The organism is Micromonospora sp. C51, from assembly GCF_018070435.1.
In the GTDB taxonomy this organism is placed as follows: domain Bacteria; phylum Actinomycetota; class Actinomycetes; order Mycobacteriales; family Micromonosporaceae; genus Micromonospora; species Micromonospora sediminimaris.
This window is the reverse complement of record NZ_JAGPXQ010000004.1, coordinates 54,947-112,617: the sequence shown is the minus strand read 5'-3', so window position 1 is coordinate 112,617 and position 57,671 is coordinate 54,947. Positions and strand designations below refer to the sequence as shown.

Below are 57,671 nucleotides of genomic sequence, written 5' to 3'. Positions count from 1 at the left end.
CGGACGGATCGGTGTCCATCCACGCCGACGACCGGGCGTACAAGCCGTTGAACTGGATGAGCCCGCCGTGCCGGCTGGAGGAGGCCCCGGGGGTCTGGCGGGTGGTCAACAAGGCCGGCGAGGAACTGCGGATCACCCTGGAGGAGATCTTCCAGGACACCTCGTACGAGCTGGGTGTCGATCCCGGGCTGCGCAAGGACGGCGTGGAGGCTCACCTCCAGGAGTTGCTGGCGGCCAACCCCGAGGCGCTGGGAGACGGGTACACCCTCATCCGCCGCGAGTACATGACCGCGATCGGCCCGGTCGACCTGCTCTGCCGGGACGCCAACCAGGGCACGGTCGCCGTCGAGGTGAAGCGCCGTGGCGAGATCGACGGCGTGGAGCAGCTCACCCGCTACCTGGAACTGCTCAACCGGGATCCGCTGCTCGCCCCGGTCGCCGGGGTGTTCGCGGCGCAGGAGATCAAGCCGCAGGCCCGGGTGCTCGCCACCGACCGGGGGATCCGCTGCGTGGTGGTCGACTACGACCGGCTGCGCGGCATCGAGCGGGACGAGCTGACGCTCTTCTAGGCGGTGCCGCGGTCACCGGCCGTAGAGCAGTTTGACCGCCTTCACCAGCCGGGCGACGTCGGCCGGGGTGCGCTCGAACGTGGTCGAGGGCAGCAGTGAACGACCCCGGCGGCGGGTGACGGACTTGGCCCGGGCGAACTCGCGCAGCCCGTCCTCGCCGTGGATCCGGCCGAAACCGGACTCGCCGACGCCGCCGAACGGCAGGGTGGACATGCCGGCGAAGGTGAGCGTCGAGTTGACCGAGGCCATGCCGGAGCGCAGCCGCCGGGCGATCGCGACCGCGCGCCGCTGACCGAAGACCGAACCACCCAGCCCGTACGGCAGGGCGTTGGCCCGGGCGAGCGCCTCGTCGGCGGTGCGGACCCGGTTGATGGTCAGGGTGGGCCCGAAGGTCTCCTCGCGTACGGCGGCAGCCTGCTCCGGCACCTCGACCAGCACCGTCGGGTGCGCGTACGGCGGTCGTACCGCCTCCGGCCCGCCGAGCACCGCCCGTCCGCCCCGGGCCAGCGCGTCCTCGATGTGCCGCCGGATGACGTCGAGCTGACTCGGCATGGTGATCGGACCGATGTCGGCGTCGCTCGGTCCGACGGTGAGCCGCTCCGCGCGCTCGACGACCTTGTCGACGAACGCGTCGAAGACCGGCTCGACGGCGTAGGCCCGTTCGATGCCGATGCAGGTCTGCCCGGCGTTGGTCATCGCTCCCCAGACGCAGGCCTCGGCGGCGGCGTCCAGGTCGGCGTCGGCGTCCACGATCATGGCGTCCTTGCCGCCGGCCTCCAGCAGCACCGGGGTCAGCGACTCGGCGCAGGCCGCCATCACCTTCTTCGCGGTGGCCGTCGAGCCGGTGAAGGCGAGCTTGTCGACGCCGGCCCGGCACAGGGCAGCGCCGACGTCGCCGAGGCCGTGCACCGCGGTGAGCACCGGATGCTCGGGCACCACCTCGGCGAAGCTGTCGACGAGCCACTGACCGACGACCGGGGTGTACTCGCTCGGCTTGAAGACCACCGCGTTGCCGGCCGCCAGCGCGTACGCGATGGAACCGATGGGGGTGAAAACGGGATAGTTCCACGGACCGATCACGCCGACCACGCCATGCGGCTGGTACTCCAGGTGCGCCGAGAACTCGGCCAGGACGAGCCGTGAGCGGACCCGCCGGGGGCCCAGCACCCGCCGGGCGTTACGGGCCGCCCAGTCGACGTGCTCCACCGCGGTCACGATCTCGACGAGTGCGTCGGCGACCGGTTTGCCGCCCTCGGCGTGCATCAGGCCGGCCAACTCCTCCATCCGCTGCGCGATCAGCCGCCGCCAGCGCAGCAGCCGCTCCCGCCGCCCGGTGAAGCCGAGCCCTGCCCACCACTGGCCGGCGGCGCGGGCCCGCTCGACGGCACGTTCGACGTCCACCGCCGCGGCGACCGGAACGCGTCCCGCTTCATCGCCCGTGGCCGGGCTGGTGGAGATCAGGTGGTCGCCTTCAACCGTTGGGGTGCCGGGGGGTAGCACAGCCGTCATGGCGGAAGTCTAGACGCGAGAATTACTCACCGGTAGGGGTGGGGAAACGGGCGAATCCTCCCGGCCGTCCGGGGGGTTGAACCGGACGAACCTCCCGTCCGGCAGACAGTTCCGTTGCCGGCCGCCGTGGAAGATGTGAACACAAAGCACCCGGATGGTTGCCGGTACGCATCCGGCTGGATGGTGAAGGTGGACACCCGCTGGTGAAACGCTGATCCGGGATCGTCGCACGGGTGGAAGGACTGACTGTCCATGGAGGAACATCCGCAACTGATGCCGCTGTTGACGGTGGCTGCCGGGCCGATGCGGGGGCAGCGCTTCCGGCTGCCGCGTCGGCCACAGGTGATCGGCCGCGATCCGGCGGTCGACATCGTCGTGCACGATCCGCACCTGAGCCGTCGACACGTCGAGATCTGGCGCGCCGGGGAGGTCGCCTCTCTGGTGGATCTCGGTTCCACCAACGGCACCTGGGTGAACGACCGGCGGGTCACCGAGGTCGTCCGGCTCAGCGACGGCGACGTGATCCGGATCGGCGGTACCGAGCTGAGGTTCTTCGACCCGGGCGTGGCCCGGACGGACCCGGTGGGCCTGAGCTTCGAACTGCCCCGCCAGGAGCGGCGACCGAACCGACCGCTGCCCGCCACGGTCGCGACACCGGTGGTGCCCGGGCAGGCCGGCGCGGCAGCCGTGGCCGGCGTCCGCCGCTGACGACCGAGCCTCGGTCACCACGCCGGGCCGGCCGCAGATGGGTGCCGACCATATGGACCGGCGGTGTCGATCGTGGCAGCATGCCGCGGATGGAGACCCAGCAGCAGGTCGTCACCGCGAACGGAATCACCCAGGCCGTCCGGGTGGCCGGACCCGTCGACGGCGTACCGGTGCTGCTCGTGCACGGCAACTGTTCCTCGGCCGCCTTCTGGGAGCCGCTGGTGCGCCGCCTGCCGGAGACCGTCCGAGTGGTCGCGCCGGATCTGCGTGGCTACGGTGCCACGCAGACCGCCCCGGTCGACGCCAACCGTGGCCTGACCGACTTCGCCGACGACGTGGCGGCGTTGCTCAACGAGCCGTCGCTCTTCGTCGGGGGCGCCCGGCCCCTGGTGGTCGGCCACTCGCTCGGTGGCGGAGTGGCGATGCGCCTGCTGGTGGACCACCCCGACCGGATCGCCGGGCTGCTGCTCGCGGCACCGGTGTCCCCGTACGGCTTCGGCGCCACCCGCGACCTGGCCGGCACCCCGACCACGCCCGACCTCGCCGGCTCCGGCGCCGGCACGGCGAGCGGCGACTTCGTCGCGCGGCTGGCCGCCGGTGACCGCGGCACCGAGGCGCGGACCAGCCCGCGCAGTGTGCTGCGGGCGGCGTACGTGGCGGACCCCGCCAGCCTCGGCGACGACGAGGAACTGCTGCTCGACAGCCTGCTTTCCACCGCCACCGGCCCGGACAACTACCCCGGCGACGCGGTGTCCTCGACGAACTGGCCGGGTAGCGCGCCGGGTGGCCGTGGCGTGCTCAACGCGCTCGCGCGGTTCCGGGTCGCCGAGGAGCTGGTGGCCGTGACACCCAAGCCTCCGGTCACCTGGATCCGCGGTGAGTCTGACGTGATCGTCTCGGACACCTCGCTGTTCGACCTGGCACAGCTCGGAGCGCTGGGCGTGGTGCCCGGCTGGCCCGGGGCGCAGGCGTGCCCACCGCAGCCGATGATCGGGCAGATCCGTGCGGTGCTCGACCGGTACGCCGCCGCTGGCGGAAGCTACCGGGAGGTGGCGCTGCCCGGCTGCGGGCACAGCCCACACCTGGAGCGCCCGGCGGAGTTCGTCGCGGAGTTGCTCGCTCTCGCCGGGGTCGCTCCGGTCTGAGTCGGGCCACTCAGGTCCGCGCCGGGGTCGCTCCGGTCTGACCAGCCCGGAGCGCCCGCCTGTCCGCCAGGTGGGTAAACCGGGCATCGGTGACATGTGCCACGGCGCCTCGACAACCGTGCGTCACGTGGCAGACTCGCGCGCATAACCTTAGCGGCCGTTCATGTCGGGCCGTGTCGTTGCGGACAGGGGAGGCCGGGTCGTGGCGCGCGAGTTCACCAGCGTGGGTGTGGTGGGTCTGGGCACCATGGGTGCCGGCATCGTCGAGGTCTTCGCCCGCAACGGCATCGACGTGGTGGCCGTGGAGATCTCCGACGCCGCGCTCGACCGTGGGCGGGCGAACCTGACCGGCTCGACGGACCGGGCGGTGGCCAGGGGCAAGCTCGCCGAGGCCGACCGGGACGCCCTGCTGGCCCGGGTCACCTTCGCCGTCGGTCTGGACGCGCTGCACTCGGTGGATCTGGTGATCGAGGCGGTGCCCGAGCACCTCGATCTCAAGCAGCGGCTCTTCGCCGAGTTGGATCGGGTCTGCAAGCCCGAGGCCATCCTTGCCACCAACACCTCGTCGCTGAGCGTAACCGAGATCTCCGTGGCCACCACGCGTCCCAACCAGGTCGTCGGCATCCACTTCTTCAATCCCGCGCCGGTGATGAAGCTGGTCGAAGTGGTACGCACGGTGGTCACCTCAGCCGACGTGGTGGCCGACGTGGAGGCGCTCTGCGGACGGCTCGGCAAGGTCGATGTGACGATCAGTGACCGGGCCGGGTTCATCGCCAACGCGTTGCTCTTCGGCTACCTCAACCACGCCGTCGACATGTTCGAGTCCCGGTACGCCACCCGTGAGGACATCGACGCGGCCATGAAGCTCGGCTGCGGACTGCCTATGGGGCCGCTCGCGCTGATGGACCTGATCGGCCTGGACACGGCGTACGAGATTCTGGACACCATGTACCGGCGTGGTGGCCGGGACCGCCGGCACGCCCCGGTGCCGTTGCTCAAGCAGATGGTGACCGCGGGGCTGCTCGGGCGGAAGTCCGGCCGGGGGTTCTACACCTACGAGCGGCCCGGTTCGCCGAAGGTCGTACCGGACGAGCAGACGCCGACCACGACGGAACCGGCACGGTCCGACGCGGCCGTGACCAAGATCGGCATCGTGGGTTCCGGGACGATGGCCACCGGGATCATCGAGGTCTTCGCCACGGCGGGCTACGAGGTCGTGTCGGTGACCCGGGGCGCGGAGCAGTCGGCCAAGGTCTTCGAGGCGGTGCAGACCTCGCTCAACAAGGGCGTGGTCCGGGGCCGGCTCAGCGAGGCGGACCGGGACGCCGCGCTCGGCCGGATCAACTGGTCGGCGACGCTGGACCACCTGGCCGACGTGGATCTGGTGGTCGAGGCGGTGGTCGAGGAACTCAGCGTCAAGAAGGCCCTCTTCGCCAGCCTGGACGAGATCTGCAAGCCGGGCGTGGTGCTGGCGACCACCACCTCGTCGCTGCCGGTGATCGAGGTGGCGATGGCCACCCAGCGCCCGGCCGACGTGGTCGGTCTGCACTTCTTCAACCCGGCCCCGGCGATGCCGCTGGTGGAGATCGTCCGGACGATCCGTACCTCGGCCGAGACCATCGCGACCGCTCAGGCCGTCAGTGCCACGCTGGGCAAGACCGGTGTGGTCTGCGGTGACCGGTCCGGTTTCATCGTCAACGCGCTGCTGTTCCCATATCTCAACGACGCGGTGCGGATGCTTGAGGCCAGCTACTCCACCACCGACGACATCGACCACGCGATGAAGCTGGGCTGCGGTTACCCGATGGGCCCGTTCGAACTGCTCGACGTGGTGGGCCTGGACGTGGCGCTGGCCATCCAGCGGGAGTTGTACCTGGAACTGCGTGAGCCCGGGTTCGCCCCGGCGCCGCTGCTGGAGCACCTGGTCACCGCGGGCTACCTGGGCCGCAAGACCGGCCGTGGCTTCCGCGACCACACCCGCCGCTGACCGGGTCACGACAGCTCGACCGTACGCTTGACGACGTGAGTCCCCGTCGCAACCGTCCCCGCCGCGACGACGCGGTGCGCCTCGACACCGAGCGTGCCCGGCACGGCGTCGCCGCCATCCAACAGTGGCGGGACGGCGAGTGGCAGGTACGCGGCATCAGCGGCGGCGCGTCCACCAAGACGTACCGCTGCCCCGGGTGCGACCAGGAGATCCGGCCCGGCGTGGCACACCTGGTCGCCTGGCCGGCGGACGGCCGGGGTGACCTGACCGACCGGCGGCACTGGCATACCGGCTGCTGGCGTGCCCGCGACCGCCGGGCCCCGGTCATCCAGCGCGGGCGTCGGAACGGGAGACTGGAAGCATGAGCACACCGATTCGTGCCTCCTCGGTCCTGCCGGGGCACCGGGAGGACATCGAGCTGCACACCGCGGATGAGCTGCGGTTGGTCGGCGAGTTGGCCCGCCCGGTCGACCGGGAACCGGCCGCGACCCTGGTCTGCCTGCACCCGCTGCCCACCCACGGCGGGATGATGGACAGCCACGTCTTCCGGAAGGCGGCCTGGCGACTGCCCGCCCTGGCCGACGTGGCCGTGCTCAGGTTCAACACCCGGGGCACCAGCAGTGTGCGCGGCACCAGCGAGGGCAGCTTCGACTCCGCCGTCGGCGAGCGCTTCGACGTCGCCGCCGCGATCGAGTACGCCGAGTTCCACGAACTGCCGAACGTCTGGCTGCTGGGTTGGTCGTTCGGCACCGATCTGGTGCTGCGCTACGGCTGCGACCCGGCGGTGACCGGCGCGATCCTGCTCTCCCCGCCGCTGCGCTACTCCGGCCGGTCCGACCTCGACCAGTGGGCCGAGTCGGGCAAGCCGCTCACCGCGCTGGTGCCGGAGTTCGACGACTACCTGCGTCCGGAGCAGGCCCGCGAGCAGTTCGCGGTCGTGCCGCAGGCCGAGGTCGTCGGCGTACCCGGTGCCAAGCACCTCTGGGTCGGTGACGCCGAGACCGTGCTGGACGAGGTGGTCCGGCGGGTCAACCCGGCGGTGCCGGTGCCGCTGCCGACCACCTGGGACGGCCCGATGGAGACCGGCGACGCCAGCGCGTACGCCGACCGGACGGTCGCCGCGTTCGCCGACACGCCGGTGTCCGGCCCACCGCAGCGTCAGGCCGACTGAGCTCGCGGTACTGATCTGCCCTGGTCGGCAGGTCAGCGGGCATTCTGGCGGGGGAGGATCACCTCACGCAGGATGAGCTGGATGGCGGCCACCGTCGGGATGGCGATCAGCGCGCCGATCACCCCCACCAGCGACACCCCGAGCAGCGCGGCCACCAGCGCCGCGACCTCGTTGACCTGCACCGAACGTCGCATGATCTTGGGATAGATGAGGTAGTTCTCGACCTGCTGGTAGATCACGAAGAAGATCACACAGGCGATGCCGACCGAGGGGTCGGTGGCGAAGCCGACCAGACTGACGATCACGGCCCCGAGGGTGGCGCCGATCTGCGGGATGAGGTCGGTCACCGCGACGACCACCGCCAGCGCGAACGGGTACGGCAAACCGACGATCAGCGCGAACACGAAGGTGCTCGCGCCGGCCAGCACCGCGATGGCAAGCGCGCCGACCATGTACGCCCCGACCTTGGTCAGGATCTCGTCGCCGATCAGCTGTACCCGCTGGCGACGGGAGCGCGGCACCAAGGCGTAGCCGAGGTCGCGGAGCCGGTCGAAGTAGACCAGGAAGTAGATGGTCAGCACCAGCACGGTCAGCACCCGGAAGACGGTGCCGAAGAGCAGTTGGGCGCCGCCGAGCACCCCGCCCAAGGCCCGGCCGACCACGTCCGCGCTGGCCGCCTCCTGCGCACGCCGCATCAGGTCGAACCGCTCGACCAGGTCGTTCACCGTCTCGTTGCGGCGCAGCGACTCAAGGTAGCTCGGCAACTGCTCGATGAACTGCCCGGACTGGGTCACGATCGGCGGTACCAGCGCCAGCACCCCGGCGGCGAGCAGCGCCAACACGACAAGCACGACCGTCGCCACAGCCAACCCGCGTGGAACTCCCCAGGAGTGCAGCCGGACCACCACCGGGTGCAGGCCCACCGCGAGGAAGAGCGCGATCACCACCAGGACCAGAATCCCCGCGGCGTTGCGCACCCCCAGATAGACCGCGTACGCGAGCAGTACGCCGAGCGCCCCGGTGAATCCGACCAGGAAACTGTTGCGCCGCAGCGGCCGCCCCGGCGTGCCGAAGCGGCCGGAGTCGACCCCTTCCGGACGCTGCGCCCCGCCGGCCGTCGTGGTCTCGCCGGCTGGCACCGCGTTCGTCGTACCGCCGCCGGGCCCTGCCGTCCGCGCGCCCTCCGGCGTCGCCTCCCGGGCTTGCGTCGCGTCACCCCGACCTGCTCCGGGCCGGTCGGGTTCGGCCGGCCTCGGCTCGGCCTCGTCGGGCTCGTGCTGTGCCATCCGGTCTCCCCGTCGGTCTTCCGGTGGTGCCCCCGGATCGTGCTGCCCCGGCCGGCGAGCCGCTGCGCGGACCTGGGGTGTGGTGCGGGCGCGCTGTCGAGCTGACGGCGTGGGTGGCTCAGTGCGGGCAGCTGCGGCCGATCACGCCTGCTTGAGCCGGTCGACGAAGGACCGCCAGGTCGACGGGGTGAACGCGAGCACCGGACCCTGCCGGTCCTTGCTGTCCCGGACGGCCACCACGCCGGGCAGGTTGTCGGCCACCTCCACGCAGTCGGTGCTGCCGCTGCGGGTGGAGGTGCGCCAGATCGCGCCGATCAGGGCCATGACTTCACCATTTCGTTGAGGAGTTCGATCGACTGCTGGCGGGACAGTGCCTCGTTGCGCACCGTCTCCCAGCGCGCCAACAGGGTAGCCAGACTCGCTTCGTTGTCGGTCGGTGAGGCGGTCAGTTGGGTCTCCTGGCTGGCCACCCAGCCACCGTCCACGTTCCGGGCCAACGAGAACGAGCCGTAGAGGCCGACGTGCAGCCCGACGCTGAGCGGTACGACGTGGACGCTGATGTTCGGGCGCTCGGCGGAGGCGATCAGGTGCTCGATCTGGTGCGCCATCAGCGCCTGAAGGCGCTGGTCCCGCCGGTGCAGGATCGCCTCGTCGACGACCGCGATGAGCTGCGGCGGGTCGGGCTGGGTGAGGATGGCCTGCCGGTCCAGTCGGGCGGCCACCCGCTGCTCCACCTCCTCGTCGCTGAGCAGGTCGTCGCAGCGGATCACCGCGCGGGCGTAGCCCTCGGTCTGGAGCAGCGCGGGGACCAGCGTGGGCTGGAAGACCCGGAGCTGCCGGGCCTGGCGTTCGGCGTCCAACCAGGGTAGGAACCAGGACGGCTGCCCCTCCCGCTCGGCGATCCGCAGCAGCGACGCCAGCAGGCCGCCGGAGGTCAGCACCTCGTCGGCCCGGGCCAGCAGCTGACGATCGTACGGTCGGGTGCCGGTCTCGACGGCGGAGACCATGGACGCCGAGTAGTGCACCAGCCTTCCGAACTCCTCCTGGGTGTGCCCGGCGGCGACCCGCAGCCGGCGTAGCTGTGACCGGATCAGATCCGCCGTCGTCTGTTCCACACTGCCTCCACAACCATCTGCCGAGAACCACTCGGTATCTCTCGGCGGCAGCTCCGGTGCGCACCAGGGCCACCACCAGCCTCGATGCCTTCTGACAGTAGTGGTCCGGTCAGCAGACTGTCAGCTATGCCGGATTTGGTCGTGGCCCGGAGGGCGCGGACGAGTTCAGGCGGGGGCCGCTCGCAATCCCCCTGCGAGCGGCCCCGACCCCTTCGAATTGCGCGCCGATCATGCAGTTGTGGTCGCGACAAAACCTGCGGTAATGGACAAAACAACGACCACAACTGCATGATCGCCGGTGGCCGGTGGCCGGTGGCCGGTGGCCGGTGGCCGGTGGCCGGTGGCCGCTGGGTGTCAGTCGGAGGTGACCTTGCTGGGCTTGGCGCTGCGCTCGTCGGTGGTCGGCTTGGTCGGGCGCTTGCCGTTCTCGCCGGTGCTGGTGATCTTCGTCGGGGTGGCGCCTCGGCCACCCTCGCCGGGTACCGCCGCCACCGTCGGCTCGCCGTCCAGCCCTTCGCTGGCGGTGCCGCCGTCGACGCTTGTCGGCTCGGCTGCCGGCTTGCTCGGCGAGGGATCCTCGACCGTGGTGACCGGTTCCGCCGCCGGCTTGGTCGCCGGCTCGGCATCGTTGCCGCTCGGACGGTCACCGGTTCGGCCGCCCCCTGCCGCAGCATCGTCGCCGGGGCTGCTGGCAGCGCCGCCGGAGGGAGTGACCGCCAGCGTGTCGCCGGAGGGTTGAGCGCCGTTCGCTGAGACGCCGGTGGGGTGTGCCCCGTTGGTGGACACTGCGGCAACCGCCGGTGGCGTCGAGCCGTCCGGCGCTGACGCGGCCTGTAGCCGCAGGCCGAGCAGCTTGCGCTCCAGCTCGTCGGACTCCTGCCGGGACTTCCACGTCTCCTGACGCAGGTCGGCGAGCTGCTGCTGGGCCTTGGCGATCTCCAGCATCACCTGGGCGAGCTGCTGCCGGCCGGCTGCGGCCTCCTGCTGCGTCGCGGCGAGGTGCTGCTGGGTGGTGGCCAGATGCTGTTGGGTGGTGGCCGCGTACTCCTCGAACTGGCGGCGGGACGCCGCGACGTGCTCGTCCGCCTCCCGCCGCACGGCGGTGACGTGCTCGTCCGCCTCCCGCCGGGTGGTGTCGGCGTACTGGTCGGCATCGCGGTGGGTGCTGGCCGCGTACTCGTCGGCCTCACTCCGCACGGCGGTGACGTACTCGTCGACTTCGCGTCGCTTCGCGGCCGACTCGGTCTCCGCCTGGCGCAGCAGCTCACCGGCCTGTTCCTCGGCACGTCCGCGTACCGTGGCGGCCTCCTGCTCGGCGGCCTGGCGGATCTGGTCGGCACCCTGCTCGATCTCGTTCTTCCGCGCCGTGTACTCGGACTCCAGCTGGGACCGCCGGGTCTCGAAGCCGGACTCCAACTCGGCGGTACGGGTGCGGATCCGCTCGTCCAGCTCGGCGTTGCGGGTCTTGTACTGCTTCTCCAGCTGATCGCGGCGGGCGGTGAACTCGCGTTCGGCGGTCGCCTTGCGCTCGGTCAGTTCCCGGTCGGCCGCCTCGCGTCGGCTGTTGACCTCCTTCTCCACCCCGGCCCGCCAGGCACCCAGCTCCTGCTGCGCCTGCGCCCGGGAGTGCTGCACGTACGCCTCGGTCTCGCTGCGCATCCGCTGGGCGTACGCCTCGGTCTCGGCGCGGGTGCGCTTGGCCGCCTCGGTCGCCTGGGTGCTCAGCCGCTCGGCCTCCTGGCGGGCCTTGTTGCGGGCGGCCCGGCCGGCCTCGGCGGCGTCGTCGATGATCTGCTTGGCCTCCTGCTGGGCCTTGGCGTGGGTGGCCCGGCCGGCCTCGGTGGCCTGGTCGACCAGCCGTCGCGCCTCCTGCTGGGCCTTGGCGTGCACCTCTTTTGCGGCGTCGCGAAGCTGGGTCGCCTCCTGCTGGGCGGTGGCGAGCGCCTCGCGGGCCGCCTCGCGTAGCTTGGTCGCCTCCTGCTGGGCCCGGCTGTGGATCTCCTTGGCCGCGTCCCGGAGCTGCGTCGCCTCCTGCTGAGCCCGGGCCAGCGCCTCCTGAGCGGACTTGCGCAGCCGGGCGGCCTCCTCCTTGGCGGACTTCGCGGCGGCCTCCGACTCGGCCCGGCGGGCCGCGGCCTGCCGCTCCTCCTCGGCCCGGCGAGCGGCCAGGGCGATCTCGAAATCCTTGAGCGCGGTGGCCGCCGCGACGCGGGCCTCCTCGATGATGTGCTCGGCGGCGGCCCGACGGGCTTCGATCTCTTCGTTGGCGGCGGAGAGGATGTCCTCGGCCTGTTCCTCGGCCAGCGTGAGGATCTGCTCCACCCGCGGCCCGAGGTGTCGGAAGGCGGCCCGGTCGACGACCCCGACCTGCTTGCGCACCTGAGCGAGGTCGCGTTGCAGCACCTCGACCTGACCGGCCAGCTTGTGGATCTGGGTGTACGCCTGTTCCCGTTCGGCCGCGAGCGCGGCGATCTCGTGCTCCGCACGAGCGACGTATCGGTCGACCTGTCGTTTCTCGTACCCCCGCAGGGCAGACTCGAAGCTGGGCTCCGTGGTCACGTCCCCGCCGAGCGCGAACAGTTCCTCGCCGTGCGACATGCTCCCATCCTCACACGCATCGGGCCCTCCTGGGGCGATACGGACGCCCCTGTTGGGACCTACTTCACGGCTCGGGGAAGGCGGCGCTGGTGGCCGGCCTGGGCCCCGCGAAACGCAGGGCGGCGCGGGGTGTCACCGGTCGCCCGATGTCACCCCGCGCCGTGGATCATGCCCCGGGTGTGATCAGCTGGTGGTTTCCGCAGCCACCTTGTCGTCCGCCCCGTCCGCCTTCTTGGCCGCCGGCTTGTCGCCCGCGGCAGCGGCGGCGTTGTTCGGCACGCCCGGAACGATGCCGGCCAGGCCGGAGAGCATCTGCCCGAGCTGCGAGGTGACGGCGTCCTTCTGCCGGGTGAGGTCCTCCACCTCGCGGCGCGCCGCCTGGGTGGTCAGCTCGGCCTCGGTGCGCGCCTCGTTGAGCAGGCGCTGCGACTCGGCGCGCGCCTCGCTCAGCGTCCGCTCGGACAGCGCCTTGGCCTTCTCCACCGTCTCGGTGGCGGTGCGCTCCGACTCGACCCGGCGGGCCTCGGCCCGCTGCTCGATCTCCTTGGCCCGATCCTGCGCGGCGCGGGCCCGCTGCTCGGCCTCGTTGACCAGCTTCTGGGTCTGCGCGACCTGGGCGGCGTGCCGCTCCGACTCCTCGCGCTCGGCCTTCTCCCGCCGCTCCGCGAGCTGCAGCTCCAGGGCCTGGAGGTCCTTGTCGCGCTTGTCGCGGGCGTCGGTGAGCAGCTTGGTCGCCTCGGCGCGCTTCTCCTCGGCCTCGCGGGCGGCCTTGGCCCGCTGCTGGGTGATCTCGCGCTCGGCGGTGGCCCGCAGGGTGGCCACCTCGCGTTCCACTGTGGACTTCAGCTCGGCGACCTCGTGGGCGGTCACCGTACGCAGCTGCTTGGTCTCCCGATCCGCGTCGGCACGCAGCGTGTCGGCCTCGCGGCGGGCCTGGACGCGTACCTCGGCGGCCTCGCGCTCGGCGGCGGTGCGGACGTTGCCCGCCTCCCGCTCGGCGGTGGCCTTCATGGCCGCGGCCTCGGCGCGTGCCTTGTCGGTGATCTCGCGCGCTTCGAGGCGGGCGGCGGAGAGAATGCCCTCCGACTCGCGCTTGGCCTCGTTGCGGTGGTCGTTGGCCTGCTCCTCGGCGAGCCGGAGGATCTGCTCGACCCGGGTGCCGAGGCCGGACAGCGTGGGCCGGCTGTTCTCCTCCAGCTGCTTGCTGGTGTCGGTGAGCTTCTGCTCAAGGGCAGTGAGCCGCTGCTCGGACTGCCGGAGCCGGCGCTGCGCGTCGTTGAGCGCCTGCTCGGCGTCGGCGCGGTCCTTGTTGGCCTGGCTCAGTGCGGCGTTGAGCCGGCCGATGAAGTCGTCGACCTGACCGGTGTTGTATCCGCGCAGGCCAACCGTGAAATCTGGCTGCGAGTTCGCGTTATCGAAGAACGCGAGAGGGGAGGACTGCTGCTGGGGCATTGGGACATACTGGCAGACTCCCTGGGGTGCTTCGCAAGAGCGTGCCGCCCTTTGCCGTCCGCATTACATGGTCAACTCCGCGCGGTGGCCGACCACCGGCGCGACATGCGATCTTGCCAGCTCCGGGGCGAGCTGGATGGCACGGAGCGTGACGTGGAAAAGCCGTGGCGCGGTGGCGCACGGCCCTTTGTTTCCGACGTCGCCCGCTCGCACGAATGGGCGTCGGGGCACCCGTGTGGAAAGCCATTCGGTGATCACCGAATGGCCATCGGTGCCTCGGCCGTCAGGTCAGCGCCCACGGAACCGGTTGATGGCCTCGGCGTGGCGGGCGCGCAGCTCGGGGTCGCGTACGCCGAGTCCGTCCTCTGGGGCCAGACAGCGGACGCCGACCTTGCCCTGGTGGGCGTTGCGGTGCACCTCGTACGCGGCCTGGCCGGTCTGCTCCAGCGCGTACGTCCTGGACACCGTGGGGTGGATCTTCCCCAGCGCCACCAGCCGGTTGGCCTCCCACGCCTCGCGGTAGTTGGCGAAGTGGCTGCCCACGATGCGCTTGAGGTGCATCCAGAGGTAGCGGTTGTCGTACTGGTGCAGGAAGCCACTGGTGGAGGCGCAGGTGACGACGGTGCCGCCGCGCTTGGCGACGTAGACGCTGGCACCGAAGGTCTCCCGGCCGGGGTGCTCGAAGACGATGTCCGGGTCCTCCCCGCCGGTGAGCTCCCGGATCCGCTCGCCGAAGCGACGCCACTCGTCCGGATCCTGGGTCTGCTCGTCGGACCAGAACCGGAAGCCCTCGGCGGAGCGGTCGATGACCAGCTCGGCGCCCATCCGCCGGCACAGCTCCGCCTTCTCCGGCGAGGAGACCACGCAGACCGGGATCGCGCCGCCGTTGAGCGCCATCTGGGTGGCGTAGCCGCCCAGGCCGCCCGAGGCGCCCCAGATCAGCACCACGTCGCCCTGCTTCATGTTCGCCCCGTGGTGCGACACCAGTTGCCGGTACGCGGTCGAGTTCACCAGCCCGGGGCTGGCCGCCTCCTCCCAGCTCAGGTGTGCCGGCTTGGGCATCAGTTGGTTGGCCTTGACCACGGCCAGCTCGGCCAGGCCACCGAAGTTGGTCTCGAACCCCCAGATCCGCTGCTGCGGATCGAGCATCGTGTCGTCGTGACCGGCCGCGTCCTCCAACTCGACCGACAGGCAGTGGGCCACCACCTCGTCGCCCGGGCGCCAGCGACTCACCCCGGCGCCGACCCGTAGCACCACGCCCGCCGCGTCCGAACCGACCACGTGGTACGGCAGGTCGTGCCGGCGGGCCAACTCGGAGGTGCGGCCGTAACGCTTGAGGAACCTGAAGGTGGACAGTGGCTCGAAGATGCTGGTCCAGACGGTGTTGTAGTTGATGGCGCTGGCCATCACCGCGACCAGTGCCTCGCCCGGGCCGAGTTCGGGCGTGGGCACCTGCTGGAGGTGCAACGCCTTGCGCGGGTCCTTGTCCCGGGTGGCCACGCCGTCGAACATCCGGGTCTCTTCGGCCCGGACCACCACGCCCCGGTAGCTCCCCGGTACCGGCAGTCCGGCGACACCGGCCAACTCGCGCGCCGGGTCGGCCGACCCGTCCGCCGCCATGATGGCTTCGAGGATGTCCTGCACGGTGACCTCCGGTTCTCGCCGCTCGGCGGCGGGCCTGGGGCTGCCATCGTCGACGCTGGTCGGCGGCGGTCACCATGTCGGCCACCACCACATCCCGCGTCTCCGGGCTACCTGTGAGGCCGGAGGTTACTGAACGGTAGCTAGGGTCGGAAGCCTCCTGTGAAAAAGTGCATCGGCCGCTGCGCGGAGGTGCATGCCCGCTCCGGCAAGCGCACACCTCCGTGCTCGCGGCGGCCGTGCGCGGCCTTCGGGTCAGTGCGACGCGGCCGGCTGGACCAGCTCGATCAGCACGCCGCCGGCGTCCTTCGGGTGCACGAAATTGATCCGCGAGTCGGCGGTGCCACGCTTCGGGGTCTCGTAGAGCAGCCGTACGCCGCGCTCGCGCAGCGCCGCGCAGGCCGCGTCGATGTCGGTCACCGTGTACGCCACCTGCTGAACGCCCGGGCCGTTGCGGTCGAGGAACTTCGCGATCGTCGACTCCGGGGTCAGCGGCGCGAGCAGTTGCACGCAACCGCCCTCGGTGCTCGGCCCGACCGCCAGCATCGCCTCCCGGACACCCTGTTCGGTGTTGGTCTCCGTGTGCACACAGCGCATCCCGAACGTGCGCTGGTAGAAGTCGATGGCGACGTCGAGGTCGGGCACCGCGATCCCGACATGGTCGATGCGGCGCAGCCCGATGTCTGTGACATAGTCGGCAGCGGGCTCGACGGGGGAGTTCTCAGGCATGACGTTAGTCTGGCCGAACAATCGTTAAGGCGTACAGGTCGGCACCCCCTCGGAGGCAGGTATGGCTTCGGTGATCGTCAGCGGCGCGCGGACCCCGATGGGGCGCCTGCTGGGCAACCTCAAGGACCTACCGGCGACGAAACTCGGCGGCATCGCGATCTCTGCCGCGCTCGAACGGGCGGGAGTCGCACCTGACCAGGTGCAGTACGTGATCATGGGCCAGGTGCTCCAGGCCGGCACCGGGCAGATTCCCGCCCGGCAGGCGGCCGTCGAGGCGGGCATCCCGATGTCCGTACCGGCCCTGACGATCAACAAGGTCTGTCTCTCCGGGCTCGACGCGATCGCCCTGGCCGACCAGCTGATCCGGGCCGGTGAGTTCGACATCGTGGTGGCCGGCGGCATGGAGTCGATGACCAACGCCCCGCACCTGCTGCTCGGCCAGCGGGCCGGCTACAAGTACGGCGACGTGGTGATCAAGGACCACATGGCGCTCGACGGGCTGACCGATGCGTGGGACTGCTGCTCGATGGGGGAGTCCACCGAGCGGCACGGCAGCACCCGGAGCATCACCCGGCAGGAGCAGGACGAGTTCGCGGCCAGCAGCCATCAGCGCGCCGCTGCCGCCCAGAAGAACGGCCACTTCGCCGAGGAGATCACCCCGGTGGTCATCCCGCAGCGCAAGGGTGACCCACTGGTGATCAGCGAGGACGAGGGCATCCGGCCGGACACCACCGCCGATTCCCTGGCCAAGCTCCGCCCGGCGTTCACCTCCGACGGCACCATCACCGCCGGCAGTTCCTCGCCGATCTCCGACGGCGCCGCCGCCGTGGTGGTGATGAGCAAGGCGAAGGCCAAGGAGCTGGGCCTGGCCTGGCTGGCCGAGGTGGGGGCGCACGGCAACGTGGCAGGCCCGGACAACTCCCTGCACTCGCAGCCCTCGAACGCCATCCAGCACGCCCTGCGCAAGGGCGGCCTGGCCGTCTCCGACCTCGACCTGATCGAGATCAACGAGGCGTTCGCGCAGGTCGGTATCCAGTCGACCCGTGACCTCGGAATCAGCCCCGACAAGGTCAACGTCAACGGCGGCGCGATCGCGCTCGGCCACCCGATCGGCATGTCCGGCGCCCGGCTGGTGCTCACCCTCGCGCTGGAACTCAAGCGGCGCGGCGGTGGCACCGGCGCGGCAGCGCTCTGCGGGGGTGGCGGCCAGGGCGACGCACTGATCATCCATGTTCCCGACCCCACCGAAACCGATCTGTGAGCGAGTCGAACACCCACGTCCCGGCGGCGGCCAGCGGTTCGGTGCGCCGCAGCCGGGACGTTCCGATGCTTGTCGAACGGGCCCGTGACGGTGACCCCCGCGCGGTGGCCCGACTGATCACTCTTGTCGAGTCGGGCGACGAGACCGTGCCGGCCATCGCCGCGGCGCTCGCCCCGTACACCGGACGGGCCCAGGTGGTCGGCCTGACCGGCTCGCCGGGGGTGGGCAAGTCCACCACCACGAACGAGTTGGTCCGGGCGCTGCGGGCCCACGGGCACCGGGTCGGCGTGCTGGCCATCGATCCGTCGAGCCCGTTCACCGGCGGCGCGATCCTCGGTGACCGGGTGCGGATGCAGGACCATGCCACCGACCCGGGCGTCTACATCCGCTCGATGTCCAGCCGGGGGCACCTCGGCGGGCTGTCGGCCGCCACCCCGCAGGCGGTGCGGGTGCTGGAGGGCGCCGGCTGTGACGTGGTGTTGGTGGAGACCGTCGGGGTCGGGCAGGCGGAGGTCGAGGTGGCCTCGCTCGCCGACACCACACTGGTGCTGCTCGCGCCGGGCATGGGCGACGCGATCCAGGCGGTGAAGGCCGGCATCCTGGAGATCGCCGACGTCTTCGTGGTGAACAAGGCCGACCGGGACGGTGCCGACGCCACCGTCCGGGACATCCAGGGCATGATCGCCCTCGGTGAGCGCGGTCCTGGCCAGTGGCGTCCGCAGGTGGTACGGGCGGTCGCCGCCCGTGGCGAGGGCATCGACGACGTCGCCGCCGCCATCGACAAGCACCGCGCCTGGCTGGTCGAGCACGACGAGTTGCGACGTCGGCGCGAGGCGCGGGCCGCCGCCGAGGTCGAGGCGATCGCGCTCGGCGTGCTCCGCGCCCGGATCGGCTCGCTGCGCGACGGTACGCAACTGCCGGCGCTCGCCGCCGAGGTGGCGGCCGGTGCCACCGATCCGTACGCCGCGGCCGAGGCGTTGCTCGCTCAGCTCGCCGGGTAACCGCGTCCACTACGGACCGCTGGAGGCGGTTAGGCTCGCACCCGCCGCGCGGGTGCGCGGGTACTGCGACGGCCGCTGGGGGACGCATGGACCACGAGATGACGCAGGAGTTGGCGATGACGCCGGACGCGGTGGCGGGCGGGCGTACCCACATCTCGGACGAGGTGGTGGAGAAGATCGCGGTGGCCGCGGCGAAGGCCGTGCCCGGCGTGGTCGAACTGGGTGGCGACGTCGCCCGGTTCTTCAACGCGGTGCTGGACCGGGTGGGTCTCGACCAGGTCGGCGACGCGCGCCGGGGCTGCTCCGCGCACATCACCAACGGCGGTGCCGTGATCAACCTGGTCATCGTGACGGACGCCGGGCATCCGGTACCGGAGGTGACCACGGCGGTGCGGGTCGAGGTGACCCGGGCGGTCGAGGCGTACGGACTGCGGGTCGACGAGATCAACATCCGGGTGGACGACGTGGCCATCGACGGCCCCGCCGCCTGAGTTCGGGCAGCTCAGGTTACCGGTCGGTACGAACTGCCTTATCGATCGTTCAGGTAAGGGCTCTACACTCGGTTGCAGTCGAGGACTCGAGGAGGAGCCCGGGGATGAACGCCGACGACATCGCGGCCGGGCGGGCCCGCTGGCAGGCCCGCTACGACTCCGCGCGCAAGCGGGACGCCGACTTCACCACGCTCTCCGGGATGCCCGTCGAGCCGGTCTACGGTCCACCGGAAGGTGCCGCGTACCCGGGGTTCGAGCGGATCGGCTGGCCGGGGGAGTTCCCCTACACGCGGGGCCTCTACCCGACCGGCTACCGGGGGCGGACCTGGACGATCCGCCAGTTCGCCGGGTTCGGCAACGCTCGGCAGACGAACGAGCGCTACAAGATGATCCTGGGCGCTGGTGGCGGCGGGCTCTCGGTCGCCTTCGACATGCCCACCCTGATGGGGCGCGACTCCGACGACCCGCAGTCGCTCGGCGAGGTGGGCCACTGCGGGGTGGCGGTGGACAGCGCCGCCGACATGGAGGCGCTCTTCGACGGCATCGACCTGGCCGGGGTCACCACGAGCATGACCATCTCCGGCCCGGCGGTGCCGGTGTTCTGCATGTACCTGGTCGCCGCCGAGCGTCAGGGCGCCGACCTGTCGAGTCTGGACGGGACGCTGCAGACCGACATCTTCAAGGAGTACATCGCGCAGAAGGAGTGGCTGTTCGACCCGGAGCCGCACCTGCGCCTGATCGGCGACCTGATGGAGTACTGCGCGGCTGAGATCCCGCGGTACAAGCCGCTGTCGGTCTCCGGCTACCACATCCGCGAGGCCGGCTCGACCGCCGCGCAGGAACTGGCGTACACCCTGGCCGACGGCTTCGGTTACGTCGAACTGGGACTGTCGCGCGGGCTTGACGTCAACGTCTTCGCCCCCGGGCTGAGCTTCTTCTTCGACTCGCACGTCGACTTCTTCGAGGAGATCGCCAAGTTCCGGGCCGCCCGCCGGATCTGGGCCCGCTGGCTGCGCGACGTCTACGGCGCCACCAGTGAGAAGGCGCTCTGGCTGCGGTTCCACACGCAGACCGCCGGCGTGTCGCTGACCGCGCAACAGCCGGTCAACAACGTGGTACGCACCGCCGTCGAGGCGCTCGCCGCCGTGCTCGGTGGCACCAACTCGCTGCACACCAACGCCCTGGACGAGACCCTCGCCCTGCCCACCGACGAGTCCGCCGAGATCGCCCTGCGTACGCAGCAGGTGCTGATGGAGGAGATCGGGGTGACGAACGTGGCCGACCCGCTGGGCGGCTCCTGGTACGTCGAGGCGCTCACCGACCGGATCGAGGCCGAGGCGGAGGAGATCTTCGCCCGGATCCGCGCGCTCGGCGGCGACGGCCCACACCAGATCGGGCCGATGACCTCCGGCATCCTGCGGGGCATCGAGGACGGCTGGTTCACCGGACAGATCGCCGAGGCCGCCTTCGCGTACCAGCAGGCGTTGGAGAAGGGCGACAAGAAGATCGTCGGCGTCAACTGCCACACCGGCACGGTCGCCAAGGAGCTGGAGATCCTCCGCATCTCGCACGAGGTGGAGTTGGAACAGCGTCGGATGCTGGCCGAGCGCAAGCACGGTCGGGACGATTCCCGGGTACGTGCCGCGGTCGAGGCGATGGTGGCGGTGAGCCGTACCGGGGAGAACATGATCCCGGCGATGCTCGACGCCGTCCGGGCGGAGGCGACCCTCGGCGAGATCTGCGACGCGCTGCGCGCCGAATGGGGCGTTTACCGCGAGCCCGCACGGTTCTGACCTTCGCCCCATCAGGGCGGCTGGGCAGGGGTGACAGTGGCAACTGCGCGGGCCGAGGCTGATCCGAGTTCGGCGAACTGCGTGCGAGACTAGATAACCATGAGCGACCCACGGATCACCTCGTCGATCTTTACCCGCGGCGCGGTCGACCTCAGCGCGCTGCGCACCCCTGCCCCCAGTTCCACACCGGCTCCGGTTCAGGCCGGCCCGCCCGCCGGGGCACCCGGCGGCGCCGTCGGCGGAGTCACAGTCGTCGACGTGACCGAGGCGACCTTCCAGTCGGAGGTCCTGGAGCGCTCGTTGACCACACCCGTCGTGGTCGACTTCTGGGCCGAGTGGTGCCAGCCCTGCAAGCAACTCTCTCCGGTGCTGGAACGGCTGGCGGTCGAGGGCGGCGGTGCCTGGGTGCTCGCCAAGGTCGACGTGGACGCCAACCCGAGGCTCGCGCAGATGTTCCGGGTCCAGGGCATCCCGATGGTGTACGCGGTGGTCGGCGGGCAACCCGTGGACGCCTTCTCCGGCGTGGTGCCCGAGGCACAGCTTCGCCAGTGGCTCCAGGCCGTCCTCAAGGCCGGCGGGGTGAGCGTGGCCGAGCCGGAGGATCCACGGCTCGACGAGGCGGACGACGCGCTGATGAGTGGCGACCTGGACGCCGCCGAGCAGGCGTACCGCAAGATCCTCGCGGAAACCCCGGCGGACGCCGCGGCCGAGGCCGGGCTGGCCCAGGTGGGACTCGCCCGCCGGGTGGCCGGGGCCGACCCGCAGGCGGCGCTCACCGCCGCGGCGGCCGACCCCGACGATGTCGACGCCCAACTGCTCGCCGCCGACATCGAGGTGCTGAGCGGCCTGGCCGATCAGGCGTACCAGCGCCTGGTCGGGCTGGTGCGCCGCACTGCCGGCGACGACCGGGAGAAGGTCCGTCAGCACCTGATCGGCCTGTTCACCATCGCCGGGCCAGAGGATCCCGCAGTCGCCTCGGCCCGCCGGGCCCTGGCCAGCGCCCTGTTCTGAGTACCTGCCACGCCAGCGCGGGCCGGCGTGTCGCCGGCCCGCCTCCACCCCACGAGGACGGGAGCTTCAGTGAGCGCGAGGAGTGAGCTTGCGAGCCCCGCAGTCGCGAACGGAAGGTGGGCTCAGTGAGCGCGAGGAGTGAGCTTGCGAGCCCCGCAGTCGCGAACGAAGGCGGCCCATGATGCGCCGGATCGCCGTCCTCGACGCGCCGAGCAACCTCGGCCTGCGCCCGCCGACGCCTACCTCCGTTCCCGGCTGTGGGAAGGCGCCGGGCGCGCTACGGGACCAGGGACTGCTGCCCCGGTTGCGCGCCCGTGACGCGGGTTGCCTGACTCCGCCCCGCTACGACGCCGGTGACTGGCGACCCGGGGACGGCGTCTGCCACGCGCGGGAGATCGCCGACTACTCGGCGGCACTGGCCGACCGGATCGGCGCGATCATCGACCGGGGAGAGTTCCCGGTGGTCCTCGGCGGTGACTGCTCGATTCTGCTCGGCTCGGCGCTGGCCATGCACCGGCTGGGTGAGGCGGTCGGCGGCCGGATCGGGCTGGTCTTCGTCGATGGCCATTCCGACTTCCGACACCCCGGCAACGCCTCGTACGTGGGCGCGGCGGCCGGTGAGGATCTCGCCCTGGTGACCGGTCGGGGCCAGGCCGACCTGGCGGCCATCGAGGGCCGGCGCCCCTACTTCCGGGACGTCGATGTGGTGGTGCTCGGCATCCGCGCCCAGGACGAGTACCGGCTCGACCTGCAGGCCGCCGGGATCATCACCCGACCGGTGCCAGCGCTACGCGCCGAGGGCGCGGCCCGTACCGCCCAGTGGGCGCACGAGCAGCTGGCCGACTGCGCCGGCTACTGGGTGCACGTCGACGTGGACGTGCTCGACCCCGCCGTGATGCCGGCGGTCGATGCGCCCGATCCTGGCGGCATCGCCTTCGCCGAGCTGGAGATTCTGCTCGCCGGTCTGGTCGACACCCCGCACTGCCTCGGTGTCGAGCTGACCGTCTTCGACCCCGACTACGACCCGGACGGCGCGTACGCCGCGGAGATCGTCAACACCGTGGTATCCGGCCTGCGCCCGGTGACCGCCCCCGGCTCGGTGCCACCTCGGCTGCGTCCTGAGGAGAGGCTCCGTCCCACCCCCGGCCCGCGCCGGGGCCTCGAACAACTCGGCCCACCCGACGCACCGGCACCTGTCGACCGCGGTCAGGCCGGCGACCATCGCCACAGCGACGGTCGCCGGAGTGGCGGTGGCGTGGGCGGTGGCGGCGGCACGGACGGCGGCGGCGCGGGCGACGGCAGTGGCGGTGTGGGTGGCGGCAGCGCGGGCGGCGGTGACCCGGTCGATGGTGGCCTGGCTGATCATGACCTGGCCGATGGTGGTGTAGCCGATGGTGACCTGGGCGGCACCGCTTTCTCGACGGGGGTCAATCGTCCGGCGACCGCCACCGGCGGGCCGGCGGCCTGACAGAGCGCCGCCGTCTCATCCCGCCGCCGTTCCGGACAACTTCAGAGTTGTTGCTGCCTGGAGGCCCCGCTGACCCAGCAACAACCCCGAAGTTGCTTACCGGAGAGCGTTGCGGGGGATCAGCGGCGGTGTGGGGCTGAGGGGTTTAGTCGGCCAGAGCGCGGAGGAAGCGCTCGACGATCGGTACCGCGGTGCCGCTGCCCGAGCCGCCCTTCTCGACGAAGACGGCGAACGCCACCTCGCCCTGCCAACCGACGAACCAGGCGTGGGTGTTCTCCGGGTTGTCGTCGTACTCGGCGGTGCCGGTCTTGCCGTGCACCGGCTCGCCCGGCACGTCCCGCAGGGCCGTGCCGGAGCCGCTGGTGACCACCTCGCGCATCATCTCCTGGACTGCCGTGACCGCCTCGGGCTTCAACTGCGGCCCCGACCCGGCGACCGGTGCCGGCGCCGGATCCACCAACAGCTTCGGCGGGACGAACTGGCCCCTGGCCACGGCTGCGGTGGCCGCCGCCATGGCCAGCGGGCTGACCACGGTCGTGCCCTGACCGATCGCGGCGGCGGCCTGTTCGGTGGCGCCGCCACCGGCGGAGACCTTGCCGGTGAACGCGTCGAGGCCCAGGTCGCCCCACTCGCCTTCCAGGCCGAGAGTGCGTCCGGCGGCGGCCAGGCCGTCCGCGCCCAACTGCGGGGCGAGCGCGGTGAAGGCGGTGTTGCACGACTTGGCGAAGTCGGTGCGGAACGGCACCTCGCCGAGGGCGAAGTCATCGGAGTTCTTGAAGGAACGTCCGTCCACGACGAACCTCTTCGGGCAGGCGACGGTGGTGTCCGGAGTCACCGCCCCGCGTTCGATCAGCCCGAACGCGCTTACCATCTTGAAGGTGGAGCCGGGTGGCACCTGCGCGGTGAAGGCCAGGTTCTCCCCGGCGGCACCGGGGCCGTTGGCGGCGGCGAGTACGGCGCCGTCGGTGACCCGTACGGCCACCAGGGCGGAGCGCCGGCGTTCGCCGCGCAGCGCCCGGTCGGCGGCGTTCTGGGTGGTCACGTCGAGCGTGGTACGAACCGGCTGGCCGGGCTGGGGCTCACGGCGGAACACCTCGGTGCCGGTCGGTTCCACGGTCCCGTCCGGCCCCGGACGGTTGATCACGACGGCCAGCCCCGGTACGCCGCGTAGCCGTTCGTCCCAGCGGCCCTGCAATCCTCCGTGACCGACGAGGTCGCCGGCGGAGTAGCGGTCGGAGTGGTTGGCGAGGTCCTCGGCGTACGCCGGATCGACGCTGCCGAGCACCGCCCGGGCGAACTCGCGGGTCGGGGCGAGGTCCAGCTTGTCGGTCGGGAACTTCGTCCCCGGCAGGTCGTAGATGCGCGACTTGATCTGCCGGTACGCCTCGTCCCGAAGGGTCACCACCTCGACGAACGCGTCCGGTTTGGCCTCCTTCAGCCGTTTGGGGAGGTCCGACAGGTCGACCGGCGGCGTGATCGCAGGCCGGATGGCGCGGAACGCGGCGTCCAGTTCGCGGACCATGGCCTTGACGTCGGTCACCTCGCTGGGCCGCAACCCCACCCGGACCACGTCGCGCGGCGCCACGATCGGCTCGCCGGCACCGTCCAGCACGGTCGCCCGCGGCGCACGGTCCCGCCGCAGCCCCAACCGGTCACCCCGAGTGAGCTGTTCCTGAACGATCTGCGGCTCCCAGATCACCTGCCACTGGTCGTCGCTGCCCTGGCTGAGTCGCAGCGGACGGTCGTACGCCCAGAGCGTCCCGCCCGGTAGCGTCCACTCGGCCCGGATGGTGGCGGTGGCGGTGTCCCGGACCACCTCCGGATCGCCCTGGCGGGTCAGCGCGAGCGGAGCATCGACGAGCTCGCCGGAGAGCTCCCGGATCTCCCGGACGACGTTGGCTGCGGGAACCTTCGCGCCGGTCGGGTCGACGAAACCGACCGCGTTCAGGTCGCCCTTGCGCCAGCCGTCGAGGAATGCGTCGACGGTTTGCTGCGGGCCGTCCTCGCCCGAGCAGGCGACCAGACCGGCCGCTACGACCAGGCAGGCGACGACGACGGTCAGTGGCGACCGGCTGTGGCGTTGTCGGCGCGGAACGTACATCTGGTGCTTCCTCCTGGTCGGCTGCTCCGCACGCTAGTACGCCGGAGCGACGGCCACTGTCCCGGATGGGTCTGGTCAGGGGAAAAGACGGTCTCGTGACGGTGTGATGAACAACATCAGGCGGGGTACTCCGAACCCGGTCGAACCTCGTACCGCAACGGGTGAAAGGACGGCGTCGGAGATCCGGACGTCCGGCCGGTGGTCCGCCGACGGAGGAACCGATCGGTCGGCCTAGGCTTGGCGGCAGAGTGACCCACAGCGTTGTGGGTCGAGGGGAGTGGCACCGATGGACCGGCGTCCGGCGATCAAACCGGAACCCGACCTCCGGCAGGTTGACACCAGCCGGGACGACAGTTTCGACACGGCGACCGACGGGGACGGTTTCGGTCGGCTAGACACAGGTGCGACCGGAATGACCGGTTCGAGCATCGACACTCTCTACGACCTGGGACTACCGCCGGAGGCGCTGACCGACGACGCGGAGGACGCCGAGTTCGACGAGCCGGTGCCCAACGCCGAGCGCCTGGTGGCCCAGGCGGTGTCGCTGGCCGGTGACGATCATGATGCGGCGACCCTGGTGGGCAGGTTCTGGCGGTTCGCGCCGGACGAGGAGCTGATCGGGTTCACCGCCGAGGAGATGCTCGACGCCGCCCGCGCGCACCGGGAACTGGCCCGGCAGCGGGTACCGGGTGAGTTGAAGCTGCGGATCCACTCGCCCGACGCGGAGCAGCACCACAGCGTCATCGAGATCGTCACTGACGACATGCCGTTCCTGGTCGACTCGGTGACCGCCCTGCTCAACACCCACCATCTGGACGTCCACCTGCTGGTGCACCCGCTGGTCGTGGTCCGCCGGGAGCCGTTGGGTCGGCTGGTCGAGGTCGCTGCCGACGTGGAGCCGGACGACGCGATCTCTGGCGACCTGGTCGAAAGCTGGATGCGGATCGAGATCGACCCGGTCCGTGATCCGGAGGAGCGGGACAAGCTACGCCGGGAACTGCAACGGGTGCTGACCGACGTGCGGGAGGCCGTCGAGGACTGGCCGAAGATGCGTCAGAGCGCCCTCGCCCTCGCCGACGAGTTGGCCGCCGCGCGCACCAGTGACAACCGGCCACCGGTGCCGGAGAAGGACATCACCGACTCGGTCGAGCTGCTGCGTTGGCTCGCGCACGACCACTTCACCTTCCTCGGGTACCGGGAGTACCGGCTGGTGCCGAATTCGGCCGAGGGCGGGCCGGCGCTGGAAGCGGTGCTCGGCACCGGACTGGGCATCCTGCGTCAGGACTCGCCGGAGGCGCGGGCGCTGTCCTCGATGACGCCCGAGGCGCACGAGAAGGTCACCGAGAAGCGCCTGTTGATCATCACGAAGGCGAACTCGCGGGCCACCGTGCACCGCTCGGCGTACCTCGACTACATCGGCTTCAAGATCTTCGACGAGGACGGCGAGGTGGTGGGCGAGCGGCGCTTCCTGGGCCTGTTCTCCACCGCCGCGTACCGGACCAGCGTCCAGGAGCTGCCGGTGGTTCGGCGCAAGGTCGCCGAGGTGCTGGACCGGTCGGGCCTGAGCCTGCGCAGCCACTCGGGCAAGGATCTGATGCAGATCCTGGAGACGTACCCGCGCGACGAGTTGTTCCAGATCAAGACCGACGACCTGTACCACGCGGTCATCGGGGTGCTGCGGATGGCGGGCCGCCGGCAGTTGCGGGTGTTCCTGCGCCGGGACGCGTACGGGCGGTTCATCTCCTGTCTGATCTACCTGCCCCGGGACCGGTTCACCACCCAGAACCGGCTGCGCATGCAGGACATCCTGCTGCGTGAGCTGAACGGTGTCGGGGTGGACTACACCACCCGGGTGACCGAGTCGATGCTGGCCCGGGTGCACTTCATCGTGCGGACCGACCCGACGAGCCCGCCCGGCGACATCGACGCCGACCTGCTGGCCGAGGAGCTGGCCGACGCCACCCGGTTGTGGGACGACGACTACCGGCTGGTGCTGGAACGCAAGCTCGGTGACGAGCAGGCCAAGCACCTGTTCGGCCGGTACGCCGACGCGTTCCCGGAGGGCTACAAGGATGGGCACACGCCGTACGAGGCGATGAAGGATCTGGCCAAGCTGGAGCTGCTGGAGGAGCCCGGCCAGCTGGAGATGCACCTGTTCCGCAAGCAGTTGGCGCCGCGTGCCGTGGGCCGGGGCCCGGACGTCGACGAGTCGATGGACGTGCGGTTCAAGGTGTACCGCTACGGCGAGCCGATGATGCTCTCGGCGGTGCTGCCGGTGCTGCACTCGCTCGGCGTGAAGGTGGTCGACGAGCACCCGTACGAGGTGGAGCGGGTCGACGGTCGGATCTGGCTGTACGACTTCGGGCTACGACTGCCGGAGGGGCACCAGGAACTGGCCGAGGTGCGCCCGCACGTGGAGAACGCCTTCGCGGCGGCCTGGCGTGGCGAGGCCGAGGTGGACCGCTTCAACGAGTTGGTGCTGCTCGCCGGGCTGACCTGGCGTCAGGTGGTGGTGCTGCGGGCGTACGCGAAGTATCTGCGACAGACCGGCACGGTGTTCTCGCAGGACTACATGGAGTCCACCTTCATCGCGTACCCGCACCTGGCCACGTTGCTGGTGCAGCTCTTCGAAGCGCGGTTCGAGCCGGGCCCGGTCGACGCCGAGCAGCGTCAGCGGCGGGGCGCCGAGCTGGTGGCCGAGATCCGTACCGCGCTCGACGACGTGGCCAGCCTCGACCAGGACCGGATCCTGCGGTCGTACCTGAATCTGATCCAGGCCACCCTGCGCACCAGCTTCTATCAGCGGCCGGTGGGCGGGCGACCCAAGCCGTACGTCGCCTTCAAGCTCGACCCGCAGGCGATCCCCGAGTTGCCCGCGCCGCGACCGAAGTTCGAGATCTTCGTGTACTCGCCCCGGTTCGAGGGTGTGCACCTGCGGTTCGGGCCGGTGGCCCGGGGCGGCCTGCGCTGGTCCGACCGGCGGGAGGACTTCCGTACCGAGGTGCTCGGTCTGGTCAAGGCACAGATGGTGAAGAACGCCGTCATCGTGCCGGTCGGTGCCAAGGGCGGTTTCGTGCTCAAGCAGCAGCCGGGTGACCGTGATGAGGCGGTGACCTGCTACAAGGAGTTCGTCTCGGCGCTGCTGGACGTCACCGACAACATCGTGGCCGGTGAGATCGTGCCGCCCGACGACGTGGTCCGGCACGACGGCGACGACCCGTACATGGTGGTGGCGGCGGACAAGGGCACGGCCACCTTCTCCGACACCGCGAACGAGATCTCGACGGCACACAACTTCTGGATGGGCGACGCCTTCGCCTCCGGCGGCTCGGCCGGATACGACCACAAGAAGATGGGCATCACCGCCCGGGGCGCGTGGGAGTCGGTCAAGCGGCACTTCCGCGAGATGGGGCATGACACCCAGAGCCAGGACTTCACCGTGGCCGGGGTGGGCGACATGTCCGGTGACGTCTTCGGCAACGGCATGCTCCTGTCGGAGCACATCCGGCTGGTGGCCGCGTTCGACCACCGGCACATCTTCCTGGACCCGGACCCGGATGCGGCCACCTCGTACGCCGAACGCAAGCGGCTGTTCGACCTGCCCCGGTCCACCTGGGAGGACTACAACGCCGAGCTGATCTCGGCCGGTGGTGGGATCTACCCGCGTACGGCGAAGTCGGTGCCGGTGTCACCACAGGTCCGTGCCGTGCTCGGGCTCGACGACGACGTCGACCAGCTCAGCCCGCAGGAGTTGATGAAGGCCATCCTCACCGCACCGGTCGATCTGTTCTGGAACGGCGGCATCGGTACCTACGTCAAGGCGTCCAGCGAGACCAACGATCAGGTGGGCGACAAGTCCAACGACGCGATTCGGGTGGATGGTCGCAACCTGCGCTGCCGGGTGGTCGGTGAGGGCGGCAACCTGGGCTTCACCCAGCACGGCCGGATCGAGTACGCCCAGGCAGGCGGCCGGATGTACACCGACTTCATCGACAATGCGGCCGGGGTGGACTGCTCCGACCACGAGGTGAACATCAAGATCCTGCTGAACACCGCGGTCGCCGACGGTGAGCTGAGTGTCCCGGAGCGGGACGAGCTGCTGGCCCGGATGACTGACGAGGTCGCGGAGCTTGTCCTGCGGGACAACTACGACCAGGCCCGGGCGATCAACAACTCCCAGGCCCAGGCGACCTCGCTGCTTCCGGTGCACCGACGGATGATCACGGAGTTGGAGCGTGCCGGCGTCCTGGACCGGTCGCTGGAGGCGCTGCCGCCGGACGAGGAGCTGGCGGTACGCACCGAGTCCGGGTTGACCGCGCCGGAGTTCGCCGTGCTGCTGGCGTACGTGAAGATCGCCTTGGAGAAAGAGATCCTCACCGACGGGCTGCCCGACGAGGAGTGGACCGGTGAGGTACTGGTCAACTATTTCCCGACGCCGATGCGGGAACGGTTCGCCGACCGGATGAACCGGCACCGGCTGCGCCGCGACATCGTGACCACGGTGCTGGTCAACGAGGCGATCAACCGGGGCGGGATCTCGTTCGTCTTCCGGGTGGTCGAGGAGACCGCCGCCACGGCGGCGGATGTGATCCGGGCGTACGTGGTGGTCCGTGAGGTCTTCGGACTGCGCGAGCTGTGGGACGCGGTCGAGGCCCTGGACAGCCGGATCGATCCGGAGTTGCAGACGAACGTCTATCTCGACACCCGACGGTTGCTCGACCGGGCGGTCCGGTGGCTGGTGACCAACCGCCGCTCGCCGATCGACGTGCCGGCGGAGATCGACCGACTGCGGGACGGGATCGCCCGGCTGCTGCCCCGGATGGAGACGCTCTTCTACGGCAGCGAGCGTGAGTCGATCGCGGCCCACATCGACTCCATGACCGAGCGTGGGGTGCCGCGTGAGCTGGCCGAGCGCAGTACCCGGCTGATGTACAGCTTCGGCCTGCTGGACGTGGTGGAGACCGCCACCGGCACCGGGCGGGACGTCGGCGAGGTCGCCTCGGTCTACTTCGTGCTCTCCGACCGGTTCCGGGTGGACTCGCTGCTGTCGAAGATCTCCCTGCTGCCGCGGGAGGACCGGTGGCAGACGCTCGCGCGGATGGCGCTGCGGTACGACCTGTACGCCGCACTCGCCGCGCTCACCGCGGAGGTGCTGGATTCCACGCCGGGCGACCTGTCGCCGCAGGAGCGGGTACAGCAGTGGGAGCAGTCGAACGCCACCTCGATCCACCGCGCCGAACGGGCGATGGGCGAGTTCGACGAGTCCCGCGCGGACCTGGCGGCTCTGTCGGTCCTGCTGCGCCAGATCCGTACCCTGGTCCGCACCTCCGCCGCCACCTGACCCACCCCGCCACCGCGATCATGCAGTTGTGGCGCCCCGAACGTGTGGAGACACGGCTTATGTTCGGTGCCACAACTGCATGATCGGCGGGGCGGGGCGGGGCGGGGTCAGGGCGGGGTCAGGGGATCAGTGAGGCGAAGACGATCACGTTGTCGGGATAGTCGCCGGTCGCCTCGTCGAACTGGCCGCCGCAAGTGATCACCCGCAGGCCCGGCCGGTCGCTGGGGCCGTACACCTGCTCGGTGGGGAAGGCGTCCTTCGGGTACGAGGCCACCGAGTCCACCCGGAAGGTGGCCGTCCGGCCATCGGCCCGTTCCACGCTTAGGGTGTCGCCGGGTTGCAGGGCCCCGAGGGAGAAGAAGACGGCGGGACCGATCGCGGCCGAGTCGACGTGTCCGACGATGACCGAGTTGCCCGGCTCGCCCGGGCTAGGGCCGGGCTCGTACCACCCGGCGAGCAGCGCCTGGTCGAGCGGGGGCACCTGGACGGTGCCGTCGGGGTTGGTGCCGAGCGCCATGATCCCGGCGCGGACCCCGATCCGGGGGATGTTGATGGTGGTGGGAGTGGCGCGGGACAGCCCGGTCGGTACCCGCTGCGCGCCGTCGAGGTCGGCTCCGGCGAGCGGACCGTTCGGGGACGGGTCGCTCGTCCCCGCCACGGGCTGCGGTGGGCGCGGCGAGTCGGTGGTCTTCAGTGCAGCGCCGAGGAGGCCGGAGCCCATCATGGCGAGCAGGACGACGACGGCGGTGCCGACGGCACGCCACGGTCCACCGTGACGGCCGCCGGCCCGTCTCGTCGTCGCGTCAGGCCGCGAACTCATCGGCCCGACGACGGCGCATCAGCACGAGGCCACCGAGGGCGGCCGCGCCGACCAGGCTCGCCCCGGCGGTGGCCAGGCCACGGTCGGCACCGGTGGCGATGCCACCGTCGCCGCCGTCGACCCCACCGTGCGGCAGGACGACCAACTCGCCCGTGCCACAGGAGCCCTCCAACTCGTACGTGCCGGGCTTGGCGTCCCGGGCGACGTGAGCCTCGCCGTAGTAGACGAAGTCCTTCTTGTGCTCCCAGCTGTCCTTGCCGCGCTCGTCGGCCTCGTCCGCCGCCCAGTCGCGCTTGCCGGACCAGTCGGCCTCGCCGGAGCGGTCTTCGCTCCCGCCGGACCAGTCGCTCTCGCCCGACTCACCCGACCAGTCGCTCTCGCCCGACTCACCCGACCAGTCGCTCTCGCCCGACTCACCCGACCAGTCGCTCTTGTGCGACTCACCCGACCGGTCTTCTTCGCCGGACCAGTCACGCTCGGCGGAGTCCGAGCCGCTCTCGTACCGACCGGACCAGTCGCCGGCGGACTCCTCGTTGGCCGCGTCGCCGCTCTCGTCCTGGCCCTTCCAGTCCTTCTTGTCGTGGTCCTTCTTGTCGTGGTCCTTGGAGTCGCGACCGCTCTCGGCGTCCTGGCCGTGCTCCTCGCCCTTCCAGTCGTCGCGGACGTCAGCGCCGCCGCCCCAACCGCCGCTGGACTCGCCCTCCGCGGGCTGCGAACGCTCGTGGCCGGACCAGCCCTCGCTGTCCATGCCGCCTTCGGCGGCGCCGTTCTCCTCGCGCCAATCCTTGTGGTCGCCACGCGAGTCGCCGTCCCGGGCCGGTTCAAGCTTCACCTTCCCGGTGACCTTGGACCAGACGAAGGGGTGCTCCTGCTCCTCGGGGCAGATCTGCACGAGCTTGACCTCTTCGCCCGCCTTGACGGCGTGCGGCTTGGCGAAGACCTTGCCTTCGTCCGTCTGCGGTTGGCCGTCGGCGTACGCGGCCCCTGGCGCGAACACCAGCAGGGAGGCGCTGCCGAGGGCAGCACCCGCAACGACCTTCCCCAGCATCTTCTTAGCCATGACCTGTGTCACTCCATCCCTGTTGTCCTGCGGCCGGCAACAACCGAGCCAGAACCGACGTTAGACCGTTTCATGACTTATGCAGGGAAAAATTCGTGTTCTGGCATTCGTTCGGTCTGTCGGGTTCTGCGGTCTGACTGCCCGGGGCGTGCCGGCCTGTCCGGCGCCTGGTGGGATGGGTGGCGCAGGGCTTGCCAGGGTGCGTCGCTCGCGTTGTAGTGGTGTTGGGGCATTTGCCCGATAGGGTTTCGAAAATATCGAACCATTGCCATGGAAGCGCTCCCATGCAAGAATCGCAGCACGCGGTGAGCAGAGCCACACCGCGTAGGCAGGTGTCGAGGGCATCCGGTTCGCCGGACGACCACCTGACCGCCGACCGGTGACGCCGGTCGTCGCACCACCACCAACGCCCGTCCGGGTCGGGCGCTCCCGAAGAATCCCGTTGGCGCCGGCGGCCGTCCCTGCAGGACGTCCCTCGGGCCACGTGCCGGGCCGTACGCGGATCCGGTCTCGCCCAAGGAGATCAGTGGCATGAATGTGTGGAGAAGGCTGTCCGGTCGACGCCGGGCCGTCGCGCTGGCCGGCGCAAGCGCGCTGGTCGCGGGCGGTTTGGTGACGCTACCGGTGACCGCGGCGCACGCGGCGACGCAGTGCGACGTGGCCTACACGACCAACGACTGGCAGGGCGGATTCACCGCCAACGTCACCATCAGGAACGTCGGCGACGCGCTCAGCAACTGGACGCTCGGCTTCACGTTCCCCGACGCCAACCAGCGTCTCGTTCAGGGCTGGTCGGCCCGGTGGAGCCAGTCGGGCCGCAACGTGACCGCGCAGAACGAGTCGTGGAACGGCAACCTGGCCACCGGCGCCAGCACCAGCATCGGCTTCAACGGCTCGTGGAGCGGCAGCAACCCCAAGCCCACCTCGTTCACCGTCAACGGGGTGACCTGCAACGGCGGCACGCCGCCGACCAGTACGCCGCCGACCAGTACGCCGCCGACCAGCACCCCGCCGACCAGTACGCCGCCGACCAGCACTCCGCCGACCAGTACGCCGCCGACCAGCCCGCCGCCGCCCGGCACCAGGGTGGACAACCCGTATCTGAACGCCCAGGGCTACGTGAACCCGGAGTGGAAGGCCAAGGCCGAGTCGGTCGCCGGTGGTAGCCGGGTGTCGAACACCCCGACCGCCGTCTGGATCGACCGGATCGCGGCGATCGAGGGTACCGACAACAGCCAGTCCAACGGTCCGATGGGGATCCGGGACCACCTGGACGAGGCGTTGGAGCAGGGCGCCGACTACATCCAGTTCGTCATCTACAACCTGCCCGGCCGCGACTGCGCGGCGCTCGCCTCCAACGGTGAGCTGCAGGCGGACGAGCTGCCGAAGTACAAGGCCGAGTACATCGACCCGATCGCGGCGATCCAGGGTGACGCGAAGTACCGCAACATCAGGATCATCAACGTCATCGAGGTCGACTCGCTGCCGAACCTGGTGACCAACACCTCCGGCAACCCGGGTGGCACCGTCATGTGCGACACGGTCAAGGCCAACGGCGCGTACGTGCAGGGTGTCGGCTACGCCCTGGCCAAGCTGGGCGCGTTCTCGAACGTGTACAACTACATCGACGCCGCTCACCACGGCTGGATCGGCTGGGACAGCAACTTCACCCCGACCGCCCAGATCCTGAAGGAGGCCGCGACGGCCTCTGGCAGCACCGTCAACCACGTGCACGGCTTCATCGTCAACACCGCGAACTACTCGGCGACCATCGAGCCGTACGTGAAGATCACCGACTCGGTGAACGGCCAGACGGTGCGGCAGTCCGACTGGATCGACTGGAACCAGTACAACGACGAGCAGAGCTTCGCTCAGGCGTTCCGCCAGGAACTGGTCGGGCAGGGCTTCCCCAGCGGTATCGGCATGCTGATCGACACCTCCCGTAACGGCTGGGGCGGCCCCAACCGGCCCACCGCTGCCGGCCCGACGACCAACGTGAACACCTACGTGGAGGGTGGCCGCGTCGACCGCCGCATCCACCCTGGCAACTGGTGCAACCAGTCCGGTGCGGGTCTGGGCGAGCGGCCGAAGGCCGCGCCGGCTTCGGGCATCGACGCGTACGTCTGGATCAAGCCCCCGGGCGAGTCGGACGGCTCCAGCAGCGAGATCCCGAACAACGACGGCAAGGGCTTCGACCGGATGTGCGACCCGACCTACACCGGTAACGACCGCAACGGCAACAGCATGAGCGGTGCCCTGCCGGACGCCCCGATCTCGGGTGCCTGGTTCCCGGCGCAGTTCGCCCAGCTGATGCAGAACGCCTACCCGCCGCTGTCCTGACGGACACAGGCATACCCGCCGCTGTCCTGACGGACACAGGCATACCCGCCGCTGTCCTGACGGACACAGGCATACCCGCCGCTGTCCTGACGGACACAGGCATACCCGCCGCCGACAGTAGGTGAGGCGCTGCGGCGGCAGGTCACCCGGGCCCCTGGTCCGACCGCACCGGTCGGACCAGGGGCCCCTCGCGCCGCCTGCGCCACGGTTGCCGTCACCCGCTCGGCGCCGGTGGTATGCCGCAACCGGCTACCGCCGCCGCGGCGGGGGCGCACCGTGGCGCGGGCGGATCAGGGAACCGTCTTCTCGATCGCCGTGCGGCCGGTCTCGTCCAACTCGCGCCGGGCCCGCTCGATGTTCTCGGCGGTGAGGTCCTGCCCCCGGGCCATCACCAGGTCCTCCGGCTCCCAGGGCTGCTCCGCACCGGTGCGGATGTTGTCCCCGCCGGCACCGGTGCCGGTGCCCGTCGCGCCGGTCCCGGCGGCGTACGGATCGGCGATGATGTCGTCGGTCGGCCCGCTTCCGGTCGGATCATCCGGTTCGGCGAACGTCGGATTGTCCCGGTCGGGACCGCCCCCGGTCATCAGCTGAGGGACGGTGCTGTCGTCGTCGACCGCCGCGGCCGCCTCGGGGCGCTCCTCCAGCGGTCGTTGCCGATCACGATCCGTCATCGCTGCTGCCCTCCTGTCCGCGGCGCTCTCCGGCCCTGTTGGGCGTACCCGCCTCGTCGGTGGCCATGCCTGCGGCGGTACGCCGAAGGCGGGTGCCCCCGGATCCGGGGGCACCCGCCTTCGGATGAAACGTCGTGGTGCGGGGCTGCGACGAGTCAGCGGCCGAGCACCCGGTCGAGGAAGTCCCGGTACTCGCGTACCGCCACCCGCAGCTGCTCGGTGTCGGACGAGCCGGCCTCCTGCCAGCCGCCGAGCTTGTTGCGGTGCTCGGCCAGCGCGGCCGAGAGCGCCTCCATGGCCTCCTCCACCAGCGACTGTGCCTCGCCGGCAGCTGCCCGGGGGTCGTCCACGAAGCGCAGTTGGACGTCGCGCCAGCGGTCCCGGAAGCCCTGTGCGGTCGTGTCGTCGAACAGGGACGCTGCCCCGGCTGGGGCCGCCGCCTCGGGGCTGGCCGTGGCCTCGCCCGAGGTCTGCGTGTCGGGGTCGACCATCGTGGGTGTGGCACTGCCGTAGCCGGCCCCGCCCGCCGCCGCCGTGTCGTCGTCCGCCGTCGTCAGTGGGGAGCCGTCGTCCGTCGCCCGGTCCACGTCGACGGGATCGTCGGTCAGCCGGTCGTCCGCCGTGTCGTCGACGGCCGAAGCCTCGACGTCGTTGTCGTCGAGGTCATCGTCGTCGCCGGTCCGGTTGAACTCGGCCGTCGGGTCCGCCCGCCGTCCCTCCCGTTCCCCGTCGACCGCGCCGTCACCAGGCCGGGCGGTGTCCTCCTCGCGCGGGTCGCGCTCGTCCTCGGGGCGCGGACTGGCCAGTGCGGACGCGGCGACCGCGCCACCGACCGTGGTCGCGCCGAAGGCGGTTGGCACCGGACCCGGCTCGTGGAACTCGGCCCGCTCGCTGTCGGAGCCGGGACGGCCGTCCCAGGGGCGGCCCCGGTCGGCCTCCGACCGGTCGCGATCCGTCGGCTCGTCGACGGTGTCGACCCCGTCGTCAGTCGCCCGGTCGTCCTCAGTGTCCGGCACCGCCACCGGGGCGGAGCGTACGGTCTCCGGGTGGTCGTTGTTGAGCTGCTGCTCTTCCTGCCGCATGGTGATCTCCTCAGCGGTTGGTGGCGTCGTGGGCGGCGTCGGGGTGGCGCTGTTCCGGCGTCCCGGCAGCGACCGGCGGCTCGTCGCCGAGCAGGTCGCTGAAGAGAGCGCGGTAGTGGACGACGGCCTGGCGGAGATCCTCGGTGCTGGCCTCGCCCCGGGAGTTGCGCAGATGGATCTCGTGCGCGTCGCGGTAGTGACCCAGCGTGCGCGCGTGTTCGACGGAGAGATGGGCGATCTGGTCGTCGAACTCACCGGTGGGGTATCCGCGTTCGGCGATGAGCCGGCTGACCAGTTCGTCGGCCTGTCCGACGGTCTCGGCAGGGGAGTCGACGAAACGTACCTGGAGCTCCTCCCACGCCTCGGTGTACCGGGCACGGGACTCGGGCGTGAGCGGGACCAGTTCGAGTTCGGCGTGCCGGCGTTCCCGGTCCCGCAACTCGCGCTCGGCGGCGCTGCGGCTGTCCTGCTCGGCGACGACGTGGTCGTACTCGGGGCCGAAACGCTGCCGGAGCGCCCGGCGGCGGCCGGCCACGACGACGGCGGCGGCGATGGCGGCGACCACCAGGATGACGAGGACGATGACGATTATCTGCGTGGGCGACATGGCTCCTCCTTCGCCTGCAGGTATTCCCGCCACGCACTGATCGCCAATCCCGTTTCGGAGCACTTTCCTGGCCCGACCTGGCTGCCGGCGGGGCGGAAACCGACAGGCGGTTCGTCGCCGGGACGTTCGGCAACGTACCGGTCGTCTCGACGGACGGTAGTGCGACCGGCGCGGATTACGTATCCTGCCCAAGGCGCCCGAGCCGGCGTCCCGGCGGGACAACCGGGGTGCGCCCCGGCGACGGCGCTGCCCGGCTGTGCCGGAGCCCTTCCAGCCACCCTTCCGGGCGAGGTCCGATTGAACACCCGCGACTGGCCGATCCGCTCGAAACTGACCGCGTTGGTCGTCGTGCCGGTGACCGCGCTGCTGGCACTGTGGATCTTCGCGACCACGCTCACTTTCGGGCCGGCGCTCGACCTGCTCGCCGCCCGTACTCTCCTGTACGACCTCGGCCGGCCGGGTGAGACCGTGGTGGCCGAGCTGCAACGGGAACGACGGCTCTCCGTGGTCCATCTCGCCTCGCCGCGCACCGAGTGTGGACAGCCGCCGGCCAACTGCGTGCTACCGGCCCTGGTGGAACAACGGGCCCGCACCGACGCGGCAATCGCCGAGTTGCGTCGGCGGGTCAGTGGGGAGCAGTTGCGGGACGCCGCCGGAGAGCTGCTCGAAGCTCGGCTCGATCGCTTCATCGGCGAGCTGGACGCGTTGCCGGCCGGGCGCGGCTTCATCGATCGTCGGGATCTCGACCGCGCCGGTGCGGTCGGCCTCTACAGCGGAATGATCACCTCCGCCTTTCAGACCTTCACCGCCCTGGCCAACCTTCCGGACCACGACCTCAACCGTGAGGCGTTGGCGCTGACCAGCCTCGGTCGCTCGCGGGAACTGCTGGGCCAGACCGACGCGCTGCTGGCCGGTGTGTTGACGGCCGGCCGGTTCGCCGAGGGCGAGCACACCCTGCTCGTGCAGGGCATCGGTAATCAGCGGTTCCTGGCCGAGGCCGCGGTGGCCGACCTGCCCGAGGCGGACCGGACCGCGTACCAGCGGCTGACCGAGCAGGAGGCGTTCGGTCGGCTGCGGGCGATGCAGGACGACATCGTGACCGCGGATCCGTCGGACCGGCTGCGACTCGACCCGCAGGTGTGGCAGACGAGCTACGACACGGTGCAGCAGTCGCTGCGAGATTTCGAACTGACCCAGGCGGACGGACTGGCCGACCGGTCCGTGCCGATGGCGGTAGGAACCATGGTGCGGCTGGCCGCCGCCGGACTGCTCGGCCTGATCGCCGTCGTGCTCTCGCTGGTGGTGGCGGTCCGGGTCGGCCGCTCCCTCGCGCAACGGTTGACCCGGGTACGCGGCACCCTCGCCGACGCTGAACGGCGCCTGCCGGACGTGGTGGACCGGCTGCGCAAGGGCGAGCAGGTCGACCTGGCGCGGGAGGCGTCGGTGGCCGATCAGGGTGCCGACGAGATCGGCCAGGTCGCGCAGGCGTTCACCGAGGTGCACCGGGTCGCCATCCGTTCGGCCATGGTCGAGGTGAGCCTCCGGCACGGCCTCAACGACGTCTTCCTGAACATCGCCCGGCGCAGCCAGGGGCTCGTGCACCGCCAGTTGGCCCTGCTCGACCGGCTGGAGCGCGATGCGGAGGCCCCCGATCACCTGGCCGAGCTGTTCCGCGTCGACCACCTCGCCACCCGGCTGCGGCGGCACGCGGAGGACCTGGTCATCCTCGCCGGTGCCGCACCGGGACGGGGTTGGCGTAACCCGGTGGCCATGGTGGACCTGATCCGTGGGGCGATCTCCGAGGTCGAGTCGTACGACCGGGTCGACATCACCACCGTGCAGCCCGCCGGCACGGTCGGCCGGGTGGTAGGGGACATCATCCACCTGCTCGCCGAGCTGATCGAGAACGCCACCACGTTCTCACCGCCCGATTCCCGGGTCGAGGTCTCCGGTGCGCATGTGGCCCATGGCTACGCCCTCTCCGTCACCGACGAGGGTCTCGGCATGAGCGAGGCGGCCATCGACGAGGCGAACCGGAAGCTGGCCCGGTCGCCGGAGTTCGATCCCGGCGAGACCGCCCGGCTGGGGCTGTTCGTGGTGGCGCGACTGGCCGCCCGGCACGACGTCCGGGTGCGGTTGCGTCGGTCAGAGGGCACCGGTCTCACCGCTGTGGTGCTCATCCCGACCGAGCTGATCACCGAGGAACCGTCGCCGTTGCCCGGCCCGGAGGCGCTGGCCGGCGACGACCCGGGTGCCACGCCGGAGCAGCGGAGGCTGGTCCGGGCGACTCGGCTGACCACGGTGCCCCGGCCGCGAACCCGCACCGTCGACCGCGGCACGGCGGTATCGTCCGGCGGCCCGGCCTCCCGCGCTCCGACGTCCGGCGCGGCTGTCCGCGCTCCGGGCGGACGCTCGACGGTCGGGCCGGCGGAGGCCGACGGCCTGCCCCGCCGGATCCGTCGACGCGCCGCCGCCGCCGACCCGTCAGACCCGTCGACCGCGCCTGGCACCGAGCCTGGCACCGTCCCGTCCGATACCGAGGCGGCTCCCGCCGGCCCGCGCACCGCCCGGACCGGGACGGAACCACCACGAGCACCGACGCGGCCACCCGGGGCCGACTCAGCCGGACCTGGTCCCGGGTCAGCCCCCGCCCACCCGGATGCACGCCGTGGGCTGGATGCGCCCACGATCCAGCTGCCGGCGATGACCGCGCCGCCCGCCCGGACGGCCGCGATCGACGGTCCGACCGTCCGACAACCGGTGGTGGCAGCCCGGCCGCACCGAGATCCGACGCCCCGAAGCCCGGAGGAGGCACGCCGGGTCATGTCGGCGCTGCAGACGGGCACCGCCCGGGGCCGGCGGGACGCCGCCCGTAGCTCGAACCCGGAACCGGGCGGACCGCCACCACCCGAGAACGCGACCGACCGGGCAGTGCCGCCCCCAGCGGAGCCGAACCACCAGTCCGGCGCAGCTGCCGTGGGCCGGACCGGCGAGGCCGGGTCATCGGTGGAGGTTCCCGACCGGACCGGGACGGACCCGGCGGGCCAAGACCGGACCACCGCACCGCCCGGCTCTCCGCCGGGCGCCACACCGGCGTCGGTGGATTCCCCGACCGCGACTGAGAGGGACGCCTGATGCAATCGACGAGGCAGAACGCAGATCTCGACTGGTTGCTGGACGATCTGCTGGAGCGGGTACCGACCGCGCGGCACGCGGTGGTGCTGTCGGCGGACGGACTCCTGCTGGGCTCCTCCGCCGGCATGGACGCCGCCGACGCGGAGCATCTCTGCGCGCTGGCGTCCGGCCTGTCCAGTCTCGCCCGGGGCGCGAGCCGGCACCTCACCGGTGGACCGGTCCGGCAGACCGTGGTGGAGATGGAGTCCGCGTACCTCTTCGTCACCGCGGCGGGGCAGGGCGCGTGCCTGGCGGTCGCCAGCGACGCCGACGCGGACATCGGTCTGGTGGCGTACGAGATGGCGATGCTGGTGACCCGGGTGGGCGAGAACCTGCAAGCGCCGGCCCGAGCGTCGGTGGGTGCCACCGATGCGGACTGACTTACCCGAGCATCGACACGAGTGGCTCGACGACGAGGCGGGGCCGGTGGTGCGGCCGTACACCCTCACCGGTGGGCGCGTCCGTCCCAGCACGGACGGGTTCGACCTGGTCGCGTACGTGCTGGCGAAGCCGGACCCGGACCTCGCCGCCTACCCGGAGCTGTATCCGGAGCACCGACTGCTGGTGGAGTTGGCAGGTCGCGGCACCCCCGTCGTGGAACTCGCCGCGGACCTGGACCTGGCGGTCGGCGTGGTCCGGGTGCTGCTTGGTGATCTGCTGTCCCGGGGACTGGTCGCCGTACACCAGCCACCGCGCGCCACCTACCTACCCGACAACGACATCCTCAAGGCGGTGGTCGATGGACTCCGTGCGTTATAACGGCGATCAGCGGGGACATCGGGTGCCCATCGCGCTGAAGATCCTCATCGCCGGCGGCTTCGGCGCCGGCAAGACAACGCTGGTGAGCGCGTTGAGTGAGGTCCAGCCGTTGCAGACCGAGGAGATCCTGACGGGCGCGGGCGTCGACACCGACGACGTCTCCGGGGTGGAGGCCAAGTCGACCACCACGGTGGCGATGGATTTCGGGCGGATCACCATCAACGACGACCTCCAGCTGTACCTCTTCGGTACCCCGGGACAGGACCGGTTCTGGTTCCTCTGGGACGAACTGGCGTTCGGTGCGCTCGGTGCGGTGGTGCTCGCCGACACCCGGCGGCTGGCCGACTGCTTCCCCTCGATCGACTATTTCGAGCAGCGGGGCATCCCGTTCGTGGTGGGGGTGAACTGCTTCGAGGACTCCCGTCGGTTCAGTCTGGAGGCCGTGCGTAGGGCGCTGGATCTGGACCCGGAGGTGCCGATGGTGCTCTGCGACGCCCGGGACCGGCAGTCCGGCAAGACCGTGCTGATCTCCCTCGTCGAGCACGTCGCCCGGCATCGGGGCGAGCCGGTGCCGACGGCCTGAGTTGACCGGCCGGAGGGCGGTCCGGGTGGCCACGGGTGGCCGGATCGCGGCGGGGAGGTCTAATCCGCCGGTGCCGGGGGAAGGCTTCTGAGATGGTTCGACGGAAACGAGCGGAGGGCGGCAGCCGGTGGCAGGTCGAGGCGAGATCGTTCACATCGGCGGGTACACCGCGCCCAGCGGAGGACGCGGCACCGGCATCGTCGCCGCGCGGCGGGAGCCGCGCACCGGCGAGCTGACGTCGCTGGGCACCGTCGCGGTCACCCCGTCGCCCTCCTTCCTCGCCCGCCACCCGGCGCGGCCCGTGCTGTACGCGGTCAACGAGCTGCCCGACGGCCAGATCAGCGCGTGGCAGGTCGGGGCCGACGGTGACCTGTCGTCCATCGGCACGTGGCCCACCGGCGGGGCGGAGCCGTGCCACCTGGCGGTCGCGCCCGACGGTGGGCACCTGTTCGTCGCGAACTACGGTGGCGGCAGCGTGACGGTCTTCCCGCTCGATGCGGACGGAGTGCCCGGCGAACGCACCGACGTGGTGGAGCACCAGGGGCACGGGGCCGACCCCGACCGCCAGGAGCGTGCGCACGCTCACATGGTCTCGCCGGGCCCGGGTGGGTCGCCCTTGCTGGTGGTCGATCTGGGCACCGACTCGATCTACCGGTACGACCTTGACGGTGCCAGCGGGCGACTGGTGCCACGAGCGCCCCGGGTGCGAACCGCGGCCGGGGTGGGTCCTCGGCACCTGGTCCGGCACCCCGACGGGCAGCGCTGCTACGTCTCCGGTGAGCTGGATGGTTCGGTGCTGGCCTACGAGCTGAGCGACGGGGCGCTGCACCAGCAGGGTCGGATCGACGCCAGCGACCGGGGTGGGCATGTGCAGCCGTCCGAGATCGGAATCGGTCCGGACGGCCGCTTCCTCTACGTCGCCAACCGGGGGGTCGGCACGGTGACCGTCTTCGCTCTTGGTGCGGGCCTGCCGGAAATCGTGGCCGAGGTGGAGACCGGTGGCGAGTGGCCCCGCCACTTCGCGCTCATCGGGGAACACCTCTACGTCGCCGACGAACGGGCGGACATGGTGCGCACTTTCCGGGTGGAGCCGGCCACGGGTGTGCCGGTGGCCGTCGGAGAGCCGTTGCCGATCGCGAGCCCGACTTGCGTTCTGCCCTGATCGTGGGCCTGAGACATAGATGCATCCACATTGCGACGCTGACCCATCACTCAAAGTGACGGAATCGGGGTAAACTGTTTCTCCTCTGTAACTTTCGTCCGAACGGCCATGGCAGTAGAACGGTCGGATACGCAAGATGGTCTGCGTGTCAGCAGGCCGCCATCGCATGCGTTCAAGTATTCACGGTGCCGCCGCCGCAGCAGCGGTCGGCGTACTCGTCGTCACCGCTGGTGGGTGGGTCGGCTATCGCCAACTCGCCGGCCAGGACTGCTCGGGCAAGATCGAGCTGTCCGTCGCGGTGGCGAGCGAGCTCGCCCCGGCGGTCGACCAGGCGGCCTCCGAATGGGAGGAGAAGGGCGCCGCGGTCGATGGCACGTGCATCGATGTGACAGTCGCCGCCTCCGACCCGGTCGAGGTGGCTGCGGTGGTGGCGGCCAAGCACGGCGCCATCCTGGCCGGGGTGGGGCAGGCCAGCGGCACGGCGGTCAGCCCGGACGTCTGGATCCCGGACTCCTCGACCTGGCTGCTGCGACTCAAGACCGGAGGCGCGGCGGCCTTCGAGCCCGGCAACGGCTCCTCCATCGCCAGCAGCCCGGTGGTGGTCGCCATGCCGGAGCCGATCGCCACCCGGCTGGGCTGGCCGCAGCAGGAACTCGGCTGGACGCAGCTGCTCTCCCGGCTCAACAGTGACCGGCCGCTGAAGACGGGCATCGTCGAGCCGACCCGGGACGCCGCCGGCCTGTCCGGCCTGCTGTCGTTGATGACGGCCGCGGCGTCGACCGGTGGCGAGACCGCCGAGCAGGAGCGCGTCGGCGCGTTGCGCGCGTTGGCCTCGGGTGCCTCGGCGCTGCGCCAGGACCTGCTGGCCAAGTTCCCGACGGCCACCGACGCCACCACCCTGGCCAGCGCCCTCGGTGCGGCGGCGCTGTCCGAGGAGGACGTCATCGAGTACAACGCCCGGAAGCCTCCGGTGCCGTTGGCGGCGCTCTACCTGAAGCCTGCGCCGTTGCCGCTGGACTACCCGTACGCGGTGCTGCCCGGGATCGAGCCGGCCAAGGCGTCGGCTGCGGGGGTGCTGTTCGAGGCGCTGACCACGACGTCGTTCAAGGACAAGCTGGCCGCGCAGTCGTTGCGCGCGCCGGACGGCAACTGGGGCACCGGTTTCAACGCGCCGCAGGGCGCGCCGAGCCCGGCCGGCGGGGACGCCTCCATCGCACCTCCGGCGCAGGGCGGCATCGCCGCCGGTGGGCTGGCGCCGGACGCGGTGGAGCGGGCGGTCTCCAGTTGGTCCATCGCCACGCTGTCCGGCCGGATGCTCTGCATCATCGACGTCTCCGGCTCGATGAAGAACGAGGTGCCGACGGCCAACGGGGCGACCCGACAGCAGGTCACCACGGAGGCGGCCCGACGGGGGCTGAACCTGTTCGACGACTCCTGGTCGATCGGCCTGTGGGTCTTCTCGACCAACCTGGTGGGCTCGCGGGACCACCGGGAACTGGTGCCGATCGCGCCACTGTCGCGGCAGCGCAGCGAGTTGGAGCGGGGCCTGGACCGGGTCGTCTCGTCGAGCGGTGACACCGGCTTGTACGACACGCTGCTGGCCGCCTACAAGGACGTCCAGGCGAACTGGGAACCGGGCAAGGTCAACTCGATCGTGCTGTTCACCGACGGCAAGAACGAGGACGCCGACGGCATCTCCCAGAAGGCCCTGCTCGCCGAGTTGAAGCGGATCAAGGATCCGGACCAGCCGATCCAGGTGATCATCATCGGTATCGGCACCGAGGTCAGCAAGTCGGAGCTGGACACCATCGCCAAGAGCGCCGGTGGCGGCGCGTTCGTCGCCACCGACCCCACCAAGATCGGTGACATCTTCCTCCGGGCGATCGCGCTGCGGAAGGCACCCGCCTGACCTGAGACACCCCGAAAGGGACCTGTGGTACCGGTTTCGCCGGTACCACAGGCCCCTTTCTTGTTGTCCTACGCCTTGGAAACTGACGGCAATACGTCGGAAGCAATTGGTAGTCATGGTTGTCAGGGCAGGATGTCGTCGTGCATCGGCAGACCCGGCCCACCCGGCCAGGCCCGTGCCGTCGGCGAGCGAAGTGGGAGGGCTGGTGACCTCGGCGACGCTGTTGACTCCGGTCAGATCGTCATCGCGACCGCACGACCACCCGTCACCGGGGCGACCGGTGCGCACCGACCAGCGGGCGTACGTCCGCACCCTGGTCGTGCTGGACACCGCCGTGCTGGCGGTGGCGGTGCTGGTGGGATACGCGGTCCGGTTCGGTGAGGCCGCGCCCCGCGGCCCGGTGCCGTACGTCCTGGTGGCCCCGGCGCTCGTCCTGGCCTGGCTGGTCTCACTGAAGGCGCTGCGCTGCTACGACGACCGGGTGGTGGGCTACGGCGCGGACGAGTACCGACGGGTCAGCATGGCGAGTCTGCGGCTGGCCGGCGCCACCGCGATCGCGGGTTACGTCGCCGACGTCGGTGTCTCCCGAGGTTTCCTGGCCATCACCTTCGCGGTGGGCACGATCGGTCTGGAGGTGGCCCGGTTCGCTGCCCGTAAGCGCCTGCACCGTGCCCGGTCGCAGGGGTCAGGCTGGTCACGGCGGGTGCTGGTGGTCGGTGACACAGCCCACGTGCTGGAGTTGGTGCACACGCTGCGCCGTGAGCCGTACGCCGGCTACCAGGTCGTCGGCGCCTGCATTCCGGACGCCCTGCTCGCCCCGGTCGCCCAGCGGCTCGGCGACGTGCCGGTGGTCGGCTCGTTCCGGGCCATCCCGGAGGCCGCCGCCGCGATCGGCGCGGACACGGTCGCCGTCACCGCCTGCGGGGAGCTCACCGCCACCCGGCTGCGTCGGCTCGGCTGGCAACTGGAGGGCACCGGCATCGACCTGGTGCTGGCTCCGGCGCTGACCGATGTGGCTGGCCCGCGCATCCACACCCGGCCCGTCGCCGGCCTGCCGCTGATCCACGTGGAGGCCCCCGAGTTCCGTGGCGTCCGCAAACTGGTCAAGGGGTTCGTCGACCGGTCGATGTCGCTGATCGCGCTGGCCCTGCTGCTGCCGCTGCTGGCGGTCATCGCGTTGGCCGTGAAACTGGACAGCCGGGGGCCGGTGCTGTTCCGGCAGACCCGGGTCGGGCAGGGTGGCCAGGAGTTCGGGGTCTTCAAGTTCCGCACCATGGTAATCAACGCGGACGTGCTGCTGGCGGAGTTGGCCGCCCGCAACGAGACCGACGGCCTGCTGTTCAAGATGCGGGACGACCCCCGGGTGACCCGGGTCGGCCGGTTGTTGCGCAAGTGGTCGCTGGACGAGCTGCCGCAACTGGTAAACGTCCTGCTGGGGCAGATGAGCCTGGTCGGTCCCCGGCCACCGCTGCCCTCCGAGGTCGCCCGTTACGACGGCGACGTCGCCCGCCGGTTGCTGGTCAAACCGGGAATGACCGGCCTCTGGCAGGTCAGCGGACGGTCCGATCTGAGTTGGGAGGACGGCATCCGACTCGATCTCTACTACGTGGAGAACTGGTCACTCGCCGCCGACCTGACGATCCTGTGGAAGACGGTCGGCGCGGTGGTCAACAGCCGCGGCGCGTACTGACTCGGCGGGAGGGGTCTACGGCTGCGGGCCGAGCCAGTCCAGGCAGACCACGACGGCGTCGTCGGTGAGATCACCGGCAACGAACGCCCGTAGGTCGCCGAGCAGGGAGCGAACCGCGTCCAGTGCCGTCATCGGTGCGGTCCGGCGCAACATCCGGTCCAGCGCCGTCTGGCCGTACCGCTCCGCGCTCCCGGCCGCCTCGATCACCCCGTCGCTGATCATGAACAGTCGGTCCCCGCGCTGAAGCTGGACGAACTGCTCGCGGTAGTTGGTCCCCTCGAACATGCCGAGCGGGAACTGCTCCTCCAGCGGCTGAATGCTGACCTCCCCGTCGCGCAGCAGGACGAGCCGGGGCGAGCCGGCGTCGACGGCCGTGAGCAGCCCGGAGCGCAGGTCGAGTTCGAGCAACAGGGTCGCCAGGTACTGCTCGCCCCGGTGCAGGTCGTAGACGGCCTGGTCGGCCAGGGCGGCCTGGTCGGCCAGGGGAATGCCGGCCCGGCGGGCGTTTCGCAACGCACAGGTGGCGAGGGTGGTGAGCATCGACGCGGCGACCCCCTCACCCATCCCGTTGATGGTGGCGAGCCAGACCTGCCGACCATCGTCGGACCAGTCGAAGCTGTCGCCACGCACCGCGTACGCCGGCTCCAGCTGACCGGCGAGGCTGAAGGAGGGACGGAGCCGGCTGCGCCCCGGCAGCAGCTCCCACTGCACCTCGGCGGCGAGGGTGAGGCGGCGGCTGCGCCGGGCCACGCGGTAGACGTCCGTGCCGGCGTCGACGGCGGCCAGCTCGTGCGCCAGCGCGGTGGCGACCTCCGCCAGCTCGGCCAGTCGGGCGTCGGTGACCGGCATCACCCGGAGTACGCCCCGCCGTTCCCCCCGCATGCTCACCGGCAGGTACCCGACGCCGTCGGCGTGGGTCGGGCTCTGGTGGTCGAAGCAGCGCCACGCCGGGTGGCCGGGCGTCGTCACCGCCTCCCCACCGCCCAGCGGCAGCAGCGCCGCGAGCCGGTAGTCGACCTGGAGGAGTTCCGTGTCGGCGATGCCGTACTCCTGCTCGAACAGCTCCCCGACGCGCGTCACGAGGAGGTCCACGGGGGCGGCGGTGATGGCCGCACGGCCCTTGTCGACCGGCTCGGTCATGGTCTCTCCTTGATCACAAGCCCATCCGCCGACGGAATCGGGGTACGCTCAGGCGCACCATGGCGGAACTGCATGGTCCACCGGGACCCGAGATGAGTATGGCTGCCGAGCTGGACACCGCGGCAGGTGCCCTGCTGACGGTCTGGGACGGTGCGCGGGAGCGGGCAGCCAACCGCATCTCCACCGCCCAGCTTCGCGCCGTCATGCTCGTCGAACGGCACGACGGGATCAACCTGCGTCGCCTCGCCACCGGCCTGGACATGCTGCTCTCCTCGGCCAGTCGACTCTGCGACCGGCTGGTGGCCGCCGGGATGCTGGAGCGTGAGCCGGGTCGTGCCGATCGGCGGGAGATCTCGCTGCATCTGACCGCCGAGGCCCGCCGGTTGCTGGCCGAGCTGCGCGACGACCGTCGTCAGCACCTGGCGGCGATCCTGGCCGACATGGCTCCCGAGGCCCGGGAGGCGCTGCTGCGCGGGCTGCGCGCTTTCGACGAGGCCGCTCGCGCGCGGGTCGTCCGACAGGTGTCGCCGCTGGTGCCGCAGGCCGAGGAACCACGGGTGGAACAGACGGAAGGCCGGGATGCCGTCGAGGCGGCGTCGCGTGGCTGGGCGGCGGGGGACGCCTCCGTCTTCCGGACGGCCTGACCAGGCCCACCAGACGGGGCCGCACCGCATCGGGCACCGGTGGCGTACCACCGTCGGTGGTGCCGCCCAGCCGGATGGCCGTCGGATCAGTCCTCGGCCGAGCCGATCGCCAGCATCGCGATGTCGTCGTGTCGGTGTCCGGCACACCACGTGTCGACCTCGTGCAGCACGAGGTCGACAAGCGTGGCCGGGGGCAGCCCGACGCCGGCCGCCAGCGCCCGGCGTAGCCGCCGTTCACCGAAGATCTCTGTGCCGCGTGGGCCGCCCCGGGCCTCAGCGACCCCGTCGGTACGGGTGAACAGCAACTCACCGGGGCGCAGCCGGACGTCGGCGGTGGCGAACCGGGCGTCGGGCAGCGCGCCGACCGGCATTCCGCCCACCCGAATCGCGGTCACCGTGCCGTTGGCGCGGATCACGAGGGGCGCCGGGTGCCCGCCACCGGCGATCCGTACCCGCAGCCCACCCTCGGGTCCGACGCGTACGGCACCCAGCAGCAGGGTGGTGAACTGGCCGCGCCGGGCCGCGTCCGGAGTGTCGAGGAGCGCCTGGTCGAGCAGTCGGAGAAGCTCCCGCGGTTGCTGCTCGACCAGACGTAGGGTCTGCAACGACTGGCGTACCCGGCCGGTGAGCACCGCCGCACCGACGCCTTTGCCGCAGACGTCCCCGACGGCGAACAGCGCACCGTCGCCGGTCGGCAACACATCGTAGAAGTCGCCCCCGATGCGCAGGCTGTCCCCGGCCGCGCGGTAGCCGCCGGCCATGCTCATCCCGGTCACCGTGGGCAGCCTCGGCGGCAGCAGGCTGTCCTGGAGCACCTGAGCGAGGTGACTCTGTGCGTCGTGCAGCTGGGCGGTGGCCAGTGCGGCACCAGCCCGGGCGGCGAGCTCCCGGACCAGCTCGACGTCGCGGCGGTCGAAGCCGGCCCGCTCAGCTCGGCGGAGCAGCACCAGGGCACCGGCCGTCCGACCGGCGCCGGGCATCGGACTGACCAACAGGGTCGCGGGCGCATCGAGATCCGCCGGGAGCAACGGGTCGAGTCTCTGCGGCCCGAGAGTCGGCCAGGGGCGCGGATCGGTGGTCTCGCCGTCGAGGGCCTCGACGAGACCGGGTACGGCAGCGACCACGTCCCAGTCGGCCGTGCCGGTGATCGGCGCGGTGTCGTCAGCGGCGTACCGGACCCAGTGCGGCCGGTACTCGGTCGGCGTGGCTGGCAGGTGCACCACCAGGGCCAGATCGGCCAGATAGGGCACGGGCAGGGTGGCAACGGCGTGCAGCGCCTGGTCACGCTCCAGTGCCAGGCCCAGCCGACGACCGGCGCGGGCCAGGAATTGGGTACGCCGACGCTCGACCAGCAGCTCCGTCACCCGGCTGTGCTCGTCGGTGACGTCCCGCACGTACCAGGCGGACCGGTTGCCGCCCAGGGCGCGGCGGACCCCCCGCAGCCGCCGACCGTGGTGCTCACCCTCGAAGTCATCCCCATTCGAGGCGCTCGCGGCCGCCAGCGCCGGCACCGGACAGCCGGCCAGGTCGGTTCCGACGACGATGTCCGGCAGCAACCGCCCGGCCATCGTGTTGACCAACACCACAAGCCCGGCGGCGTCGGTGGTCAGCACCGCCTCGTCGAGCCCGTCGAGCAGCTCACGGGCGAGATCGGTGTCCACCGGAGGTGTGGTGTGCGGTGCCTCGGTGGCGGCACGGCCCGACCGCCCGTCGTCGGCCCATTCGCCGGCCGCACCGGCGAAGGCGCCCTGCCGGGTGCTGGTCACCGGCGGCCACCGGGCGTCGGGCGCTGTCGACCAGTACGCATTCCGGTGGTGCACTCCTCGGGGTGACGGTTGGTTGCCTGGGGGCAAGCGTACCGAGCGGTTCCCGAGGGGCTCCTGTGGAGAGCATCAGAGCCGGGCCAACCATCCGCCGGGGCGGGCGATGATTCGGCGTACCACCGATCCGGCCGCTCCCACCGCGGCGGCCGTGGCACCGAGGGTGGCCGGTCGGACGGTGACCGGTGACCAGGCCGCGGTGAGCACCCGGCGTTCGATCTCGGCGAGTACGGGTGGCCGGAGCCAGCCGGTGAGCGGGGCGTAGCCGCCGCCGAGCACCACCGTGTCGAGGTCCAGCAGGTTGACCACGCTCGCCACGGTGACCCCGATCGCGGTGCCGGCCTCGGCCAGGGCGCGCAGCACGGCGGGGTGCTCGGCGGTGGCGAGCTGGGTCAGCCGGGTCGACGCCCGGTCGGCCGGCAGGTCCGCCCCGGCCAGGCCGGCGGCGGACAGGATCGCCTCCTGCCCGGCGTAGAGCTCCAGACAGCCACGGCCGCCGCAGCGGCAGGGTGGCCCGTCCGGGCGGACCGGAATGTGCCCGATCTCGCCGCTCCAACCACGGGCACCTCGGAACAGCGCGCCGTCCAGGACGATGCCCGCGCCGATGCCGACCTCGCCGGAGATGTGCAGGAAGCTGCCCGGTGCGGCACCGGCGTGCAGTTCGCCCAACGCCGCGAGGTTCGCCTCGTTGTCCACCACCAGGGGCGGCACCCCGTCGACTGTCTCGGTCAGCGGGGGATGGTCGGCCAGCAGCTCCGGCACCGGCACGTCCCGCCAGCCCAGGTTGGGTGCGAGGCGGACCCGACCGGCGTCGTCGACCAGACCGGGCACGCCCAGGGCCGCACCGGCCAGGGTCAGGCCCTGGGCGTTGGCGTCGGCGCGAGCCCGGCCGGCCAGCTCGGCGAGCCGGCCGAGCGCGTCGGCCGGGGAGACGGGTCGCAGGTCGGCCCGATGTACCGTGTGGTGCCGTACCTGACCGGCAAGGTCGACGACGCACGCGGCCAGATAGTCGACGTTGATCTCCAGCCCCAGACCGGCGGGACCGTCGCCGGCCAACATCAGACCGCGGGCCGGACGCCCGGCGCCGGCCCGGGGCGTCGGCTCCGCCTCGCTGACGAGGCGGCCGGCGACCAGATCCTCCACCACGGCCGAGACGGTGGCCCGGGTGAGGCCGGTGTCGGCGGCCAGCGCGGCCCGCGACGGGGGGCGACGGGCGGCGGCGATGCGGCCGAGCACCAGGGCGAGATTCAGCTCACGCAGGCTGCCCTGCCGCACCGCGCCGGCCGGGGCTGCGGGTGGCTTCACCCCTTGACACTGCCACATCACAGTCATTTAATTCAACCACTGAACAAATAGCGGATGACACCACCGGAGGTCTGCCATGGCACCCCGTCCCACCCCTGCCGACAAGTTCTCCTTCGGGCTCTGGACGGTCGGCTGGCAGGGCCGAGACCCGTTCGGCCACGCCACCCGAGACGCGCTGGACCCGGTGGAGTCGGTGCACCGACTCGCCGAGCTGGGCGCGTACGGTGTCACCTTCCACGACGACGACCTGGTGCCGTTCGGCGCGGACGCCGCCACCCGGGACGCCCAGATCGCGCGGTTCCGCAAGGCGCTCGACGAGACCGGCCTAGTGGTGCCGATGGTCACCACCGACCTGTTCCAGCAGCCGGTCTTCAAGGACGGCGGCTTCACCAGCAACGACCGCGATGTTCGGCGGTACGCGTTGCGCAAGGTGCTGCGCAACGTCGATCTCGCCGCTGAGCTGGGCGCGAAGACCTTCGTCATGTGGGGCGGCCGGGAGGGCGGCGAGTACGACGTCGCCAAGGACGTCCAGGCCGCGCTGGAGCGCTACCGCGAGGCGGTGGACCTGCTCTGCCAGTACGTCATCGACCGCGGTTACGACCTGCGCTTCGCGCTGGAGCCGAAGCCCAACGAGCCGCGTGGCGACATCCTGCTGCCCACCGTCGGGCACGCCCTGGCGTTCATCTCGACCCTGGCCCACCCGGAGCGGGTCGGGCTGAACCCGGAGGTCGGGCACGAGCAGATGGCCGGGCTGAACTTCGTCCACGGCATCGCCCAGGCGCTCTGGCAGGGCAAGCTGTTCCACATCGACCTCAACGGTCAGCGGGGCGTCAAGTACGACCAGGACCTGGTCTTCGGCCACGGCGACCTGCTCAACGCGTTCGCGCTGGTCGACCTGCTGGAGCACGGCGGCACGGCCGGCGGCCCCGGCTACGACGGCCCCCGCCACTTCGACTACAAGCCCTCCCGCACCGAGGACATCGACGGGGTCTGGGCGTCGGCGGCCGCGAACATGAGCACCTACCTGCTGCTCAAGGAGCGGGCCGCGGCGTTCCGGGCCGACCCGGAGGTGGCCGAGGCGCTGACCGCGAGCAAGGTCGCCGAACTGGGCGTGCCGACCCTCGGCGACGGCGAGGGCTACGCCGAACTGCTCGCCGACACCAGCGCGTTCGAGGAGTTCGACGTCGACGCGGTGGCCGCCAAGGGCTTCGGCTTCGTCCGGTTGAACCAGCTCGCCGTCGAGCACCTGCTCGGCGCACGCTGAGGCGGCCGGCATGCCGCTCGTCGCCGGGGTGGACTCCTCCACCCAGTCGTGCAAGGTGGTCGTCCGGGACGCGGAGACCGGTGCCCTGGTCCGGCAGGGCCGGGCACCGCACCCGGACGGCACCGAGGTCGACCCCTCGGCCTGGTGGTCGGCCCTCCGGACGGCGATCGACGCCGCCGGTGGGCTCACCGACGTCGCCGCGGTCTCCGTGGCGGGTCAACAGCACGGCATGGTCTGCCTCGACGAGTCCGGCGAGGTGGTCCGGCCGGCGCTGCTGTGGAACGACACCCGGTCCGCCGGTGCCGCGGCGGAGCTGATCCAGGAGGCGGGCGAGGGGCAGGCCGGGCGCCGGTTCTGGGCTGACGCGGTGGGCAGCGTGCCGGTGGCCAGCTTCACCGTCACCAAGCTGCGCTGGCTGTCCCGTAACGAGCCGGCCAACGCCGACCGGGTGGCGGCGGTCTGCCTGCCGCACGACTGGCTGACCTGGCGGCTGGCCGGTGCGCCCGGGCTGGATGCGCTGCGTACCGACCGCAGCGACGCCAGCGGCACCGGCTACTGGTCCCCGGCCAGCGGCGAGTACCGGCCGGACCTGCTGGAACGGGCGCTCGGCCGCGCGGTGCGGGTGCCGACGGTGCTCGGCCCCGCCGAGGCCGCCGGCCGGCTGGCTCCGGCGGCGCTGTCCGGTGCCGTGGCCGCCACCGGCCCGAGCGAGACGCTGCTCGGGCCGGGCGCGGGCGACAACGCCGCCGCCGGCTTCGGCGTCGGCGCGCGTCCCGGCGACGTGGTGGTGTCGATCGGTACCTCCGGCACGGTCTTCAGCGTCGCGGACACTGCGGCGGCCGACCCGAGCGGTATCGTCGCCGGCTTCGCCGACGTGACCGGCCGGTTCCTGCCGCTGGTCTGCACGCTGAACGCGGCCCGGGTGCTGGACGCCGCCGCGGCGATGCTGCGGGTCAGTCTGGACGAGCTGGCCGACCTGGCGTTGTCCGCGCCGCCCGGCGCGGACGGGCTGGTCATGGTGCCGTACCTGGAGGGTGAGCGCACTCCGAACCTGCCGGACGCCACCGGGGCGGTGCACGGGCTGACCCTGCGCACCTCGACTCCGGCGCACCTGGCCCGGGCCGCCGTGGAGGGGATGCTCTGCGCCCTTGCCGACGGGCTCGACGCGCTCGCCGCCCAGGGCGCGACCGTACGCCGGGTGATCCTGGTCGGCGGCGGTGCCCGCTCGGCGGCGGTGCGTCGCATCGCGGCGCAGGTCTTCGGCTGCCCGGTGGTGGTCCCACCGCCCGGTGAGTACGTCGCCGACGGTGCCGCCCGGCAGGCCGCGTGGTTGGCTCTGGGCACGGGGGAACCGCCGTCCTGGACACCGTCCGGCACCGAGGAGCACGCCGCCGAACCGGTGCCCGGCATCCGGGAGCGCTACGCGCAGGCCCGGGAACGCCATCTGGACCGGTTGTCCCAGGGGTGATCACGCCGTTCCCGGGTCGGGTGGTGTCCGCGTGACGAGGAGCCACCCGATCCGGGACCGAGCACGATCTCGGCCGCGCTGAAGGGTGGCCCGGTGATCGGCTCGTTATCCCGCCCTGGTTGGCTGCCCGCATGACCTTGACCACGGGCGCACCCGCACGGGTGTGGGGCAGCAGCGCGCCGCGTCGGCTCTACAGCGTCGTGGTCTTCGTGCTGCTCGCCTCGCTGGACAACGTGGCGATCGGTCTGGTGCCCCCGCTGTACGGTGCGATCGCCGAGTCCTTCGACGTGCCGCAACGGCTGCTCGGCCTGGTCACCGCGATCAGCTTCCTGGTCAGCGCGGTGGCGGCGGTCGGTTGGGCGTACTTCGGCGACCGTACCAACCGCAAGCCGTTGCTGATGATCGGCACACTGCTGTGGGCGGCCGGTACCGGCGGCAGCGCACTGGCCGGGAACTACCCCACCTTCCTGACCGCGCAACTGCTCGCCGCAGTGGGTCTGGGCGCGGTCGGGTCGGTCGGTTACTCGGTGGTCACCGATCTGATCACGCCTCGTCGTCGGGGCCTGGTGATGAGCTTCTGGGGGCTCTCCCAGGGGGTCGGCACGGTGGCCGGCGGCCTCGTCGGCGGGCTGCTCGGCGCGACCGACTGGCGGCGGCCGTTCCTGGTGCTCACCGTGGTCGGTCTGGTCGCCACGGCGGCCTACCTGTTCACGTACGACATCCGGCGCGGTCAGAGCGAGCCGGCACTGGCCGCCGCGCTCGCCGCCGGTGACGAATACGACTACCGGATCAGCCGGGCCGACCTGCCGGTCATCCTGGGCCGGCGGACCAACCGGTGGCTCATCCTCCAGGGACTCACCGCGCAGGCCGCCTTCGGCTCGCTGGTCTGGCTGCCGGTGCTCTTCCGTGAGCGGGCCGAGGAGCAGGGGTACACCGCGGCGACCGCCATCGTGGTGGGCGCCGTCTTCGCCGCGCTGTTCCAGCTCGGTGGGGTGTTCTCCATCGTCGGCGGGCTGGTCGGCGACGCGCTGCAACGGCGTACGCCCTCGGGCCGGGCGTTGGTCGCCTCCGTCGGCATCTTCGCGGCGCTCCCGTTCTACCTGGTGTTGTTCTTCGTGCCGATCCGCATCGAGGTGCCCGACGGGGCCGGCACCGGCGCGGTCGTCGGTGCGGTGCTGGGCAGCGTGTTCAGCGAGCCGACGGTCGGGTTGAGTCTGCTGGCCGCGTTGCTGGCCCTGGCGCTCACCTCGGCGAACTCGCCGAACTGGTTCGCGTTGATCGCCGACGTCAACCCGCCGGAGAACCGGGGCACCGTCTACAGCCTCGGCAACCTGGTCAACGGGGTGGGGCGGGCGGCCGGCAACGGCCTGGTCGGGGTGGCGTTCCACGGGCTGCGGGTGGCCTTCCCGCCGCCGCTGAACTACGCCGTCGGGCTGGCCGCCTTCCAGCTCTTCTTCATCCCCACCGGTGTCATGTACTGGCTCGCCGCCCGCACCTCACCGAAGGACATCGCCGACGTCCGGCAGCTGCTGCACACCCGCGTTCAGAAGGATCCGGGTGCGGAACCCCCGCCCAGCGGCGATTCCGCACCCGACTCGCTGGCTAAACCTTGACCCAGACGGTCACGTCGGTGGGCACCGATCCGTCCTCGTTCAGCGGGGCGCTGCTGTGCACCACCTCGCCCGCGGGCACCGGGGCGGCGGCGGCACCGAAGTTGGTGGACACCACCAGGTCGCCGTTGCGGAAGGTCAACACCTCGTCGGCGGAGGAGAGCCACTCCAGGGTGCCCCGACCGAGTCCGTACGCGCGGCGCAGCTGCAACGCCTCCCGGTACAGCTCGTACGTCGAGCCGGGCACCCCGCGCTGACGGTCCAGGGCGTACTCGGCCCAGACCGGCGGCTGCGGCAGCCAGCTCGCGTCGGTGGGCCCGAAGCCGTACGAGGGCGCGTCGGCCTCCCACGGGATCGGCACCCGGCACCCGTCGCGGCCCCGCTGGGTGTGCCCGCTGCGTTCCCAGGTCGGGTCCTGCCGTGCTGCGTCGGGCAGGGTGGTGTGCTCCGGCAACCCGAGTTCCTCACCCTGGTAGAGGTAGGCCGAGCCGGGCAGGGCCAGCATCAGCAGGGTGGCCGCCCGGGCCCGACGCAGCCCGGTGGCGGCGTCCGGCTGCTCGTCGCCGATCCCGATGCCGTTCGGTCGGGGCGCACCGATCGGCAGCCCGAGCCGGGAGGCGTGTCGCACCACGTCGTGGTTGGAGAGCACCCAGGTGGTGGGCGCGCCGACCGCGTCGGTGGCCTCCAGCGATCGCGTGATCACCGCGTACTGGGCGGGGGCCGTCCAGGAGGCGAGCAGGTACTCGAAGTTGAACGCCTGGTGCATCTCGTCGGGACGTACGTAGCGGGCCAACCGCTCCGCCGGCTCCACCCACGCCTCGGCCACCAGGATCCGCTCGCCGGGGTAGCCGTCCAGCAGCCGTCGCCAGTCGCGGTAGACCTCGTGCACGCCGTCCTGGTCCCACATCGGCGGGCGGGGCTTGTCCGCCTCCTGCCCGGAGAGGATCTCCTGCGGATCCTGCCAGTCGGCCAGATCGGCCTGCTTGACCAGACCGTGCGCCACATCGACCCGGAAGCCGTCCACGCCCCGGTCCAACCAGAACCGCAGCACGTCCAGGAACTCGGTGCGGACCTCGGGATTGTCCCAGTTCAGGTCGGGCTGGGCGGTGTCGAACAGGTGCAGGTACCACTGGCCGTCCGGCACCCGGGTCCAGGCCGGGCCACCGAAGACGCTCTGCCAGTCGTTGGGCGGCTCCGCGCCGCCCGGTCCGCGACCCTCGCGGAAGATGTACCGTCCCCGCTCGGCACTGCCGGGACCGGCGGCCAGGGCGGCCTGGAACCAGGCGTGGGCCGAGGAGGTGTGATTGGGCACCAGGTCGACGATCACCCGCAATCCGTTGGCGTGGGCCTTCGCGATCAGGTCGTCGGCGTCGGCGAGGGTGCCGAACAGCGGCTCGACGTCCCGGTAGTCGGCCACGTCGTAGCCGGCGTCGGCCTGCGGGGACGGATAGAACGGGGAGAGCCAGACCGCGTCGACACCCAACTCCGCCAGATGGTCGAGGCGGGCGGTGATCCCGGGCAGGTCGCCGATCCCGTCGCCACCCGAGTCGGCGAACGAGCGGGGGTAGATCTGGTAGATCACCGCCTCCGTCCACCATCCGGTCGGTGGGGTCTGCTGCGTCGCGTCGTGGTTCAGGGCGTACTCCCATGGTCGAGCCGTCCAGACCGGCCGGCCGGACGGCGTGCTGGCTGCCGTTCAGTGTGCCCGGGCGGGCGCGGTCGAATCACGCACGACCAGCCGAGTGTTCAGGATCACCGAGGAATCCTGTTTGATCATGTTGGCGTCGTCGGGCCGTCCGCAGAGCGGATCGAGCAGCAACTGCGCGGCCAGTCGGCCCTGCTCCACGGCCGGCTGGGCGATGGTGCTCAGCCCCAGTACGCCGGAGAGGGCGTGGTCGTCGATGCCGATCACGCTGACATCCTGGGGAACGCGCAGCCCGGCGTCGCGCAGCGCGGTCAGCGCACCCATCGCCATCTCGTCGCAGGCGGCGAAGATGGCCGTCGGTGGGTCCCCCCGCCGGAGGAGTTCCTCGGTGGCCCGGGTGCCGCCGGCGATGTCGAAACTGGATTCCACGTCGAGACTCGGGTCCGGCTGCAACCCGGCCGCGCGCAACGCCTCCTGATGCCCGCGGCGCCGATCCAGGTGGGCGCTGAAGGCGAGTTCGTCGTCGGGATCACCGGAGATG

At 71.4% G+C, this 57,671-nt stretch carries 44 protein-coding genes (2 of these 44 running past the window's edge); 25 read left to right on the top strand and 19 right to left on the bottom strand.

Annotated features, from left to right (window positions below; genetic code table 11):
- Nucleotides 1-569 carry the 3' portion of an endonuclease NucS gene (gene nucS / locus KBX50_RS07395; RefSeq protein ID WP_093410627.1) on the top strand. The gene continues 91 nt to the left of window position 1, outside the view, so 569 of the gene's 660 nt are visible here — the last part of the coding sequence; its start codon lies off the left edge, out of view; it ends in the stop codon at nt 567-569.
- 12 nt (nt 570-581) lie between these two features.
- On the opposite strand, the gene KBX50_RS07390 is transcribed toward nucS, so the two are convergent.
- Nucleotides 582-2,078, bottom strand: coding sequence for an aldehyde dehydrogenase family protein (locus tag KBX50_RS07390; RefSeq protein ID WP_210935773.1), 1,497 nt, complete (start codon nt 2,076-2,078; stop codon nt 582-584).
- 252 nt (nt 2,079-2,330) lie between these two features.
- Between KBX50_RS07390 and KBX50_RS07385 the strand changes: the two genes are divergently transcribed.
- The 5 genes from KBX50_RS07385 to KBX50_RS07365 all read left to right on the top strand — a co-directional run bounded on the left by KBX50_RS07385 (nt 2,331) and on the right by KBX50_RS07365 (nt 7,089).
- Nucleotides 2,331-2,786 (top strand): FHA domain-containing protein, encoded by a 456-nt coding sequence (locus tag KBX50_RS07385; RefSeq protein ID WP_210935772.1) that lies wholly within the window; start codon nt 2,331-2,333, stop codon nt 2,784-2,786.
- Nucleotides 2,787-2,866: 80 nt separating this feature from the next.
- Nucleotides 2,867-3,931 (top strand): alpha/beta fold hydrolase, encoded by a 1,065-nt coding sequence (locus KBX50_RS07380; protein WP_374224583.1) that lies wholly within the window; start codon nt 2,867-2,869, stop codon nt 3,929-3,931.
- 202 nt (nt 3,932-4,133) lie between these two features.
- Nucleotides 4,134-5,918: a 3-hydroxyacyl-CoA dehydrogenase family protein gene (locus KBX50_RS07375; RefSeq protein ID WP_210935770.1), complete on the top strand. Its 1,785-nt coding sequence runs from the start codon at nt 4,134-4,136 to the stop codon at nt 5,916-5,918.
- Nucleotides 5,919-5,992: 74 nt separating this feature from the next.
- On the top strand, nt 5,993-6,283 hold the full coding sequence (locus KBX50_RS07370; RefSeq protein WP_210935999.1) for a hypothetical protein: 291 nt from the start codon (nt 5,993-5,995) through the stop codon (nt 6,281-6,283).
- Nucleotides 6,280-7,089: an alpha/beta hydrolase gene (locus KBX50_RS07365; RefSeq protein WP_210935769.1), complete on the top strand. Its 810-nt coding sequence runs from the start codon at nt 6,280-6,282 to the stop codon at nt 7,087-7,089. Before KBX50_RS07370 ends, KBX50_RS07365 begins: the two co-directional genes overlap by 4 nt.
- A 32-nt stretch (nt 7,090-7,121) precedes the next feature.
- Here the strand turns inward: KBX50_RS07365 and KBX50_RS07360 are convergent, their stop codons facing one another.
- The 7 genes from KBX50_RS07360 to mce form a co-directional block, all read right to left on the bottom strand.
- Nucleotides 7,122-8,375 (bottom strand): AI-2E family transporter, encoded by a 1,254-nt coding sequence (locus KBX50_RS07360; RefSeq protein WP_210935767.1) that lies wholly within the window; start codon nt 8,373-8,375, stop codon nt 7,122-7,124.
- A gap of 141 nt (nt 8,376-8,516) precedes the next feature.
- Complete coding sequence (locus KBX50_RS07355) at nt 8,517-8,699, bottom strand: DUF397 domain-containing protein (protein WP_210935765.1); 183 nt, start codon at nt 8,697-8,699, stop codon at nt 8,517-8,519.
- A complete protein-coding gene (locus KBX50_RS07350) occupies nt 8,690-9,490 on the bottom strand; it encodes a helix-turn-helix transcriptional regulator (RefSeq protein WP_210935763.1) in 801 nt (266 codons plus the stop codon). Before KBX50_RS07350 ends, KBX50_RS07355 begins: the two co-directional genes overlap by 10 nt.
- 354 nt (nt 9,491-9,844) lie before the next feature.
- A complete protein-coding gene (locus tag KBX50_RS07345; protein ID WP_210935761.1) occupies nt 9,845-12,088 on the bottom strand; it encodes a hypothetical protein in 2,244 nt (747 codons plus the stop codon).
- A gap of 183 nt (nt 12,089-12,271) precedes the next feature.
- Complete coding sequence (locus tag KBX50_RS07340) at nt 12,272-13,540, bottom strand: DivIVA domain-containing protein (RefSeq protein WP_210935759.1); 1,269 nt, start codon at nt 13,538-13,540, stop codon at nt 12,272-12,274.
- Nucleotides 13,541-13,828: 288 nt separating this feature from the next.
- The gene (gene ccrA / locus KBX50_RS07335; RefSeq protein ID WP_210935757.1) at nt 13,829-15,184 is read right to left on the bottom strand and encodes a crotonyl-CoA carboxylase/reductase; all 1,356 of its coding nucleotides are present in this window, start codon (nt 15,182-15,184) and stop codon (nt 13,829-13,831) included.
- Nucleotides 15,185-15,436: 252 nt separating this feature from the next.
- Complete coding sequence (gene mce / locus KBX50_RS07330) at nt 15,437-15,910, bottom strand: methylmalonyl-CoA epimerase (RefSeq protein ID WP_210935754.1); 474 nt, start codon at nt 15,908-15,910, stop codon at nt 15,437-15,439.
- 61 nt (nt 15,911-15,971) lie between these two features.
- Here mce and KBX50_RS07325 point away from each other — a divergent pair, with 61 nt between their 5' ends.
- From KBX50_RS07325 to KBX50_RS07300, 6 genes are all read left to right on the top strand, one after another.
- Complete coding sequence (locus KBX50_RS07325) at nt 15,972-17,171, top strand: acetyl-CoA C-acetyltransferase (RefSeq protein WP_210935752.1); 1,200 nt, start codon at nt 15,972-15,974, stop codon at nt 17,169-17,171.
- Nucleotides 17,172-17,236: 65 nt separating this feature from the next.
- Entirely contained in the window at nt 17,237-18,172 is a 936-nt protein-coding gene (meaB, locus tag KBX50_RS07320) for a methylmalonyl Co-A mutase-associated GTPase MeaB (RefSeq protein WP_247673316.1), read from the top strand.
- 86 nt (nt 18,173-18,258) lie between these two features.
- Nucleotides 18,259-18,663, top strand: coding sequence for an Asp23/Gls24 family envelope stress response protein (locus KBX50_RS07315; RefSeq protein ID WP_210935748.1), 405 nt, complete (start codon nt 18,259-18,261; stop codon nt 18,661-18,663).
- A gap of 104 nt (nt 18,664-18,767) precedes the next feature.
- Complete coding sequence (locus KBX50_RS07310) at nt 18,768-20,456, top strand: methylmalonyl-CoA mutase (RefSeq protein WP_210935746.1); 1,689 nt, start codon at nt 18,768-18,770, stop codon at nt 20,454-20,456.
- Nucleotides 20,457-20,555: 99 nt separating this feature from the next.
- Nucleotides 20,556-21,467: a tetratricopeptide repeat protein gene (locus KBX50_RS07305; RefSeq protein WP_210935744.1), complete on the top strand. Its 912-nt coding sequence runs from the start codon at nt 20,556-20,558 to the stop codon at nt 21,465-21,467.
- Nucleotides 21,468-21,645: 178 nt separating this feature from the next.
- Nucleotides 21,646-22,935, top strand: coding sequence for an arginase family protein (locus KBX50_RS07300; RefSeq protein ID WP_307870875.1), 1,290 nt, complete (start codon nt 21,646-21,648; stop codon nt 22,933-22,935).
- A gap of 145 nt (nt 22,936-23,080) precedes the next feature.
- Here KBX50_RS07300 and KBX50_RS07295 read toward each other — a convergent pair whose 3' ends face one another.
- Nucleotides 23,081-25,036: a penicillin-binding transpeptidase domain-containing protein gene (locus KBX50_RS07295; protein ID WP_210935742.1), complete on the bottom strand. Its 1,956-nt coding sequence runs from the start codon at nt 25,034-25,036 to the stop codon at nt 23,081-23,083.
- A 286-nt stretch (nt 25,037-25,322) separates the two neighbouring features.
- On the opposite strand from KBX50_RS07295, the gene KBX50_RS07290 reads away from it, so the two are divergent.
- Nucleotides 25,323-30,377, top strand: a complete 5,055-nt coding sequence (locus KBX50_RS07290; RefSeq protein ID WP_210935740.1) for an NAD-glutamate dehydrogenase — start codon at nt 25,323-25,325, stop codon at nt 30,375-30,377.
- A gap of 118 nt (nt 30,378-30,495) precedes the next feature.
- Here KBX50_RS07290 and KBX50_RS07285 read toward each other — a convergent pair whose 3' ends face one another.
- Nucleotides 30,496-31,197, bottom strand: coding sequence for a class F sortase (locus KBX50_RS07285; RefSeq protein ID WP_210935738.1), 702 nt, complete (start codon nt 31,195-31,197; stop codon nt 30,496-30,498).
- Nucleotides 31,181-32,257, bottom strand: a complete 1,077-nt coding sequence (locus KBX50_RS07280; protein WP_210935736.1) for a hypothetical protein — start codon at nt 32,255-32,257, stop codon at nt 31,181-31,183. Before KBX50_RS07280 ends, KBX50_RS07285 begins: the two co-directional genes overlap by 17 nt.
- Before the next feature lie 531 nt (nt 32,258-32,788).
- Here KBX50_RS07280 and KBX50_RS07275 point away from each other — a divergent pair.
- A complete protein-coding gene (locus tag KBX50_RS07275) occupies nt 32,789-34,597 on the top strand; it encodes a glycoside hydrolase family 6 protein (protein ID WP_210935734.1) in 1,809 nt (602 codons plus the stop codon).
- Between the two features lie 290 nt (nt 34,598-34,887).
- Here KBX50_RS07275 and KBX50_RS07270 read toward each other — a convergent pair whose 3' ends face one another.
- The 3 genes from KBX50_RS07270 to KBX50_RS07260 form a co-directional block, all read right to left on the bottom strand.
- Nucleotides 34,888-35,268 carry a hypothetical protein gene (locus KBX50_RS07270; RefSeq protein WP_210935731.1) on the bottom strand — a complete coding sequence of 127 codons (381 nt, stop codon included), beginning with the start codon at nt 35,266-35,268 and terminating at the stop codon, nt 34,888-34,890.
- 155 nt (nt 35,269-35,423) lie between these two features.
- The gene (locus tag KBX50_RS07265; protein ID WP_210935730.1) at nt 35,424-36,350 is read right to left on the bottom strand and encodes a hypothetical protein; all 927 of its coding nucleotides are present in this window, start codon (nt 36,348-36,350) and stop codon (nt 35,424-35,426) included.
- A gap of 10 nt (nt 36,351-36,360) precedes the next feature.
- Nucleotides 36,361-36,957 (bottom strand): hypothetical protein, encoded by a 597-nt coding sequence (locus KBX50_RS07260; protein ID WP_210935729.1) that lies wholly within the window; start codon nt 36,955-36,957, stop codon nt 36,361-36,363.
- Between the two features lie 297 nt (nt 36,958-37,254).
- Between KBX50_RS07260 and KBX50_RS07255 the strand changes: the two genes are divergently transcribed.
- The 7 genes from KBX50_RS07255 (at nt 37,255) to KBX50_RS07225 (ending at nt 46,234) form a co-directional block, all read left to right on the top strand.
- Nucleotides 37,255-40,092, top strand: a complete 2,838-nt coding sequence (locus KBX50_RS07255) for a nitrate- and nitrite sensing domain-containing protein (protein WP_210935727.1) — start codon at nt 37,255-37,257, stop codon at nt 40,090-40,092.
- A complete protein-coding gene (locus KBX50_RS07250) occupies nt 40,092-40,511 on the top strand; it encodes a roadblock/LC7 domain-containing protein (protein ID WP_170863617.1) in 420 nt (139 codons plus the stop codon). Before KBX50_RS07255 ends, KBX50_RS07250 begins: the two co-directional genes overlap by 1 nt.
- Nucleotides 40,501-40,890 carry a DUF742 domain-containing protein gene (locus KBX50_RS07245; RefSeq protein WP_210935725.1) on the top strand — a complete coding sequence of 130 codons (390 nt, stop codon included), beginning with the start codon at nt 40,501-40,503 and terminating at the stop codon, nt 40,888-40,890. The genes KBX50_RS07250 and KBX50_RS07245 overlap by 11 nt, the downstream gene beginning before the upstream one ends.
- Nucleotides 40,871-41,473, top strand: coding sequence for an ATP/GTP-binding protein (locus KBX50_RS07240; protein WP_210935723.1), 603 nt, complete (start codon nt 40,871-40,873; stop codon nt 41,471-41,473). Before KBX50_RS07245 ends, KBX50_RS07240 begins: the two co-directional genes overlap by 20 nt.
- A 127-nt stretch (nt 41,474-41,600) precedes the next feature.
- Entirely contained in the window at nt 41,601-42,635 is a 1,035-nt protein-coding gene (locus tag KBX50_RS07235) for a lactonase family protein (RefSeq protein ID WP_210935721.1), read from the top strand.
- A 145-nt stretch (nt 42,636-42,780) separates the two neighbouring features.
- Nucleotides 42,781-44,544 carry a substrate-binding domain-containing protein gene (locus KBX50_RS07230; RefSeq protein WP_210935719.1) on the top strand — a complete coding sequence of 588 codons (1,764 nt, stop codon included), beginning with the start codon at nt 42,781-42,783 and terminating at the stop codon, nt 44,542-44,544.
- A 205-nt stretch (nt 44,545-44,749) separates the two neighbouring features.
- Nucleotides 44,750-46,234 (top strand): sugar transferase, encoded by a 1,485-nt coding sequence (locus KBX50_RS07225; protein ID WP_210935717.1) that lies wholly within the window; start codon nt 44,750-44,752, stop codon nt 46,232-46,234.
- Between the two features lie 15 nt (nt 46,235-46,249).
- Here KBX50_RS07225 and KBX50_RS07220 read toward each other — a convergent pair whose 3' ends face one another.
- On the bottom strand, nt 46,250-47,374 hold the full coding sequence (locus KBX50_RS07220) for a PP2C family protein-serine/threonine phosphatase (RefSeq protein WP_210935716.1): 1,125 nt from the start codon (nt 47,372-47,374) through the stop codon (nt 46,250-46,252).
- Between the two features lie 92 nt (nt 47,375-47,466).
- On the opposite strand from KBX50_RS07220, the gene KBX50_RS07215 reads away from it, so the two are divergent.
- Nucleotides 47,467-48,018, top strand: a complete 552-nt coding sequence (locus KBX50_RS07215; protein WP_247673289.1) for a MarR family winged helix-turn-helix transcriptional regulator — start codon at nt 47,467-47,469, stop codon at nt 48,016-48,018.
- Nucleotides 48,019-48,104: 86 nt separating this feature from the next.
- Here the strand turns inward: KBX50_RS07215 and KBX50_RS07210 are convergent, their stop codons facing one another.
- Both KBX50_RS07210 and KBX50_RS07205 read right to left on the bottom strand, forming a co-directional pair.
- Nucleotides 48,105-49,784, bottom strand: coding sequence for a PP2C family protein-serine/threonine phosphatase (locus KBX50_RS07210; RefSeq protein ID WP_307870874.1), 1,680 nt, complete (start codon nt 49,782-49,784; stop codon nt 48,105-48,107).
- A gap of 126 nt (nt 49,785-49,910) precedes the next feature.
- A complete protein-coding gene (locus KBX50_RS07205; RefSeq protein ID WP_210935715.1) occupies nt 49,911-51,170 on the bottom strand; it encodes an ROK family protein in 1,260 nt (419 codons plus the stop codon).
- 49 nt (nt 51,171-51,219) lie between these two features.
- Between KBX50_RS07205 and xylA the strand changes: the two genes are divergently transcribed.
- The 3 genes from xylA (at nt 51,220) to KBX50_RS07190 (ending at nt 55,488) form a co-directional block, all read left to right on the top strand.
- A complete protein-coding gene (xylA, locus tag KBX50_RS07200) occupies nt 51,220-52,407 on the top strand; it encodes a xylose isomerase (RefSeq protein WP_210935714.1) in 1,188 nt (395 codons plus the stop codon).
- Nucleotides 52,408-52,417: 10 nt separating this feature from the next.
- Nucleotides 52,418-53,875, top strand: coding sequence for a xylulokinase (gene xylB / locus KBX50_RS07195; protein ID WP_210935713.1), 1,458 nt, complete (start codon nt 52,418-52,420; stop codon nt 53,873-53,875).
- 131 nt (nt 53,876-54,006) lie between these two features.
- Nucleotides 54,007-55,488, top strand: coding sequence for an MFS transporter (locus KBX50_RS07190; RefSeq protein WP_210935712.1), 1,482 nt, complete (start codon nt 54,007-54,009; stop codon nt 55,486-55,488).
- Here KBX50_RS07190 and KBX50_RS07185 read toward each other — a convergent pair.
- Together KBX50_RS07185 and KBX50_RS07180 are read right to left on the bottom strand one after the other, a co-directional pair.
- Nucleotides 55,478-57,121 (bottom strand): glycoside hydrolase family 13 protein, encoded by a 1,644-nt coding sequence (locus KBX50_RS07185; protein WP_210935996.1) that lies wholly within the window; start codon nt 57,119-57,121, stop codon nt 55,478-55,480. The genes KBX50_RS07190 and KBX50_RS07185 overlap by 11 nt on opposite strands.
- Before the next feature lie 60 nt (nt 57,122-57,181).
- Nucleotides 57,182-57,671: the final stretch of a LacI family DNA-binding transcriptional regulator gene (locus KBX50_RS07180; RefSeq protein WP_210935711.1), read on the bottom strand. It continues 545 nt past the right edge of the window; only the last 490 of its 1,035 coding nucleotides appear in the window; its start codon lies beyond the right edge, outside the window — the gene reads right to left on this strand; its stop codon occupies nt 57,182-57,184.

Excerpts from the sequence above, each read along its gene's own strand:
- KBX50_RS07290 (WP_210935740.1), top strand. The coding sequence starts at position 25,323 with ATGGACCGGCGTCCGGCGATCAAACCGGAACCCGACCTCCGGCAGGTT.
- KBX50_RS07265 (WP_210935730.1), bottom strand. The coding sequence starts at position 36,350 with ATGCGGCAGGAAGAGCAGCAGCTCAACAACGACCACCCGGAGACCGTA.
- KBX50_RS07240 (WP_210935723.1), top strand. The coding sequence starts at position 40,871 with ATGGACTCCGTGCGTTATAACGGCGATCAGCGGGGACATCGGGTGCCC.
- mce (WP_210935754.1), bottom strand. The coding sequence starts at position 15,910 with ATGCCTGAGAACTCCCCCGTCGAGCCCGCTGCCGACTATGTCACAGAC.
- KBX50_RS07285 (WP_210935738.1), bottom strand. The coding sequence starts at position 31,197 with ATGAGTTCGCGGCCTGACGCGACGACGAGACGGGCCGGCGGCCGTCAC.
- KBX50_RS07305 (WP_210935744.1), top strand. The coding sequence starts at position 20,556 with ATGAGCGACCCACGGATCACCTCGTCGATCTTTACCCGCGGCGCGGTC.
- KBX50_RS07365 (WP_210935769.1), top strand. The coding sequence starts at position 6,280 with ATGAGCACACCGATTCGTGCCTCCTCGGTCCTGCCGGGGCACCGGGAG.
- KBX50_RS07280 (WP_210935736.1), bottom strand. The coding sequence starts at position 32,257 with ATGGCTAAGAAGATGCTGGGGAAGGTCGTTGCGGGTGCTGCCCTCGGC.
- KBX50_RS07360 (WP_210935767.1), bottom strand. The coding sequence starts at position 8,375 with ATGGCACAGCACGAGCCCGACGAGGCCGAGCCGAGGCCGGCCGAACCC.
- KBX50_RS07270 (WP_210935731.1), bottom strand. The coding sequence starts at position 35,268 with ATGACGGATCGTGATCGGCAACGACCGCTGGAGGAGCGCCCCGAGGCG.
- KBX50_RS07380 (WP_374224583.1), top strand. The coding sequence starts at position 2,867 with ATGCCGCGGATGGAGACCCAGCAGCAGGTCGTCACCGCGAACGGAATC.
- KBX50_RS07295 (WP_210935742.1), bottom strand. The coding sequence starts at position 25,036 with ATGTACGTTCCGCGCCGACAACGCCACAGCCGGTCGCCACTGACCGTC.
- KBX50_RS07220 (WP_210935716.1), bottom strand. The coding sequence starts at position 47,374 with ATGACCGAGCCGGTCGACAAGGGCCGTGCGGCCATCACCGCCGCCCCC.
- KBX50_RS07340 (WP_210935759.1), bottom strand. The coding sequence starts at position 13,540 with ATGCCCCAGCAGCAGTCCTCCCCTCTCGCGTTCTTCGATAACGCGAAC.
- KBX50_RS07245 (WP_210935725.1), top strand. The coding sequence starts at position 40,501 with ATGCGGACTGACTTACCCGAGCATCGACACGAGTGGCTCGACGACGAG.
- KBX50_RS07385 (WP_210935772.1), top strand. The coding sequence starts at position 2,331 with ATGGAGGAACATCCGCAACTGATGCCGCTGTTGACGGTGGCTGCCGGG.
- KBX50_RS07355 (WP_210935765.1), bottom strand. The coding sequence starts at position 8,699 with ATGGCCCTGATCGGCGCGATCTGGCGCACCTCCACCCGCAGCGGCAGC.
- KBX50_RS07345 (WP_210935761.1), bottom strand. The coding sequence starts at position 12,088 with ATGTCGCACGGCGAGGAACTGTTCGCGCTCGGCGGGGACGTGACCACG.
- KBX50_RS07390 (WP_210935773.1), bottom strand. The coding sequence starts at position 2,078 with ATGACGGCTGTGCTACCCCCCGGCACCCCAACGGTTGAAGGCGACCAC.
- KBX50_RS07300 (WP_307870875.1), top strand. The coding sequence starts at position 21,646 with ATGATGCGCCGGATCGCCGTCCTCGACGCGCCGAGCAACCTCGGCCTG.
- xylB (WP_210935713.1), top strand. The coding sequence starts at position 52,418 with ATGCCGCTCGTCGCCGGGGTGGACTCCTCCACCCAGTCGTGCAAGGTG.
- KBX50_RS07215 (WP_247673289.1), top strand. The coding sequence starts at position 47,467 with ATGAGTATGGCTGCCGAGCTGGACACCGCGGCAGGTGCCCTGCTGACG.
- KBX50_RS07315 (WP_210935748.1), top strand. The coding sequence starts at position 18,259 with ATGGACCACGAGATGACGCAGGAGTTGGCGATGACGCCGGACGCGGTG.
- KBX50_RS07250 (WP_170863617.1), top strand. The coding sequence starts at position 40,092 with ATGCAATCGACGAGGCAGAACGCAGATCTCGACTGGTTGCTGGACGAT.
- KBX50_RS07205 (WP_210935715.1), bottom strand. The coding sequence starts at position 51,170 with ATGACTGTGATGTGGCAGTGTCAAGGGGTGAAGCCACCCGCAGCCCCG.
- KBX50_RS07260 (WP_210935729.1), bottom strand. The coding sequence starts at position 36,957 with ATGTCGCCCACGCAGATAATCGTCATCGTCCTCGTCATCCTGGTGGTC.
- KBX50_RS07325 (WP_210935752.1), top strand. The coding sequence starts at position 15,972 with ATGGCTTCGGTGATCGTCAGCGGCGCGCGGACCCCGATGGGGCGCCTG.
- KBX50_RS07310 (WP_210935746.1), top strand. The coding sequence starts at position 18,768 with ATGAACGCCGACGACATCGCGGCCGGGCGGGCCCGCTGGCAGGCCCGC.
- xylA (WP_210935714.1), top strand. The coding sequence starts at position 51,220 with ATGGCACCCCGTCCCACCCCTGCCGACAAGTTCTCCTTCGGGCTCTGG.
- KBX50_RS07190 (WP_210935712.1), top strand. The coding sequence starts at position 54,007 with ATGACCTTGACCACGGGCGCACCCGCACGGGTGTGGGGCAGCAGCGCG.
- meaB (WP_247673316.1), top strand. The coding sequence starts at position 17,237 with ATGCTTGTCGAACGGGCCCGTGACGGTGACCCCCGCGCGGTGGCCCGA.
- KBX50_RS07275 (WP_210935734.1), top strand. The coding sequence starts at position 32,789 with ATGAATGTGTGGAGAAGGCTGTCCGGTCGACGCCGGGCCGTCGCGCTG.